Genomic DNA, 57,671 nt, shown 5'->3' with positions numbered 1-57,671 from the left:
GCGAGCCTCCCGTCACCTTGACGGGGCCCGTCAGTGAAACATCGGCCACCTGCAAATCAACGTTGTTGGATCGGAACCCGATCCCGCCAGTTGGGAACCGATTGGCCGTATCCGTTGCGGAAATCAGTTCGTCGCCATTGGCGAATAATGTCAGCTTATTGTCCCGTACTTGGATGCGGTAGTGATTCCACTGCAGCATATTCAATTGGGTCGTCACATTGGGAGCCAAGTTTTGCTTATAAACACCGTTCTCCCAATAATGCACCTTTAAGATAACGGTATCCGAGCCGGACGCCACTTGCGTCTCAATAGCATAATAATTGCCCGTTTCCGACGCACGAATGAAAAATTCAGCACGGGTGTTATCCGCTTTCTTATTCAGCTTCGCTTGGAATTCTACGTCATAATCGCTCCAGTTAGAGGTGTCCAGTCCCGTCAAATAATTTCGGGTATTGCTGTTTTTGGCCTTCATCGTCTGCCGTCCTCCGTCCTGAACGATATCCCATTGTTCCGGAAGCTGAGACCAACGATCCGCGGATCGCTGCACATTCGAAAAATCATCGCGGAAGCCGGTGGATTTGTAATGGCCGCTCTGGTCCGAAGCCTCAATGTAATAATTCAGTGTGGTGATCTCAGAAGACGACGGCGGGGGAATTTGAGCCTGATACCGGTCATCCGCCCCCTTAATCATAGGGGTGTTATTCCATGGTCCCCCGTTCTCCGCGTATCCATAGCGATAATAGACCGCTGCCGTTACCGGCGTCGGGGCCGTGATGGTCGCCGTAATTTCGGCTCCCGTCGCAACGTTTACCTGCGCCAACGGGGTATGCGTCAATGTCAGCTCCTTTACCGGCTCCTGCTGGGTGCCTGCGCCTAGTACCTTGACGCGGTCCACCTGCAGACCGATATTGTTGGAGCGGAACCCGATATGACCTGCCGCATAATGACCGTTCGGATCCGTCGCTGCAATGATTTCCTGGCCGTCAAGGTGCAGCTTGAAGGTATTGCCTGTGACAATCACCGTATAGTCGTGCCATTCGCTCGGATCATAGGCATGCTTGACGTTTGCCGTCAGATTGCCTTGGTACACCGTGTTCGCCCAGCGATGTGCCTTGAAAGTGACCGTCCCGGCGTTCGCCTGCTCCAGTTGGGCCTCCAGTGAGTAGTAGTTGCCGCTTTGATCCGCTCTTACGAAAAACTCCGCACGACCCGCTGCCTTGGAGGAAAATTTCGCACGGAACTCCACCCTGTAATCGTTCCACCCGCTGGAATCGACGTTCTGCAGGAAGGTTCTCGTATTGGTGTGAAAGCCGTGTAAATAGCTGATGTTCTCCTGATTTTTCACCTCCCATTGGTCTGGAACCGCCTTCCAGTGCTTCAAGGTTTCCACGGGCTCATCAAACGTATCCTCGAATAAAACAACTTCGCCTCCTGCTGTAGGAACCGCCGCCGTTGCAACGTTCGTAAGAACGGTTCCCGCCAGCATAACCCACACCGTCAGAAACGCTATACAGCGTCTCCATTTCTGTCGTAGCATGCAAGATCCTCCTTCGTCTTAACCTCATGCATCCGTCTCATGATCAGCCTATTCTAAGAAAGTGGATTCTGCCGTAAATCCCTCCCGAACGTACGCCTGCCAACCAACCTCCCCTCCATCGATTGAAAGTGCTTACAATGTTAAGCATACAAGAACCGCCTTCGCAAAATAAACACGGGTATATACCGATAATGCATGGGAAAACTCACTTTTTTCCCCTCCCATGTTTAAGAAAATCCTCAATCTAGGCGCCTTCGCTAAAAAACGGATTTTCCTCCTTATTGGTGCTTCCGCTCGGCTGGCTCGCGCTCATTTGGCCCCATACAAAACGAGGCCACCGCATTTGTTGTGTAGAGAGACAATAATGTTTTGAAGTTAAAAGTATCGATATCACCTAAATAGAACCAAACATCTCGTTTCCCTAAGCATGTACATAACATAACCTTACTACAAAATTAGGCGTTCTCTTGAGCCCTTTCTTTGTGTAAGCTTGAAACTTCACATTGTTGCGGATATGGGGAGGTAGATAGATCCCGTTTTCATCCTCGCGGCGGATGAGCTGCTGTGCGATTTTATAGAAGGCTTTCCTTTCAATCGGCCGGACGAATTCGTTGATTCTCATATAACGGCCGTTCAGGCAGTAACCGGGCTATCTCGTCAACGACTTGGCCGACATGCAATTGCGCCCGATAGTTAAAGGTTACCGGCTCGAAGTCGTTGTCGAAAGCAATTGGCGCTTTGTTTTTATCAAAATGAAAAGCTGCCGGATGCTCTGGCAGCTTTTAGAGTAAATTGCCCGTTCGGCCATAAGACTGGCGCTCAGGGCATAATCAAGATGAAGCAGCTTGGCGGGGAGGATGGATAGGTACACGGCGATGCCTGTCCGGTTTGGGCACGGTGTCACTGGCCCATCTGCTTGCGGTATTCTTTGGGGGAGACTCCCGCTATTTTGTTGAACATATGCGTGAAATAATTGGAGTCGTTGAAGCCGGTGGCCTCGGAAATTTCGAATATTTTCATATCTGTGCTTTTCAGCAGAAGCTTCGCTTTCTGTACGCGCAGGTTCTGAATATAGCCGGTTACACTTTCCCCGGTTTCCTTTTTAAACAAATTGCTGAAGTAGCTGGGGTTAAGATGGACATGAGCCGCCACCTCGGCCAAGCCGCATACCCCCATGTAGGATTCTTCAATAAACCGGATGGCCTGCTTGACCGGATTATCATTCTTACTCGCAAGCCAGTTATTGTGGGATTGCAGGAATTCATGGATGTATCCCTGCAGCCATGCCACAATATCCTCCGGTGTCGCGCATTTGTAGACAGAATCCCACTCTATGGGGCGCACAGCCATTTGCCATTCGGGAAACTGGACCTGCACCAGCCGGAGAATGGCGGCAGCCAGCAGCAGCGCTTCAATCTTGGCGGTTTGCGGGGGCAAACGGCTGATCCGGACGGTTTGCTCCTGCAGCTCCCGGCTCAGCCGGCTGTTATCCTCCGACATCAGCCAGGTTACAATCTCCTTCTCCTTCTCGTAAAGCGCCGTCTGGTTGAGCAGCGATTCATTGGCAATTCCGTGGTCCCTATCCCCTTCCCGGCGATACCGTCTGTAGCTCTCGCGCAATTCCTCCGTGCTGGCGCATAGCCCTTGTCCGCTGCATTCAAGAGCCAGCCTCAGATAATGGTGGACCGAATCGGTGAGGATCTGCGGCCATGAGGGGGATGTATCCGGCCGGGAAGCACTTCGGTCCACCAATAAAGCCCACTCCGATGCGTTCAGGGGAAACAGGCGAAAGCCGCCGGGAAACCATTTGTTCAAGTGCTCTCCTGCAATATTGGCGAAAGCAAACTGCAAAAGCGGCACATCCTGGGCGGAATAATGCTTCTCCGGGGGGAAATAGGTAGGAATTCGCAGAAAATGCAGCTCGCATTGCTTCATCCGCTTCAGGAGAGCCTCCACCTCTTCACCGCTGCAGGGCATGCCCATAATAGCCGAGCGCAGCTCGCTGTCTTCATGCTGGCGCTTCCAGCCCTCCACCAAGTGCTGGGACTGGCTTTCTTCAATCAGCTGCACATAAATCCGGTCGAGTACGCTTAATATATCCGTTTCCACACAAGGCTTCGTGATAAAGTCCAGCACCCCGAACTTGACGGCGGACTGGGCATACGAAAAATCCTTGAATCCGGTTATAATCACAATCTTCGTCAACCAGCCGCGGCTTCTGATTTCCTCTGCCAGCTGCAGCCCATCTATATGGGGCATTCGGATATCGGTCAGCAAGAGATCCGGAACACATTTCTCCATCATGAGCAAGGCATCCCGGCCATTGGCCGCTTCCCCCGTCACCACCCACTCGGCGGACCTCTTCCCCGCCAGCTTCAGCAGCCCCTTGCGGAAATTGGGCTGATCCTCTGCAATAAACAGCTTGCCCTTCACTCGTTCCCCTCCTCATGACTTCCCAGTGTCCCGGATTGAATAGGAAGCGTCATGTGAACAACCGTTCCTTTCCCTTTACTGCTTGTCGTTTCCACTCCATATGCGGGTCCGTATACCAGTTGAATGCGCCGCAGCACACTTTTATAGCCGATTGCCGTCTTATTGCCGTCCGACAGATCAGCCTCTGCCTCGGTCAAGGCTCTCAGGGTTTCTTTATCCATGCCGCATCCGTTGTCTGCCACCTCGATATGCAGCGCTTCATTGAACAAGAACGCTTTAATCCGTAGCACCCGGTCTTTCTCCATATCACGGAAAGCGTGTACAAAAACATTTTCCACCACCGGCAGCAAGAGGGAACGCATCATCCGCAGATTGAGCAGGGACTCCTCCGCTTGAATAATCGTTTCTATCTCGCCGGTGAACAGCTCGGTCTGGATCTTGATGTAATTACGGATCTGATGCAGCTCTTCGCCAAGAGTCGTGTCCGTCTGGACAGATTTAAGGGAATACTTCAACATCTCCGAGATGGCGTTGATCAGAAGCGCCGTCTCCTCCTGGTCGTTGCTGTACAGCTTCCAATACAGCTCATTGAACAGGTTGTGCAGATAATGGGGGTTCAGCTGGGCCTGGATGGCCTTCAACTCCGATTCCCTCTGGCTGATCTGGGCCAAATAAACCTTATTGATCAGCTCGCTCACTTGCTCCGCCATGCTGTTGAAGCTGTCTCCGATGTAGCCCAGCTCATCGCCGGAATCCACTTTGACACGGACCGTGAAATCGCCGGAACGCAGCATACGCAGTCCCTGCATCAGATGGGACAGAGGTGTCAGGAGCGTCCGGGTGGAAATCGTAATCAACAATGCACTGAGCAGGATGACGCCGATTCCGGCAATTGCCAATACCTGGATGATGTCTTTATTTTTCCTCTGTATCTCCTGCAGGGATGCCCCTCCATATAGGGTAAAGCCGGCCGGAATGAGCTCGTGGCGGACAAACAGATAGGTGATGCCATTCATTTTGACATACCGGGGATAATTGGCCCCTGTCAGCTGCAAGAGCTGCTCCATCTCACTCTGGTCAGTATTGGAGTAGAGCATACCGCCCATAGGCTCCAGCAGCAGCACCTTGCCGCTCCCGTTCTCCGTAAGATCCCGCAGCACCTTGGATACCAGGCTTTCCTCCATCACCAGCACCATGGTGCCGTACGGGATCAGCTTCTCATTGAGCATCCGTCTGGCGGCGACCAGAACCGTTCTGCGGCCTTCCGGATCAATGCTGCTGGCCGCCTCGGCCCGGCCCCAAACCATATTCCCCCGATGGGGCTTAAGCTTTTCCATCATCCTGTTCAAGTCTTCCGTTCCCGGCTCTCCCGACGCGCCTACTTTAGAGAGAACCGTCATTTCCCCGTTCTCATTATACAGGAAAACGGAACGGATGGACGGCGCATCCACAAGCAGCATATTCAATTGCTCTTCCACATACTTGCGGTTCTTGAATTCGGTGTAGGAATCGCTTACGGGAACGATGTTCTCCCTGAGGAACTGTTCGATGGACGGATTCAAGATAATGGATTGGGATACCCGGTTGACTTCCTGAAAGGACATCTCCAGTCTGGCCAAAGCCTGTTCGTTGGCAATGGAGAACTGCTTGCTGATTTCATCCTCCATTAACTGGATATTAGATTGGTAAACCATCCAGCCTGCCAAGGCAAAGGCGAGCGTTACCATACACGAGAGCAGCACGATCAGCTTGATCTTGAAGCTGCCTTTTATTTTTCCGGCTATAATCCCCGGCCAGCTTGTCGGATGCAATCGGCTCGCCCCCTTGAATATCATATTGTATTATAAAACGCTTCCTTCCAAGCAAACAAGGTTTTCATTTTACCTGTCTACATAGGAAGGAAGCGCGTCATGTTCCGGTCCGGTTTACCCGTATTATTTTAAAGCTTCATACAAGGCAATAAGAGCAAGGGACTGTCCGTAAGCCATCGGCATGATGGTAATGTTTTTATAATGGTCTTTATCCATACCCATACCGGTTCCGGCCGACACATTCAGCACGGTTCCATCCCCGCTAATATTTTGACAAACCGCCTGAATAGCCTTGTCCGCAACAGCCTGATAGGAGGAATCCAGAATACCGGCTTTTATGCCTTTTAGGATACCTGCGGCAATTGCGGCCGATCCGGATACTTCTTCATAGCTAGTTGGGTCTTGCAGGACTGTGTGCCATAGACCGGAAGCGGCCTGAAGCGAAACCAAAGCATTGACCTGAGCCTTATACGTATCAACCAGAAATTGACGGACGCCCGGGTTTATCGTATCCCGGCAAGTTTCCAGGTAATCGACGAGGCCGTAGGTGAACCAGGAATTGCCGCGGCACCAGAAGATGCTGCCGAAATTATCATTACGCTCGAAACTCCAGCCGTGGAAGAACAGTCCGGTATGTTTGTCGAACAAGTACTTGATATGGAGCAGAATCTGGTGTACCGCTTCTTGCTCCCACTCCGGCCGGTTGAACTTGCGCCCGGCTTGGTTCAGAAACAGAACCGCCATAAAGAGCGTATCAATCCATAACTGCCCATTGTGCAGGTGGATTCCATCCCGGTTGCCAATAGCAGTGACGGTATGCTGGAAGCCGCCTTCTTTGGTTTTGGGCAGCTCATGAACGAGCCAGTCCGCGTGATCCCGGCATAGCTGTTCCAGCTGGCTGGAAGGCTCAAGCTGATCCAGGAGCAGAACCAGAGCCAGATAAGGGGCGGTAGTATTGATGTTTTTGGACGGCAGACCCACCTCCAAATTGCGGGAATACCAGTTCTGAAAAAACTCCTTAAAGCGGCGATCTCCGTAATACTTCTGCAGCTTGTACAGACCATAAAGACCGACGCCCTGGGGCCAGTCCCATTCTTCGATACCGAAATCGCGTTGGACAATCCCTTTTCTTGTATCGGCCTGGACCACGGTTTTATCCTTCTCGTAGTCGCTGCCGCCCAAATTCATAAGCTTGTCCACTACCAGTCCGATGTTTTGAAGCAGCATTTCATTAGTCATGATTCTACCTACTCCTACTCATATAAAATGTTCCGAAAGCAAACTTGGCCCGGCCATTGCCGAACCAAGTCCGCATTCATCCTATTGCAGGCCCTTCAGCCCTTACTTGTGCTGGGAACGGACCAGATCCAAAATATCCTTACCCAGGAAGGCGTTTCTCTTGTTTTCTTTGTACCAAGTATTCATGAATTCCTCAATCTGCTTGCCGCCGCCTTTTTCCCAGGCAGCTTTGGCATCGGCAACAGCCTGCTCAGGGGTATATTGGGCTCCGCCGATAATGCCTTTGGTATAAATGTCCTTTATTTCCTTATCGATATTGGTATTGATCACTACCAGGTCGCTCGGCAGGGTAGGCATATGCTCATAGTGACTCAGAGCGGGATACTGCGCCTCGGGATTCAGCAGGAACTCGTCGGCTTTCTTCAGCATGTCCAGACCGGCCTTCTGGTCGGGATTGTTCACGTCGAACGCAGTGGTGGAAATCAGAAGCGGATTCTCAGGGATGGAGTAGAACATAGAGTAGTCCATGGCCCAATCCAGCTCCTTGGCATTCTTCGCAGGATCAATGACTTTCGGGAAACCGTCCGCACCTTTTTTCCAATGCTCTCCCTCAATTCCTTTTTTCAGAATCAAACCGTTCTCCGGCTTGATCATGAAGTTAATATATTCCATAGCAGCCTTCGGATTTTTGGCCGCGGCATTGATCACCGTTGTCATTTGAACCGGATTGACCACATGATGAACGAATTGACCCATGGGCGACTTCGGCTGCGCCATCGGCGCAATTTCCGCCCCCGGAACCACCTTGCGAAGCGTTTGGATGTCCGTTACCGTACTCTCAAACCAGTTGGTGATAGCAGGAGGAAGATAAACGCCTACTTTTCCGTTCAGATAATCCTGCTTGGCTTTGGCTCCATTCTTGTCGGCCAGGTAATCCTTATCGATAAGCCCTTCCTCAAATAACCTTTTCTTGAATTTCAGAGACTCCAGCGTATTATCCCAAGTTCTGATAATCTTGTCATCACTGGAGATTTTCCAGCCGTACGAGCCGAACATGGAATCCACCATGCCGTCCGAGGTGTAGCTCATATTGGTTCCATACGTATCCTTCTTCCCGTTGCCGTCAGGGTCCTGTTCAACGAATGCTTTCAGAACGACAAGCAATTCGTCGGTGGTCTTCGGAACCTCCAGCTTCAGCTTTTTCAGCCAATCCATCCGGATAAAGGCTACACTCTGCAGATGGGGCTCATTAATTTTGCCGATTTCGTACAGCTTGCCGTCCGGCTTGGTGCCTATCTTGCGAAGCTGTGGGTACTTTTGCAGCAGCTTCTCATATTCAGGCGCATATTTCAAGTAATCGTCCAAAGGCATCAATTGCTTCTGCTGGTACAGAGAATTCCGGAACCCCGTATCATAATCATTGACAATATCCGGCGCACTGCCAGATGCGAACAACACATTCAGCTTCTTGACTGCCTCTGCCCGGGCTATCGGCACATACTTGGCCGTAACGGGAGAATGCTCGTTGATCCACTTGGTCCAACGGTTCTCCTCAACCGTCCCCTCCGCTGCGGGAATATTGCCCCTGTCATAGTTGGAAACGGTAATTGTGGCTTTTCCTTCGGCTTGCCCCGTTGTCCCCTCTTCCTTCTGACTGCAACCGGCTGCCCCTGCTGCCATAACCGTCGACAATCCCAGTGCCAGCACCATCTTCATTCTGTTTGCGGATGTTTGTCCAAACATGTGGAATCCCCCTCAATCTATGATTCATTTCATTATTGCCGCTAACCTTTGATAGAGCCAAGCATAATGCCTTTGACAAAATACTTCTGCAGGAACGGGTATACCGCCAGCATGGGCGCAACCATAACCATAACCCCAACCGCTTTCAGCTTTTCGGATACCATTTCCTGCTGCTGCACCATATCCATGGCCGACATATTGAAGTTCCCCTGAATTTGCAGCATCCCCTGAACGATGACCGTAAGATTCTGCAAATTCGTCTTATTGATGTAAAGAATAACACTCATGAACATGTTCCAGTAGCCCACTCCGTAGAATAACGTCAGCGTAGCCAGCATGGGAAGAGACAAGGGCAGGATGATGCGCATGAGCAGCTGGACCTCTCCGCAGCCGTCAATCTGGGCCGAATCCACCACTTCCCCCGGGATGCTCTCAAAATAGCTTTTCATAATCAGCATATTATAGGTGCTGATCAGCCCGCCAAACCAGAGGGACCAGTAAGTATTGGTCAAATGCAGGCTATTCATGACCAGATAAGTAGGGATCATGCCACCGCTGAAGAGCATGGTGAACAATGCGGCCGTTGTGATCGGCTTGCGGGCGTAAAGGTAACGGCGGGATAAAGGATAGGCCGTCAGCACCGTGGCCAGCATGCTTAAGGAAGTTCCGCCTAAGGTAATGATCACACTGTTGTTAAAAGCGCGCAAGGCCGGCGTATTCTCAAAAAAGTATTTATACACGGTGAAATCAAGCCCTACCGGCCAGAACCAGACCTGACCCAGGTCAACCGCATGCCCCGAGCTTACGGACAGCGCCATCAGATGCAGGAAAGGCAGGATGCAGGTGAGCGCTATGATGATCAACACCACATGAATAAAAATGACAAATATTTTTCCGCCTGTGGATTCCTTCAAGAGGATTTCCCTCCTTTCTTCAGAATAATCCCTGATCGAATTTACGGGCCAGCGCATTGGCCGACAGCACAAGCACCAGGCCGACAAAGGATTCAAACAAGCCCATAGCTGTAGTCAGACCAAACTGGGCCTGCTGCAGCCCCACTTTGTACACGTAGGTGCTGATGACCTCCGCTTTCTGCAGGACCGTGGGATTCTGCAAATTGTAAACCTGATCAAACCCTACTTCCATCAGACGGCCCATACCAAGAATCAGCAGCAGGATAATCGTAGGACGGATGCCCGGCAGGGTGATATGCCAAATCTGCCTAAGCTTGCCTGCGCCGTCCATCCCCGCGGATTCGTACAGGCTGGGGTCAATGCCGGAGAGAGCGGCGAGATAAATAATAGCGCTGAAGCCCATCTCCTTCCACATGCCGGAGCCGATAAAGATAGCGGTCCATGAGTCTGTGCGGTATAGAAACGGCACCGGCTCCATCCCCCATTGCCCCAGCAGCTTGTTGATGGTGCCGCCGTCGATGGAGAACACGGTCAGGATAATGCCTGAAACGATAACCCAGGACAAAAAATGAGGCAGATAAATAATGGTTTGAATCCAGCGCTTCACCCAGCTCTTCCGGACCTCATTCAAGGCAATGGCGATAATAATCGGCGCAGGGAACCCGAAGATCAGGTTCAGAACGCTCAGGGTAAGGGTATTCCAGATAATTTGCAGCGAGACGTTAGACTGGAATAAAACCTCGAAATATTTCAACCCCACCCAAGGACTTGACCATATGCCATCGTGAAAATTGTAGTTCTTGAAAGCAATCACAAGACCGCCCATAGGCAAGTAGCGGAATATCAGATAATAAAGCACGCCCGGTATAAGCATGACAAATAACGGAATATTTTGCCGAAACCGCTTTGTCTGGTAAAAAGCCTCTTTGGCCGCCGGTGCTCTATCCGTTCCTACGGCGGCAGGCGTTGTTTTCATGGCTCCCCCTTCTTTCCTGCTGAAAGTTTTATTGTTTGTGATGCTTATAATGTACCGCGGTTCGTACATTCCGAGCCTTAAGAATCTTTAGGTCTTTCTGTGCGATTTTTGTTTCTCACGCGGGACGCAAAAAAAACAAGGAGCCGGGCGGATTCCCGCTTGGCTCCTTGTTTTGTTTACCTGTGATCCACTTGGGCCGCTTTAGTTGCTGCGCCACGCTATAAAGCGCGCGAGCATGGCCGATACCTCCGCCCGGGAGACAACACTGGCGGGCTCTAGAAGGTTCCCCGGTTTGCCGTTAAGAATACCTGCCGATACAGCCCAATCGATGGCATCATTCGCCCAGACGGATACCTCGCCGCTGTCCGCGAAGCTCTTGCCATTGCTGCCTGCAGCAGGCTGTCCGGCGTAACGGTGCAGGACAGTAATCAGTTGTTCCCGGGTAATGGAAGCTTCAGGGGTACTGCCATCGCTGATCCCGGAAGCGGTAGCCCAGTCTTTCGCCTTGCTGTACCAATATTCCCCGCCTTCCGTCTCAACGCCATGCAAACGGGCCAGCACGGTAAATAGCATGGCGCGGCTCAAGGATACCTCGGGAGCGAAGACTCCCTGCTCCGTTCCGAGCAGCCATTCGCGGCTTGCCGTGAAGGCAATCGCCTCCGCAGCCCAATGGCTGCCAGGCACATCCCGGAAAACAACCTTATTGTCGATCAGCTTCACCGTCATATCGCCCTTGGCTGTAAAGCTCAGTCCCGCTTCGGTGATAACCGTTCCGATCACTTCCTTGGTTCCGTTTTCCCGAACCGCATAGGCCACCGTGGAAGCAGAAGCATTCTTGAACGGAATGGTGACCCTCGCTTGTGCTACGCCTCCGGGCAAATGGACAGTGGCAGTTACTTCCCCCAGAGAAGTTGTGTCGGTCTCAACCTTGACTCCTTGCGTGTCCGTGGTGACAGATCGGCTGCTTCCATCGGGCTTGCTCACGGTCTCACGCTTGCTTCCATTCTGCTTGGTGACAACCTCCGTAATGGTACCATTGCGTTCTTTCGTTATCACTTCACGGTCTCCATTCGGCCAGACAGTAGTCTCCGTCACCGTACCGGTTGTCTGATCGGTGACACTGGTGGTCGTGCTGCCATCCCCGTTCTTGACCCCGGTAGACGGTGTAGCTGGGACGACGGGATTGCTGCCGCCACCTTGGGGACTGCTGCCGCCACTTTGAGAATCTCCGCCGCTTTCACCGCTATCGTTATCATATACACCCACAGTTACAATACAAGAAGCTGTGAAGCCGCCGTCTTCCGTGGTTACCGTAATAACGGCTGTTCCGGAGGCATGTACCGTCACAAGCCCATGTCCATCCACAGTAGCTACAGCCGGCTTGGAGCTGCTCCAGGCGACCGTCTTGTTAGCTGCGCCAGCGGGTTCCACATTGGCGGTAAGCCGGACAGTCGAAGCCCCATGGTTGGTATACAGCCCAGCTGTGGTCTGATTCAAGCTCACACCCGTCACATGGACAGAGTCAGAGTACAGGCTTACGGTCACTGTACATGTATCGGTGTAGCCTCCGTCTACAGTGGCTACCGTAATTACGGCTGTACCTGCGGCATGAACCTTCACGAGACCGTGTTCATCCACAGTAGCTACAACCGGATTGGAAGTGGTCCAGGTCAAGGTTTTGTCAGCTGCGTCAGCCGGCTCCACATTGGCGGTTAGCTGGACAGCCGAGTCCCCATGGTTAGTATACAGTTGGGCGGTGGTTTGGTTCAGGCTCACACCCGTCACATGGATCGGTGGAGTCGCCGGTTTTATGGTCAACTCCACATGGGGACTGGCTTTATGGGTATCCGTCTCAGGGTAACGAACCCAATAAGTCCCGGGAGAAAGATTTGCAATGGTATCTCCTTCAACCCTCAACCAGGTGCTCCCCATGTTAGAGGACCATTCCATGGAAGGGCTAACCCCGGTGATGCGTCCATCATTGGCCCCAACCGCTGTTTCATTGGTGATCTCGAGTCCCTCAGGCGAAGCCTTCGGTCCTCCGGTAACCATCGCTTTGAAATCGTCAAAATCGATGGAGGCGTTGGCGTAGCCATCGATGCCGAACAGCTGGCCGGTCAGCTTGTCGCCGCCTGTGTGGCGGAAGTTGTAGTCAGTGGCCACCACAACATCGTCTATATAGACGGTATAAGTCTTGGCGACCCAGTTTGCCACCATCTTGATGTTGTACCATGTATTGTACTGAAAGTCTTTGACTTTGATCTTAGTTGACGCATTCTGGACTACAATTTTACCCATATCAAAAGCCGTGACCATGGAATAATTGCCTGTGCCGCTGTCATTTCGCATCATTGCGCCATTGGCGTACTGGAAGCTGGTGTTTAATCTGGCGCGGTATTCGATGACAATCTTCTGATCCGCCTCAGCCTTTACTTCGCCTGCATACGGCAGGAACAGGTTGGCCTTGCCCGAAGTAGCGGTTGTGGTCAGCCGTAGGAATTGATTCCCGGCCTCTTCCTGCACAGTGGCGGTAGCGCCATTGGTCAGAGCTTCGGTGGTGATGCCGTAAGGGTACTTGCCGACCGTATCGCCGGAGAAATCACGGTAAGCGTTATAGATTACGCCGTCCTGAATGCTGTTCAGCGAACCTAACAATGCTGCTTCCGCTTGAGCAAGCTTATCCAGTTCCTCATCAAACTGTTCTTTGCTCAGATCGGCGTTTGCGGCCATCTCTTCCGCCTTGTTCACTTCGGCCACGAAGGCATCATACTTGGATTGGCTATAGTTGCCCAGCCCATCGCCCAAAGGATAAGAGAAGCTCACCAGCTTGCTGCGGAGTTGATTCACAATTTCATCAAGGCCCCATCCCGGAATCACGTTTACGGCAATAGTAGAAGGAAAGTTACGGCCATCCAGCTTCAGGGTGACAGGCACCTGAACCGTACCAAGGGAGTTGAAGTCAATTCCCTCCGGCTCCCAGCTGACAACCTCTGCCTTCTTTGACTGGCTGTTGTAGACAACGTCAACAACGCTGGGCTGCCCAGGGGCTACTCCGGAAGGAATCCTTACTTCGGAAGCAACCTGAACCGCATCGGAAGCTGCAATAACGGTCACGTTGAGTGCTGACTTCTTGCCGTTATATTCGGCTGTGATAAGAGCTGTGCCCGGTTTAACGGCATATACCGATTGGGTCACAGAATCCGAATTAATTCCGACCACCCCTGGGTCGCTGCTTGTATACTGGGCAGCCGCTGTCACATTCTGAACCTCATAGTTGTTATAGCGTGCCGTTACCTGCAAGGGCCCGCTCGTCTGCCCGCTGAATAGGATGCGGTTTAATCCTTCCATGGCAACGGACTGCACCACTTTAGGCTCCGCAACAACGGTCACTGCAGCTGTGGCCGTTCTCCCGTTATATGTGGCGGTGATTGTGGCACTACCCGCACTTACAGCCTTAACCCTAACCCCTCCGTCAATAACGGCGACCTTGGCATCGGAAGAACTAAAGCTTACTCCTGTGTCTACAGCGTTATAGGTATTGCCTGTTACGGTATACAGGGGCAAGCTGCGGATTTCACCCATTCCCAACGTGTACCCCGGGGCATCGAATAACAATTCCGACGCATCCAGCTTAAATATATCTAAGCTGTCGATTTCAGCAAGGTTGTTCCCCTTCGAGAAGCGGAGGATATTGCTGCCTTCCTTAAGATGGACCTTCGCCGTGGAGTGTCCCCAACGATTCTGGCCGGAATAAACGATGTTCAAATTTGCCCCGGAGCCCCCGTTGACCGACAAGATATGGGAGGCATCGGCCGCATTGGGTGAGCCGTTAGCATTGCGCACGGACAGCATATAAAATCCCGCTTCCGGTACGTCTACGGTAAACTGGACAAAATCTTTGGCGTTCTTGATGTTGGCGATCTTCATCCCGCCGGATGCGGTGCTTTCCAGCCGGACAGCGGGACCGGCTGCGCCGCTGGGGTCTTTCACCAACAGGGCGTGCTCCGCTTCATAACGCTTGCGTACCGGCTCGCCCGAAGGCTTGGCAATCGGAATGTTCGGATCGGCGGGCGCTCCCAGGTTCGGCGTATTATCTGCGTTCCAAGTGAATTTCTGCGTGTGGACTTTACGGGTCCATCCCGATCCCGGCCATCGGGCGGCATGGTAGATGATCCAGTCCTCCGTACCGTCAGGAGACGTGACGATGCTGTGGTGGCCTGGGCCATTAACGCCATTGGCGCTGGAGAAGATCGGCGTGTCTCTTTTCACCCAAGATCCGGGATTCATCAAGTCGTCGCCGATCTTGGCTGTGATCAGCCCGAGGCAATAACTGTCTGTCCAGCTTCCGTTGGCGGAATAGACCAGATTGATCGTGTCGCCCTTTATCGTGACTTGGGGACCTTCATTGATTCTGGCCGGAGACGATTCCCAATCATGTTCAGACGTAGAGAGCAGTACCCGTTCCGAGCTGATGGTCCGTGGATCACTCATTTGCGCAATATATAAGTTCTGGAAGCTTCCGTCCGTTTCTTCCCAACCGGACCAGATGAAATAGTGTTTCTCATTTACAGTCAGCACAGTACCGTCGATCGCCCAACGGTCCGTAGAATCGGTTATTTTCCCTTTGAACTCCCATGTGCCGGTCAACGGATTGTCACTGGCGTTCTCCAGCACGTACATGCGGTGGTTTGCGTTGGTTCCGTTATCAGCCGCAAAGTAAATATACCACTTGAATTTGCCGTCGGTATCCTTGAGATAGTGCATTTCCGGCGCCCAAACGTTGGAGCTGTACATGGTGCCTTTCACCGGCGTCCAAGCCAGACTCCTCTCGCCCGCCTCAATGCCGGTGATGGTCTTCGCTCTGCGGATCATGATGCCGCTGGAGTTGACAAATACATTGTAATAGAAGCCGTCCGTGTGCTTGTAGACCCAAGGATCGGCTCCTGTCTGCATGATGACATTGTAAAAATCCGACACATTCTTCCCCTCCTGCGCGGACGCGGAATGCGGCTGAGCCGGCGCCGGCTCAGCGGCCATAGCCACTCCGCTCCATTGTGGCAGCATCAGCAGCAGTGCGAGACAAAGCAGCAGATGTCTGAATTTTTTTTTGACCATGTGCCATCCTCCTTGTTTTTTTCGCCCGTTTCCTCATTCTACCTTTCGTTTTTTAATCCCGCCGCACGCCTGTGGGCCTGCAGCGCTTTCTCATAGTTACAACAATTTCCTCCTTAGCGTTTTTATGCGAAGCATTTTTGGCAGACAGGAAATGATCGCTCACAATAAACCGCTTTCATTCCCGCTAAAAGCCTCGCTCCACTGATGCTTACACTGTACTGTGATCCCTCCATTCCAGACCTTGAGAATTTTTAGGTCTTTCTGTACGATTTTTGTTATTTAGGAATTTTTTTCATATTCCTTTTCTGGTCTAGGGTTCCTGCGTACGGATGGATGTGGACAAGTTGTTTGAAGCTTTCGACATTGTATGGGCATACATATATTTGCATCTATAGTCATAAACGTACTTTCTGACATGAGTTATTCGTCGTCCGTTATCTGACTAAAAAAAACCCGCCCACATCTGAAGTGCACCCCAACAAAAAAACATGCCGCAACCCGACGTATCACCATCGAATGGCAGCATGCATGCGCCTTTTACTTCACTTCCAGCTTATTGGATAACGAAACCGGCAGGCTGTTGTCCTGCAGCTCCAGCTTATCCATTTCAAACACATGGGTTTGGTAGCTTGTATTCTCCGGATCCGACAAATCGAAGTGCCCTGTAAAGCTGCCTGCAGCAGCAATATCACTTTCCAAAGCTACGTAAGAAACCGGCATCGTGCCCTTCAGCAGTTGGAAGAATACGACTTCCGTCCCCTCGTGATCCGACGTACCCGCCGTACGCGTCAAATCAGCCTTCGCGCTGAGTCCGTTCGTTAGGCTGAGCTGGCCGTTCAGGTAGGTAAAAGTGTAGGGAGACAATAATGTTTTGAAGTGACAAATCTATATCAAGGTTTTTTGGTTTTTTGGTTTTTTGCATGGATTTTCGATTACAAATAATGTTTTGAAATGGTTTTTCGAACCCTTTACTTTTTTTTTCAAACATAGTTTTGAAGTCGATTCAGCTCTTTTCGTGACATGATGATCTTACGCCTCGTTTTCTGTAAACTGTACACTAAAAACTATCAGTTTGATTGTCGCTGCGGGGGAATGGAGATAAATCCAGTTTTATCTTCACCCGGACAAGCTGCTGTGCGATTTTGAAAAAGGCTTTCCGTTGAGTGGTGGGACGAACTCTGTGACCCCAACGTACTTGTCATCTTTTGGAGGGATCAGCCAAATTCATTACTTGTCTCTTAACCCTTAAGTTTACCGCGGCAAACTTATGCATCCAAAATGAACAAGTCCTTGATTTTCAAGGACTTGTTCAGAAATACCCAATTTTGATTTTTACTTGCCATTTCACTAACGTTCTTCGATAGTTTAATAAACATCGCAATTAGGTTTTTATCACTTCTAAGGCGTCGCGTTCTGCAGCATGTGGTGGCTCTTCCATCCATCCGTTGTCTATCATAATGTTCGCCCCGTCTTCGGCATAATTTCCGACTTCGACAAGGAGACGAGCATAAGCGGCAGCTATGTCGTGTCTTCCGTTTACCGCCATCGCATTGGCGTAGGATCTTATCCGCATCGAGAACATATCGAGCTTATGAAACACCATTAATTTTTCTGAAAAAGGGGTCGTGGTCGAATCAGTCACTAAATGAGTAAGCTGCGGCAGTGCCGCAAGATTATCCTTTTCAAGATAATGGGAGAAAATCTCATAATGTTTCGTTACGATTTGTTCTCCCCTTCTCATATATTCTTGGATGCGCGGTGTCCTGGCCGCCTGTTTGAAAGCCATTAATACCGCTTTGCTGGTCACGATATTTTGCACGTTATCGTACAAATGTGTAATTTCCAGCGCGTGAAGGGTTCGGATATTTCCAAAAAAACCATTTAGATAGCTGTTCTTTTTTACAAATTCCACTTGCTTTGGCGTAGGGATGTATGGCGGCCTTATCAATACGTCCCTTGCCATCATTATCTCGTTGACTTGATTTAACAAACGAACGGTTGATTCAATAACGTATGTAAAAAACTCTCGGACGTCCTGGCGAGTTACGAGAGGAATGGCTATGCTATAAATACTTAGTCCAGCCTTCGCCGTATATTTCAGGTAGTGCAGGTAGAACTCATCTTCAAACAACCTGGGTGATTCTAGGTTTACATCTTCATCAAGCGAAAATGCAATTGGGACGGGATGGTTATCCTCAACAAACTTGTCTTTACAGATTAGAACGAATTCCTCGCTTAAACTTAAAGCATGTTCTAAAACTTGTTTGATCTCCTGATCATCCACATGCCTTAATAAATAACTTAATACACACCCAAACATGCTATTCCCCATGTAAGTAGCCCAAAGCTTGCCTACTTCAGCAGATGTTAATTTTTCATGAGACTTCGTCCTATTTATCCTATCTATGTTTTCCAATGTCATCACCGTTACCTTTTTTTGGTCTTAATATTTGACCTTATATGAAAAAATATACCCCTAAGGTTTGGTGCCAACCTTACATTATCCTCCAACATTTGTTCCAATCGATCAGAGTCCCACGGCATGGGGTTGAATGAATTTTTGCTAAGACTATCCAAAATTAAATATCAATTCATGCAATTCCCTCGCGCGTTTTATGATATCTAAGAGCTTCTGCTGGTCGCTAGGGTCTGGAATCTCTCTTTCTTTCCCGCTCCGTATATGCCAACTTATCCTGAACAGAACCTTCCGGAATGGCTTCACCGATTAAACAATATATCCTTCACAATAAGCGTGTACGCCAATGTATAAAACTACTAATGAATTACTAATAATGAAATCACTGTTCGATTCCTGCAAGAGGGGCCATTATGCTATGGAACGATTTATTTTTATCGCAATAACACTAGTCTCCCTTTCGACGTTAATGTATATCCGTGAAAAGGAGATTCGCAAGGCTTTACTTTCTTTCGTTACCTTTCAAGCGACAACCTGGTTAACTTCCATTTTAATGGTGCAATATGGAAAAATAGAATACCCCGTTAGAGAATTTCAGACAGCTACTGCTGTGAATTTCGTGCCTCAGTTTATTTTTTATCCGACGCTTTTTACTTGGTTCATCCTTCTTTTCCCTACTAACAGAAGTTTGGTCATAAAAATTATGCATTACATTCTGTTTGTTTGTATCCATCATGGTATGGTTCATATATTTTGCCGCAAAATACACAGACATCAACAAGTTCATGGGTGTGATGGGCCTCCCAACGATTACAAAAGGGTATCTGAGGAACTTTATGCAGTTTGCCTTATGTCATTTATATATCGCTTGGTTCTTTAGAAAGGAATTTATTGCGGGGAGGTAGACCGATGTATTTACCAGAAAGGATTATTCTCGGGAGTGTATGGAGCGTGGTCTTGATTTCAGTATGGTTTGTGCCGAGACGGTTGATCCGCCAAGCATCGTTCATATTCTTCTTTGCACAACTGCCTGCGTGGATCTTAGGTCTACTCGTTGTAGAGTTCGGTTGGATTGAATATCCCGTTAGGGAATTGCACAAGGTTAATGCGACGAGCTTTACCTTCGAGTACCTGATCCTTCCGATAATTAGTATTTTTTTTAATCTATATTTCCCAAGCGAGAGCAGCCTAAGTAAAAAATTATTGTACTATACCTCGATCTTGGCTGTATTCACCTTGGTAGAGTTTTTCATTGAAAAGTACACGCTGCTTATCAATTATTTGCATTGGGAATGGTATTACACATTCATATCTATGGGGATAATATTTTATCTGGTACGGTCCATTTATAAATGGTTCTTCCGATTAGGTAAACCGCTTTCCTTATAAACTCTGATTTCTAATAGAAAGCGAAAACCAACTCTTCTCTTTTCTCTTAGCTACGTTTCGACGCTTATCCCTTAGCAGCACAAGCGAACAGACATAGCGCCCATTTACTTTGGTTAGACTTCCATTAGAAAGCTGTTGTGATGGTGTAACTATGCGGGGGTTATCTATATTCGTTCTATATGGTCGCGTATGTAACTCATCGGCAATAAAGCTCATACCTACCAATGCAAATAACAACCAGCTGAGTATCGTTTTAAAGAAGGACATGATAGATTGCAAGAGATCAATTGTCCGGAACAGGGCGTATACTCCAAAATCGAGATCATTAAGAATAATATTTTCAACAACGCCGGCTTGAAGCATTGCCAATTCCACCCCAACATCCATCTCCAACTACAATTAATGTGCAGAGAATACTCAGCAACCTCCCGCTGTTCCCCCCTATTATTCATGACAATTCCGGATTTTCCATAGGTAAACCAAGTCATATCGGCTGCTCTGCCTAGACCCTGTATGACGAAAGGAGAACGCCTTTGATGGACGTTCTCCTTTGTGATGGCTTGATAGAGCGTGTCTGGGGCCAAAATGCAAATGCACCCGCTTCCCATCCCACTCTGGAGGCACCTCGAACATTCTCCGGTACCATACGTTGTCGTGGAAGCCTTGCTCACCGATTCCGCTCAGCTTGCTCTCGAACGAGAACGGTACGGTAATGCGCTGCTCAAGAGCCGTCTCGCCCCGCTGCCATTTCTCCTTGCGGCCGACATTGCCGTCATCGAACGCAAACTCCCATTCCCCATTCAAGCAAACCCACGCATTCCGCACAAACTGCGGTCTCGGGTATTCGCTGCGCGGCAGCACCGACATTGATAATCCCTCCGTCTACTACTGTCTTCTCACTCCGTTAAAGATGGACGATCACTTGACCATCCTCCACGGAAACCCCAAACCTTTCCACGGTCACTTCATACGATTTGGTGCGCAAGGCCGGATCGACGATCATGTGGCCTGTCTTGATGTCGAATTCCCATTGATGCCATGGGCAGCGCACCACCTCCCCTTCCCGCTCATATTCAAAGCAGCCGGGGGCGGAGGAGGTGACGAACGGCATGACCAGCCCTTTGCACAGCTCTGCCCCTTGATGAGGACAGATGTTGCGCAGGGCATAAAATTGTCCCTTCAGATTGTATACGCCTATGCTCCGCCCCTGTACCTCGACAATCTTCTTGTCACCGGGCGGAATTTCCGACACCTTGGCAACGACATGCCGATTCGCCGGCGATATCGAAGCCGCAGCTGCGTCCTGGGATGATTGTTGTGATGGTGCTTTTTCCATGCTTCTTCCACCTTCTCTTTTTCCATATGGTTGCCAGCGTAAAAACGAAACATCGGGCACGAAGTTAATTATAGCTTGGAGCACAGGCAAAAGATTGCCCATGTTTGATAAATTTCTGTTCGATAGTTGACCAGTTTTCAGCCTCACGTCCTACCCTGCACGGGGAACTAGCTGCGGCGCATCCATCAAAGCTTTCATGCATCAAATTGTTCAAACTCTTCCTAGTTAATGGTCAACAATCGGATATCGTATCATCGACAACCCCCGTATAATTTGAGTGAGAACGCAGCTGCTTTGTCATTATTATTCATATGGAGGGAATCACCAATGAAAACGGCGGATGCTGTACAACAGGGCAAGGCGATACGCCCAAAAGTAAAGAAGTCGATCATCGACTGCGATGTTCATCATTATACGGGATTGGATGTGACGAAAGAATATTTGCCGAAACGATGGCTCGAATCGCCGCCTTCCACCGTACCGCAAGGCGGAGGACATCATTTTAACGGCGGCGTGGGCGGCAGAATGGCCGACTCGTTTCCACCTGAGGGAGGTCCGGCAGGCAGCTCGCTTGAATATATGCAGGAGCATCACCTCGATCCGCACCATGTAGAGTATGCGATTTTGACCGGCGAAGGCGGGGGGGCCAACCGGCTGCAATATGATTATGAAGCGGCGATCTGCAGCGCAACCAACGATTATACGCTGGAGCATTGGCTCTCGCGGGATAAGCGCTTGAAGGGGTCGGTCTATATTACGAAGCATGAACCGAATGTGGCGGCGCAAGAAATCGACCGGATCGGCTCACACCCCGATATGGTGCAGGTGCTTGTGCATAACGGCGCAAGACTTCCCTATGGGAACCGGTTTTACGATCCGATCTACCAGGCCTGCGAACGCCATAATCTGCCGTTCACGATACATGTCGGAGCGGAGGGGGGGGGCGTCAACAGCACGACGACAGGCGCCGGTGATGTATCCTATTATGTTGAATCTCGCTCCGCCCGGCCGCAGGTGATGATGGCACATTTGGCCAGCTTCCTGTTCGAGGGCACCTTCGAACGCTTCCCAACATTGAAGGTACTCCTGCAGGAGGCTGGCGTACTGTGGGTCGTGCCTTACTTGTGGAAGCTGGATCAGATCTGGATGGAAGAGCGAATTCAGCTGCCATGGATGAAGAAATCGCCAAGCGAATATTTTCATGAGCACGTTCGAATGTCGACCCAGCCCTTCGAAGCGACGCCAAACCGCCAAATATTCGATCTATCGATGAAAAGCATGTTTGCCGAGAAAACCTTGATGTACTGCAGCGACTATCCGCACTGGGATTTCGATTCGCCGATGCAGGCGCTTCCCAAGCTGGACGACGCGCTATGGGATCGGGTGTTGTATTACAATGCGGCGGAATTTTACGGCCTGCCTGTTCGTCGCGCCGATCAGGGGAAAGAGCTTCACCACTAATTAAGTTTGCCTATAGTCAGGGAGGTTACATGTATGCATGCTACAGAAAATTCAACCCATCCGTCCGGAGCTGCGAATTCCCCGGACCTGCACCGAGCCATCATCGATTGCGATATCCACCACTTCACCGGAACGAAAGCGATCAAATCCTACCTTCCGCGGGCGCTCGCCGATCTTATGTCTACCTACGGCGCCGCCTTGCCCAGCGGCACCCCTTCCGGCGGCCCTGCGCAGAGTGTAAAGGATGTGGCCGCTTTGCAGGAAGAGCATCTGAACCCGAATCATGTCGCGTACGGTATTCTAACCGGCGAAAGCTATGGGGCGCAAGGAGTTGGCAATCCACACTACTCGGCTGCGATTTGTTCGGCTATCAATGACTATACGAAGGAGCAGTGGCTCAGTGTGGACAACCGGCTCCGAGGCTCGATCTTTGTCACGAAGCAGGACCCGCTGCTGGCGGCGAAGGAAATCGACCGGTTGGCCGGAAGCGGCCAGTGGGCCCAGGTCATCTTCAGCAACGGCGCGCAGCTCCCGTTCGGCAACCGCTTCTACTCCCCGATCTATGAAGCGTGCGTCCGCCATAACCTGCCGGTGATGATTCATGCGGGGATGGAAGGTGGCGGCACGAACAGTCCAACGACAGGCGCAGGCTACGTCACCCATCTGGCGGAATGGAAGGCGGCGCGTATTCAGACGATGATGGCGCACATGGCCAGCTTCATCTTTGAGGGCACGTTCGAGACATTCCCGGAGCTGCGGATTGTCCTGAATGAAGGCGGCGCATTCTGGATTGCCCCCTACTTGTGGAGATTGGATTTGGATTGGAAGAGCTTGCGGGTGCAAACGCCATGGGTCAAGCGGCTGCCGAGCGAATATTTCCGCGAGCATTTCCGGGTAACCTCGCAATCGCTGGAAACCGCACCGGATGAAGCGACCTTCCACCAATATATGACTAGCATTCACGCTCAAGATACGCTGATGTTTTGCAGCAATTTGCCTTACCATGAAGCCGATACCCGGCTAACCTCACTGCCGGGTCTGGATGAAGCGCTGCAGGAACGCATTTTGTACAGTAATGCGGCGGAGCTTTATAATCTGTAAGGTGTAACGCCAACAAGCGGCCTTTGCTCATGAAGGCCGCTTTGTTCAATGGGCTATCCGAATATGACGTTTCCGAAGGAGCTGCGAGCCATGAATTATTTTACAGAGTCGACCTCAATCCCTATCAAGGACGAGTACGACGTGATCATTATCGGCGGCGGCATCGCCGGTGTCAGTGCTGCCCTGGCGGCGCGTCGCAGCGGAATGCGAGTGTTGATCGTCGAGAAAGGAATTGCGCTTGGCGGACTGGTTACCAGCGGACTGATCGTGTTTTACTTATGCGCGCTATGCGACGGCTACGGACGCAAAATAATGAGCGGAATTGCCGAGGAGCTGCTGCATTTGTCAATTAAGTACGGCTACGACAATCTGCCGGAGGCTTGGCGCAATAGGCCAGAACATGCAGCTTCGAAGCGCCGTTACGCCACCGTTTTCAACGCCTATGCGTTTATCCTTGCTTTGGACGAACTGATGGAGCAGGAAGGAATTGATGTCCTGTACGATACCGTATTCAGCTCTGCTGTCGTGGAGAACGGCTGGTGCAAGGGAGTGATTGTCGAGAATAAAGAAGGGCGCCTCGGATACCGGGCCGCCATGTTCGTAGATGCATCAGGCGACGCCGATCTGATGAAGCGGGCGGGAGCCGCATGTGTGGAGGACGGCAACTGGCTTACGTACTGGGCGTATTCAACGAATTTGGCGAAGCAGGAGGCAGCCGCGGAAAACAATGAAGTATATCGCGGACTGAAGCTGGAGGCCCATGGTTCGACCCGAACCGGACACAAGCACCCCGAAGGAATGAAACGGTTCACGATACATGACGGCATGGAGATTTCCGAATTTGTCAAAGCAGGAAGGAGGCTGTTGTTAAGCCGGGTCAAGCAGTTCGACAGGAACTCGGAGACGTTGACCACCCTGCCTTCCCTGCCGCAATTGCGGACAACACGGCGTATAACCGGGTACTATGTCTTATCCAATGCAGACAAAAATAAGGTGTTCGAGGATGCCGTCGGATGCTCCACGGAAGAGGATAAGCCCTATCATGTATTTGAAATCCCCTATCGCACGCTAATCGCACCCGGAGTGCATAATATTGTAGCGTCAGGCAGAATTATTTCTTCGGTTGATCACGCAAGAGAGTCGACTCGTCTCATCTCGACCTGCGCCGTGACCGGGCAGGCCGCCGGCACCGCAGTAAAGCTCGCCCTGGAGCTTGGCTGTGCGGTACAGGATATCCCTGTGGCAGAGCTGCAGCGCAGGTTGATGGCAGCCGGAGCGATTGTCCATTATCAGCCGGTTCTTGATAAGTATCCGGGGGCGACCTCCCTGAACCCGGATGACGCCCAGCGCTCCCCTGAAGCCGGCGATTCGCTCGGATCCCCGGGGCACTGAGGAAAAAAGGTACGCATGAAAAACGGAGCCCTGTCCGGGCTCCGTTTCTTACTGCTCCTGGCTCTGCTCGCTGGAACAGCCTCATCTCCGAGTGTTCTTACTCTTCCGGCCCGCCGGCGTATCGTCCGTCACAGTAAATCCTGACGTTTTCTCGTAAAGTGTCGTCCGGTTCACAGGAACCGTGTATTCGGTCTCCAAGGACGCCGGATGTCCTGAGCCGTTGCCGATGACGACCCCATTTTCATCAGCATAATAAGGCTCCACAAAGGCAAATCGCCCGCTCGATGTATCTGTGCCCACATAAGCGTGATAAGCAATCCACCTCGTTCCGTCCCCATCGGTAAAGACGGAGCCGTGGCCGCTGCCATTGATCGTGTTGGACTTTGAAAGAATCGGGGTCGGGTGTTTGACCCAGTTCGACGAATCCAGCGGATCTCCGCCCAGAAACTTCATATAACCGAGCGCATAATGGATGGTCCAGTATCCACTCCCGGTGTATACAAGATATACCTCGCCATTGTCTCCGTATACCGCTGCAGCGCCTTCAACGACCTTCGGGTACCAATGGTTCGGATCGGTCGTGCTTTGCCCGTAACCGCCCATCTCCCATGCGTATTCAGGGACAACAAGTATGGCTGGGTCCCCTGTAAGGGTCCACGGATTGTCAAACTCGCTGAGATTGATGGTCTGGTGGAAATTTGACGTGCCGCGTCCTGTCTCAGACACATAGATCAGATAGGCTTTGCCGCCGATCCGAATGACCGTTGTCCCCGCGACGAACTCATCGTTGTTAAATGCCGGGTCATCCTCATGGACTAACTTGAGCGGAACATTCACCTCTCCCGTAATGGGGTGGCCCCAAGGCCCGATCAGATTATCCCCATCCAGCGCTTTGACTACATGCTGCCGCTGATTGGCCGTTGTCCCATCGTCGAAGGAGAGAAACATGTACCAGCCGGCATGCTGCTCTCCGACCTCTGCGGCTGAGAAATAATGAATTTCAGGAGACCACAGATTTTGCCCATACGTCGGTCTGAGAATGGTATATCCTGTTGATGTCTGCAAATCCGCAATATTCGCTGCTTTATGCAAAACGATGGAGCTCGCGCCTGTTGAGGTATAATAATAAAATCCGTTGTAGTAGAACATAAACGGGTCCGCACCGCTGCGAATATAGTTGGTAAACGTGGTCGTGCCTTGCGGCTCCGCATGGATATCGAAGTTAGGCCCGATGTCCAGGAAGCTGGTCATATCGCCTTCGTACCCCTCCGTACCGCGGAAGTCCGTAAGATGGCTGAAATCGCCGCCTTTCAGTTCGACATGGTAGGTGCCGTCCAACGTCGTTGTTTTGTTGCGGGCGGGAGCGATCATCTTCCAGAACTCGCCGCCGTTGATAGTGAACTCGGCATCATACGAGCCGTTGTCCATGACGCCATCCTCCACATATTCATGCACGACAAACAATCCTTGCTTGAATACACCGCCATTCACCGTAAACTCGATCTTGCCTGAGCTCCGGTCTCTCGGTGCGCCGGCGACATAGTTATGGAACGTTCCGCCGTTCACCGTAATCTCGATGTCCAGGTTATCGGCTTGCGCCCCTTTGTAATTGGATCCCCCGCGCAGCACCGACCAGTTCCCGCTATTCACCTCCAGACGTATTTCCGGCGTCACCGTATCGCGATAGTGTCCGCCAATGAGGTTGATATACGTCCGGTTCCCCAGCGTGAGCGTAGTGTCCACCTCTTCGCCGATGGTCAGCGGATGCCCCATTCCGAATATAACGGCGAATGCAGGAGCATGGAACTGAAGCGTCTCAAAGGACATCTCTCCCCCAAGCAGTAAATCGCTCCCAAGGTCAAGGGCTGCGCCGCCGGATCTGTAATCTTGATCCTCATCGTAAGACGTCACGGTCACATGGTTGCTGTGCGGCGCTACCGTATACCTTGTGCGGATGGTGTACTTGCCGCTAACGACGACATAGCCGTCCTCTCCCAGAAGACCGATGGCCTCGTTCAGATCGCCGACCGGATTGGCGGGGTGGCTGCCGTCGCCTGTTCCGCCATCCTCCAGGTAGACGTACCGGTTCGTGATGATGTTGTTAAACCATGCTTCAATCCCCGCTATGACTGCCGTGTGGGCGGGTGTATACATCAGTGTTCGGTTCGCCTCTTCCACGCCCAATTGCGAAACGGAAATATGGTTTACCTCGGCACCGGCAAGCCGCAGCATGACGTCCCGATCCAGTCTGTCCAGCACCACCGAATCAACACTGCCGCCGTACAGGCGCAGGACGAAAGCCTCCGTAACATGGCCTGCAGAGGAGTAGACGGAACCGATGACTCCGCCATACACCGAGGTTTCAGTACGCGCAACAGAGTACAACTCGGTTGTTCCAGACCAGAGCTGGCCGATCGTTCCCCCGTAGACCGAAACCGCAACCGTGCCCGCCAAATCGTTGTTCAGATAGACCGCGCCGACAACCCGCTCGAACGATCCGCTATAAATCGCAAGTGAAGATCCGCCCGCGCCGCCGGATACGGTTATGCCGTCCGGATCGTCCGTGACGACACCGTGCCCGATGACGAGTCGGCTTCCATCGGCATGCAGCGTCATGCTGTCTTGCTGCCGCAGCTCGACGTTCTCGAAGGTGACATCGCCTTCAAGCCGCACATAGGCATCGCGCGGAAAAACAATCTCTCCCGCTGCCTCGCCTTCCTCACTCGTAAACGTCACTCTCCCATTCGCCTGCGGCGCAGTAGCAGCAAAGTCCCACAGCACGGAACCGCGGATACGGATCATTCCGCCTGCGGACCGGATCAGCTCATAGGCTTCCTGCAAGCTGCCGCACGGGTCTTGTACGGTACAGCCGTTCCCGGAGGCGCCCTCGCTGACATACGTCTGCGTAAAATTTTCCACTCTGTCGAACACTTGCTCCAGCTGAGCGATTTGGGCCCCGCTGTAATGCAGCGCGTTATATTTCGCGGTCTTCTCCGAGCCCGCTTGTATAGCAAGATTTTGAATCGCTTGCGAAGCATAAGTCACCGCAACGTCGCTGTATGTCACGCCGTCAAGCGTAAGCGTCGCATCGCCTACCACATTGTTCACATCAATCGTATTTACCGTGCCGCCGAGCAGCGTAATGTCCGCCGTGCCGTTCAGCCGCCTCGTGACGTCTCCGCCGGCATTGATTTTGCCGATGGTGCCGCCAGTGACGCGAATGACCGTACTGCCGGAAAAATGATTGTACAGAGAAGCCCCGAACAGCTCTGTAATTTCGCCCCCGTTCACCGTAATATGTGAGGTGCCGGTATAGGTTTGTGTCGCTATCCCTCTCGTTCTTGTAAATCCGCTGACCATGTGAAAGGCTCCGCTATTGATCGTAATATGCGAGTCCAGATTCAGCGCCACACTGTTGCTCTGCGGGGCCTCGTATCCGCCAACGACGAAGATTTGTCTTGTTGTGCTCGAAACCGTGCTTAAGGCCGTAATTCCTTCCCCGAACACAATCGGATGAAACTGTGCGGCGAACACCGTCCACCCGCTGGTCACGATCGTTACATTGCGGAACTCGGCAGGTCCCGACAACCGGTACACCTTCTGGCTGGAGCCCGGAAAAGCAAGCTTCGCGCCATAGTCCTGCATGCCGTCATCCGATGTCAAGGTGATGACTCCGCTATGCGGCGGCTCGGTATAATCCGAGCTCAGAACATAATCGGAGACCAGCACCACCGTTCCGCCGTCTTCGCCCACCTCCTGAATGGCGCGTTCCAGCGTCTGGAACGCCGTGGAGGCAGACTCGCCGCTATTCGTGTCCAGTCCCTGCAGTGCATCCACATACACCGTCTGCGTGCTTTCTGCATAAGCATGCGGCACCAGTACGGCCATACATACAGTCAATGTGAAAAACAAAGCCAGTCCCAAAATACGTGTTCGTTCTCTCATGAACTCACCTCAACTCATGTTTTGTCCCTTGCGGCAGCTCTTTACGCAACCACTTTCATTTTCAGTTATTGCTTTTGCCAGCGCTCTTTCCTTCGCCACCTCCGCCTGTCAGCCCTTCCGAATTTCGGATATGCCTTGTCGTCTCCCCCCATCAATTCGCTTCAGCAGGTGTGCCGTATTTCGCGCTTGCCGAAGCGCTTACACCGGACGCCGATTGGCCGGTATGCGGTTCAGCGAACCTCATACCGGAAACCATCGACCCTCTAACCGAACGGATACGGAGCCGTCTCACTCTCTCGCCTTTGCATCCTCGATCAGCTTGCTTAACTCTTCATCGATCTGTCTGAAGGCGGTGTTTAAGTCGATCGTGCCCTTCACCAAATCAGACAACGGTTTGTCGTGCGGCGCTCTGGCAATCGTCTCGAATCTGGTCTTCGGGGGAATCGGGGCAAACTTCTTCTTAATAATCGCCTGGAAATTCTTGTCCTTATACACCGTATCTTTGTATGTGACTTGTGTTCCAAACTGCTTGAGAACCCCTTCATCCTGCAGGGCCGGAATAATCGCCCGCTTCGAGTAGCCCAGCTGCACCTCCTCCGACAATAAATGCTTCAGGACCAGCATCGCCTCATCTTTGAATTTACTTGTGGAAGTAATTCCGAATAAGGTTGGCAGCGGCTGCGCTCCCCGATCAGGGAACTCTGGATATTGCGGATACGTGACCATGTCCCAATTCATCATGGTCATGTCATTGTTCAAGAAAATATTGGCCAGATCGGCCGACATCGCCACTTTCGGGTCGCGCACGAAGCTGGCATTCGTGTTGTTCATCGTTTTTCTCATATCAATCATTTGAGTAAAGATCGTTCTCCACCGTTCATCCCGCGTAATGGTCGGTTTTAAAGTGACGGGATCAATAAACGGAACGGAAAGCGGATTCAAGTTCGCATGGGGCTGCGTCCCGTTGCGAATCCCCAGATACTCCACTCCTCCCTCTTGACGATTCGCTCGTCTCCCCAGCTCAAGCACTTCATCCCATCCCATATCATCCCTGGGATACGGAAGCGCGAGTCTGTCAAAAATATCCTTGTTATAGTATAAGACGGCCGTATTGAGAACCACCGGAAGTGCATACATTTTCCCCTCCGACATGGAGCGAATCCCGGCGATTGAAGACGGTTCCAATTTTTCTACGGGAACCTGGTATTTTTTGATCAAATCACTCATATCGTACGCCAGTCCGTATTCCATCAAGTTGGGAATCGTACTGTTAATATCTTGCCAATATATATCCACCTGCTGATTGCTGACAATCATTTCGTTAAAGGTCGTCCCGGGTCCTGAAAATATCGCCTTAATCGTATATTCCGGGAACTTCTTGCGTATCGTATCTCCAAAGCGTTCATTAAATGCTTCCTCCGTCCAGCCGGCGGTGGTATAGAAGACCAGATTCACCGGTTCTTTTCTTTCCGGAGGAGCCGCCACTTCACTCACCGCCTGATTGCCTTCTTCCGGCGGCGACTGTTGCCCCGAGCAGGCGGCAACAACAATGAGGCTGCATAACATCATCATTTGCGCAAATCTTCGCTTCATTAAAACTTCCCCTCGCTCTCGATTCCACCATTTTAACCGTACACCCGTACAGTTCCTTCTTCTGCGGTAACTTCTTCTAAGCGTAACGCCGAAGGCTTCTGCACCTATTCCACAGAACGCTGTTCATTCTCTCTTTCGTCCCGAACGCTCCCCGGCTCTGCCAAAATCGTTGGACACCGCTTCTTCATGCCGCTTCCATCTGTTCCCTCCTCAACGTAGTTTTCTTGCGCCCTTTCATTATACGTTGACTATGAACATGGTATATTGCCGATAGTTGACGGGAAATTTGATGATACTTGACTACTTTTCAGCTACGGTTCTCCGTGAATTGTTTTCGGTATTTCGTCGGCGTTGTGCCCGTCATAGCTTTGAAATGACGGTTGAAATGAGACGCCGAAAGGAGGCCGATCAGATAAGCGATATCCGAATTATTCAGATTTGGCTTTTCTCTTAGCAGCCGCTTCCCCTCCGTGATCTTGCCGTTCGCCCGTTCCACCCAGTTTCAATTACTTCAAGCCGGTCATCGTGATGCCTTCAATAAATTTCTTCTGCGCTGAGAAAAATACGGCCAATAGCGGAATTGTCGCTACCATCGAAGCAGCCATGATCAGATGTCCCTTGGTTCCGCCCTCGTCCGTGAACATCGACAGTGCCAAAGGTATCGTATATAAATCGCTGCTATTGAGATAAACTAACGGCTCGAAAAATTCATTCCAGCTATGCAAAAACGTTAATATCGATAGCGTAGCTAAAGCAGGAGTGGCGAGCGGCAGCATGATATTCCAATATATTCGGAGTGGCGTACACCCGTCCATTTTGGCTGACTCGCTTAGTTCATCCGGAATTGTGACAAAAAACTGCCGCATCAAAAATACGCCGAACGTGCCGCCTGCTCCGAGAATGGCCGGAACAATCAAAGGAAAATGAGTGTCGATAACCCCTAGTTTTCCGAACCAAACGAATAGCGGAATGGCCGTCGATTCGGTCGGAATCATCATACTGCTGAGCAAAAAAAGAAAAATGGCATTTTTAAAAGGAAACGATACTTTGGCAATTGCATATCCGGCCAACGATGCAACCAGACAGGTGCCTGCCGTCACCAGAACGGCAATATACAAGCTGTTAAAAAAATAAAGGTGATACGGATAACGCTGAAACAACTCCACGTAATTGCTCCACATCACCGGACTGGGAATCCATTTCGGAGGTGTCACAAAAACTTGCGAATAATCCTTTAACGAGGTGACAGCCATCCAATAGAACGGTATAAGGCTGACTACAGCAATGACGATCAACACGATATATTGCGGCAAATAGCTGAGCAGCTTGCTGCGGGAGTTACTCTTCATAATGAACCCACCTCTTTCTCCCGTACCATTGGAACAAGGTTAACATCAAGATGATAAAAAACAGCACAAACGATATAGCGGAACCATACCCGAACTCGTTGTATTTGAAAGCTTGCTCGTAGATATAATAAACCATCACATGTGTGCTTGTCCCCGGGCCGCCTTTGGTCAAAATATAAATTTGCCCGAATACTTTCATCGAACCGATCAATGTAATCATAACGACAAGAAACATGGATGGGGAGATCAAGGGAAGCGTCACATGCAGGAAGGACCGCCAGCGGGAAGCGCCGTCGATGCGTGCGGCTTCGTAATACATCGCAGGAACGCCGTTTAAGGCAGACAAAAAGATCGCCATATTCATTCCCAGGCTTTTGAGCAAGGAGACAACAACAACTACCGGTATCGCCAATTCCAGATTGTACAGCCAGGCCGGACCGGTAATACCAAACCATTTCAATATTGCGTTGACCAGGCCGTTATCGGTTTGAAATATATATTTCCAGATGATCGCCCAGACTACAATGGAGGTGACAACCGGAGAGAAGATGGCTGTCCGAAAGAAGCCGATGCCAGGAATGGATCTTTGAGTTAACAAAGCCAATGACAAAGTGATCACAATATTTAACGGGACAAAAAGCAATGTGAAATATAACGTGTTCCATATCGTTTCCACAAATACCGGGTCTTCGAAAAAGGCCATTCTGTAGTTGGCCAAACCTACAAACTTCAAAGGGCTTGTTAAGTCCCAATTGGTGAAACTCATGACGAATGAAGCAACAACAGGTCCGAATAGAAACAGAATATAACCAATCAGCATCGGCATGACAAACGCGTAGCCATACCACTTCTCTCTCCGATTTAATTGTCCGCCGCTCTTTAAGATTCCCCGTCCGTTAACGCCGGATTGCTGAAATGCACCGAATTTGCTCATCTTCATTACCGCCTTTCGTTCTTACCGCCAATACATGATCCGCACCCGTTATGTTTAACGGTAAGAACGTATTTCAAACACTGCGATGTTCCATCGCTTACTTCAAGAGAGGGGTTACCTCTTTTTCCATCCGCTCCAACATTTGTTTAACCGAAGCGTTCCGGGTGTACAGCATATCCAGCATGCTTTGCATTTTCGAATCAATCTGCTGCCAATTGGTCGGAGTAGGGATTACGCGCCCTCCCGCCATCATGGGTTGGGACATGGCCAGCTTAATGCCCTCTGCCGAAGGCTGCGCATTCAAATTGGCAAATTCAGCGGATTCGAGCACCGATTTACGTGTTGGCGGGAAGGTCGACTGAAGCGCTTTAATTCCTTCTTTGTCCGTGAAAAACTTGAGCAATTCAATCGCTTCCGCATGATGTTCCGAATCCTTCATCACAGAATAGCCGGAGACGCCGTTATAGAACGGGGCGTCTGCCTTAGGCCCTTTCGGCATCGGAGCGATATCGAATTCGAGTCCCTCCGCTTTACGCGCGCTTGCTGAATAACTGAAGGTACCGCGATACATGCCAATTTTACCGGATTCGAACGGGAGCTGGTCGCCCGGTTTCGGATGGATGAGATCTTTAAACATCATGTCATCGTACATTTGGAATACTTTCTCGCCTTCCGGCGAGTTTAATAAAAATTTCGACCCGTCTTCGTTAAAAATATCTGCGCCAAATGACCAGATCGTATCGGTCAGCGCATCCTTCCAGTTGCTTCCGTCACCGAATTTCACGCCGTAAATGCCTTTTGCCGGATCGGTTAAAGCTTTGGCCGTTTTGATGAGCTCATCGTACGTCCATTTTCCTTCTTTGGCCAGCTCGTTTGGAGTTTTTAAGCCTTTTTCCTTGAACAGTTTTTTATTGTAGAACAATACTTTAGGACCCGCTGAGAACGGGATGCCATACAATTTCCCATTTTTACGGTAAATATCCATATTCGACGCATAAATATCGTTCAGATCATATGCTGCATCTTTGGACAAAACCGATAAATCCAACAACTGATCCGAATCGCGCATTTGAGGAATAATCGCGTCATACAACCAGGCTACATCAGGTACGGTCCTGCTTGCTACCATGATAGACATTTTCTTCGGATATTCCGCGTAAGGGATCAACATCACTTCTACTTTGATGTTGGGATGCTTCTCGGTAAACTTTTTCCCTAAATCCTCAAACACTCGCTTCCGGTTGTCATCCCCCCAAATACTCAACTTGAGAGTGATGTCTTTCTTCGCTTTATCTACTGTGCCGCTGGTTTCATTGACGCTTGATTTGACATTAGCGCCGGACGAACAACCTGCCGTAACCGACAGGAGCACCACACTCGCTGCAATCGATGTCCACACTTTTTTCATTTGTTCTTAACCCCTTCTCCTTTTAGTATGATGAAGATAACCCATTAACCGGTTACATTTCGATATAAACCTTGCCTTGCTCTACCGATACGTCAAATTTCTCAACGGTTACGTCGTACGTCAATGTCCGTATTTTGCGGTCAACCACCATACATCCGCTCGGAATGTCGAACTCCCAACCATGCCAAGGACAACGAACGATTTCTCCTTCTTTTTCATACTGAAAATCGCCCGGTTTCGAGGATTTGATCCATGAGGTGACCGGTCCTTTGCACAGCTCCGCCCCCTGATGCGGACAATAATTTAAGATCGCGTGAAACCGGTCATCGCTTAGCCGATAAACTCCGATTTTGCTGCCGTTGATTTGAACCAGCTTCGGTTCTCCGACAGTAAATTGATCGTTCGTCCCGATATAATGACGCGTCATGCCTTATCCCTCCGTGGATTTATGCAGCGGCAGTCCATATAACTTGGCTGCATTGTTGTAGAAAATGTTGTCCACTATCCTTTTCTCCATCTTCGGAAACGTCAATTTCGGGGAATCGAAGTCCCAATGCGGGTAGTCGCTGCAGAACAGCATCCGTTCTGAAGCGTAAGTAGCCTCCATCATCAAATCAAAGAGCGCTTTATTAGGCACTTCCTCAAGCGGCTGCGATCCGAAGTACATATTAGTTTGCAAATATTCGCTTGGCTTCTTCTCCACCCAAGGCGTTTGCGGGCGAAGCGCACGCCAATCTTGATCCAAACGCCACATGTAAGGGGCGATCCAGAAAACGCCCGCCTCAATGAACAGTACCTGCAACTGCGGGAACAGCTCGAAAACGCCTTCAAATATAAAGCTGGCCATATGCGCCATGAACACTTGCGGCCGTGCCGCACGTCTTTCGATATAATACGAGGGGTTGCCTGCTCCTGTTGCCGCTGCATTGCCGCTTGCGCCTTCTCCGCCGACATGAATAGCGAAATGCAAATTATGCTTCACACAAGCTTCATAGATCGGATGATAATTTCTCTGGCCGTACGGATGCATCGCTCCACCTTGAACATACGCTTGAACCATCTGCGGGTGAGAGCCGACCCGCTCGATTTCCTTCACCGATGCGGCGATATCATGGTAAGGAATGTTAATAGAACCGCGGAATCTCGGATCTTTATCCAGCCAGTGCTCAATGGTGTAATCATTGTATGCGGAACATAAAGCAGCCGCATAATAAGGATCGGGAACCATCGTACATCCCACGAATTCGCCGGTCAAAATACCGTACTTGACGTTGTACACTTCAAAATGCTGCTTCATCATAAAATCAATATCCGAACCCGCTTGCTTCCCTCTCCCGGGAAACGCATCGAATCGTCGGCCGTGAAGTCCGCCGTTTAATCCAAACCCACCGTGAAGCGGACCCCAAATTTCAATTTGTTCTTTGTACTTTCTTGGCAAGTAAGGGAAAATCGCTTCGATATTCGGAATGTTGTGATGAATGTCGCAATCGATCACACCGATGTTTTTGCGGTCGGCAGCCGTTCCGTTTTTATCCGCACTTTTTTCCGTTTCTGGCATAACTCAAAGACCCCTTTCCATGTTTTCTTGGTTAAGCGTCGTTAATTTAAAACGCTTTCAATAATTAAGTATAAGGGCTCCGTTCAGAAACAGAAATCACCGAAAATGGTGAAAAGGTGCGAAATTTTAAGATCCATGATTGCGATAATCGGAAGGAGTCTTACCGACTCTTTGCTTAAACACGTTCATAAAATGCTTGGCGCTGACATATCCGGTCATGTTGGCGATTTCATGAATTTTCAAGTTGGTTTCTTTCAGCAGCTGCTTCGCTTTGATCATTCGGCTATCCGTAACAAAATCGGAATAATTTTGTCCCGAAACGGTTTTGAACAACACAGACAAATAATGGGGAGTTAGATTCACCTGGCCGGCCACTCTTTGCAAGGAAATATCTTCCGCCATATTTTGCGCAACAATGTCCTTCACTTTGCGGATCACGTGCCGGCCTTCATTCATTTCATCTGTAAGCTCGTGATCGTTCGAAGACATATTTCCGGCATCCAAATTTCTTTTTATACTTTGCAAAACTTCAGCCAATTCGACCCGATTCACAGGTTTTAATAAATATTCCGCAACTTGATATTTGATCGCCTGCTTGGCATATTCGAAATCCCCGTAACCGCTCACAATGATGATATATAAATTCGGAAAATTGTTTCTGACCCTGCGTATCGTTTCGATCCCGTTCATTTCCGGCATTCGAATATCCGTAATGAGAATGTCGGGCGATGTTTTATGCAATTGGTCCAACGCGTCTTTTCCGTTTGCCGCCTCCGCCACAACCTTAAAGCCGCCGATGACCTCTTCGATTGTTTTCTTTAAGCCTATCCGAATCTGGTCTTCATCCTCAGCTATCATGACTTTATACATGCCAATCCCCTCCCATTTAAACAGGCAGCTTTAACATAAAGGATGATCCTTCGCTTGTCTCTTTGTCTATAAATAACCCATAATTGTCGCCGTATAAAATTTTCAGACGCTGGTGTACGTTTTTGAGTCCGTACCCTTTATTCTGTTCGCCAAAACGATGCTGTCCATACTGCGCCGCGGTTCTGCTGTTGATTCGCATTTCAATGTCTTGGATTTGCTGCCTTGACAGTCCGATGCCGTTATCATCAACCCTTATGACCAGGTCATCATTCTGAAAATTGGCTGTTATTTTAACCGTTACTGTTTCTTTTTTCAGCGCATGTTCGATTACATTTTCAATCAAAGGCTGTAAAATGAGTTTAGGCACCAAACAATCTTCAAATGACGGCTCAATGTCGATGACGGCACGCAGACGGTTTTTTAAACGGAATGCTTGGATTTGCAAATAGTTATCGACAAATAACAGCTCATCCCTCAAAGTTACCGGCCTGTCCTGTTTCTCCACTGTATAACGAAGCAGCTTGCCTAAACTTGAAATGGTATCGGAAATTTGCAGTTGTTCGTTATGAAGCGCCAGCATATTAACCGATTCCAATGTATTGTATAAAAAATGCGGATTGATCTGACTCTGCAGAGCGGAAAGTTCAGCTTCGCGTTCCCTGATTCGCGTCTCATACACCTCCCTCACCAAGCGGTTCAGTTCATCGACCATCGTATTAAAAGAAACGGTTAATTGACCGATTTCATCATGCGTGACAACAACCGCTTTCGTTTGAAATGAACCCCTCTGCACTTGCTTCATGTGGCTTTGCAGTCGACGGATCGGTTTGACCAGACGGTTGGAGATGAGAACAGCGAGGCCGAAAGCGGCGATCAATGAAATGACGGAAACAATTACCGTAAAGTTCGTTAGTTCCTGCGCATCCCCTCGTAAATCACCCAGAGGTATGTGCCCAACCAACGTGAGCTTGCTGTAATTTGAATACACAGTGGACATGATCGTATCCGGCGTGTTGCGAGTCACACGTTCATAAGCCCAATCCGGATGTTGACTATACTCAAATGGGTAGAGCAGAACCTTGTCGCGATTGTATATAAAGAAACGGCTGTTTGGCGTAAAATCGACTAAAGACAATACACGTTGAAATCCTTCCATAGTCAGATCGACTTTCATAATGCCCAAGGGTACCCGGCTCTCCGGATGGACAATTACCCTTGCGATCGAAATGACTTCAAGGGGCTGCACATAATAATTAGCCGAATGCGGCGGCAAAATCACAAGCCCGCCACCTAACCGCTTCACATCAGTTATCCATTCGTTATGTTCCGAATGCCAATAGGATTTGATACTATTCAATGAGCTGCTGAAGAGTCCGCCGTCATTCGTGAAAATCATAATTCCTTTAATTTCCACTCGATCACTCGTAAAAGAAGATAAGAACAAGTTTATTTTGCCATATTCTTCGATGGGCAAATACAGATTCGGATCGTAACTACCGCTGTGATGGAGTAAAATTCTCAACACATCCTGATCATAGAGGGGGGCCTGCGTCAACCGGTCGATTTCCTTGACATAGCGGTCCAAATTCAAATTCATCTGCTCCATAATTTTCAAGGTTGAATCGCGGGTATTGCGGTCGACATCCGCAGAATATTTACGGTAAGTAAATACTCCGCTAATGCAATACGGAACGGTAATTAATAAAACAAACAAGATGAGAAATTTCAAACGTAAAGGTAAAAAATATCGTTGTTCATCCATAGGCAGTCTTCCTTTTCCAGATGGAATAATAAACTTTAATTGTGTTATATTCGACAAGCTCCGTGACAATATCCCGTAACCATGAACTGTAACCCTGTTTGTGGACATTGAAATAAACACCTAGCACAACTATGCTGCTACTGGATGGTTCCTGTACTCGTCAGGGTCATCTTTTTTAATTATGCCTTTTCGGAATCGTAACAATGTGCACAGGATAGAATGGTCGGGTATGATGATAAGCGAGTACATTATCGGTTTCTAATACCTTTTGTACAGGTGTTCGACCGCTCAATACATCTTCGCAATAGAAGTCTTCCGACATATGTGATTTGCCCCCCGTCAGGTCCTTATTTTAGGCGTGCTCCCTTTTTTAGCGCAAGTGTCTTCCGTCAGCTTAGGGTTATATAATTCGATTTAGTTTTACTTCAAAGTTAGGTCTAGCAACATATACCATATAATGAGTTTTTCCATCGAAATCTAAATAGACTTGATAACGGGTGCGAATTGCTGGGGCAGTAACCATTTCAAGCACTTTATCTTTTTCAACCCAGCAACTTTCTGAAGTCTCCTCAGAAATGCATTATTCTGCCGATAGTTGACGGAAAAATTGATGATACTTGACTTCTTTTCAGATACGGTTCTCCGTGAATTGTTTTCGGTACTTCGTCGGCGTCGTGCCCGTCAATGCTTTGAAATGACGATTGAAATGAGACGCCGAAAGGAAGCCAATCAGATAAGCGATATCCGAAATATTCAGATTTGGCTTTTCTCTTAGCAGCCGCTTCCCCTCCGTGATCCGCTGCAGCAAAACATATTGATAAAAACTGACCCCGAGTTCTCGGGTGAAGATCCGTGTCAAATATTCTTGACTGATGGAGAACCGTTTGGAGATTTCTTTCAAGGTCAGCTTCTCGTCCAAATGCTCGCACACATAATCGATGCACTGTTGGACAATTTCCTGTGAATTGGTAATCATCGTTTGCTTATGCGCTGATGATTTCCCTTCGTTATCCGCACTGCGCTGCAAAAACACCGTAATGAGCAGCACATGCGCCAGCACCTTTCTCTCCCACCCTGCGCTTTGATTGCGCAGCTCCTCCTTCATGTCCGCACACATCTTCTCCAGCTCCATACACTGCTTCGGCCCCAGATGAAAACTTAAGCAGGAATCCTCCGGAATCCAGGAGAAATCGATTAACCGCATCAAATTTCCTCCCATCCAGTCGCTCGGGGCTTCCGCTTCCGCGATGCAAATCACGGTGCGCTTGTAGGGCGTCTTGGAGGACAACCGATGAGGAACCTTACCGCGAAACACGAGCACGCTGCCAGGGAATTGCACCATATTTTGCCGGCCGACGACCATCGTACCGTGCCCCTCGTTCGTGATATGAATTTCCAGGCCCACCTGCGTGTGCATGTTCGTTCCCTGAATTCGCTGGGTGGTCACATATACGGGAAATTTTTTCAGCCATCGTTCAATGTCATCTTTCCACTCCAAATGATCTGCATTCATTAAGTTTTTTTTATTCATCTTGCCGCTCGCCCCCTTATCGTTATGCCTACACTCAGGCTTACTCCTCGTCTGCCGATGCCGTCACAGGAACATACATTCCCTATTTGTGCTCCTTGGGACTCCGTCCTTTTACTGCTTTAAACACCTTGCTGAAATACAGCGATCGGCAAAGCCGACCTGTCCGGCCTGCAAGTAAATCGGCCCCTCGAATACAGCGAGTAGCTCAAAGAACGGATTGTAGTGCTCAATTTCGTTGAAAGCAACCATCGAGCCTCTAAACGGTTTAGCCCATTTGACATCCAAACGCGACAGACGCGACAAGGCGAAGATTTGCTCCGTCATCCTGCATTTCTCACTTGTTTTTCCCCATTATACTGTAAAACCGCTTTCACTTGTAGCAAAAGGCGGGAAACCGGGTGGCGTCATATCGCTGAGGAGTGTAAAAACGTGCTGATTTCTCTGAAAAAGAAACTAAAGAACGTCCATTTTTCCGGCACCGGAGCGCTGCTATAGTAGGGATTTCGCTTGCCGGCACACAACCGCTTAAAAGCGGAAACAAGCTCAAGATACGATTTGGAGGAATGAATATGCGCAAAGGAACCGTCTGGGCTCCGGAATGGACTACTGATGACGATATGGAAAGCGGGCCCGTATCACGCAATTAACGAATTACAAAGCGCACAGCCATCATCTGTATTTCACGAATAACGGCTGGTACGACGGAGTGAAGAAGCTGATCTTCGGCTCGGATGTGCACCAGCATTCATGAACATTTGCCCGCACACCTGAAGCTGGATCAAACGAAATCCACGGTTTATAATCGCTCCCATAACCTTGCGCCCTGCCATCTTTCAACTTGTTTTCTTGACTTTTACGAATCTTGTTTCCTCTTCCCACAAAAATCCCCAGTAAAAGAATAAGACCCTCACCATGTGGTGGGGGCCTTGTTGTAGTTCTATTGGTTATTAGTATCTCTAACAATAACTTTATTGGAAAATACGTCTACTTAAAAACATTTTTTGAATTTTCAATACTATGTTTGGCACTTCATAACTATATTGTCCACTTCAAAACATAATTATCTCCCTACATTACACACGGCAGCCTCCAAAACTAAACCTTTTACATCTCGCCGATGTAATAAGCAAACACTTGATCAACCGGCTTGAAATACAGGTATCCGTCATCGTCCCACGGCTGAAAATGGAGATCCATCCGCGAATCGGCCCAGTTCTCCGGGGTTCCCTTCGTGGAGAGACGCCCTGGAACTACAGGATCTTCGACGACCTTCGGAAATTCCTGATAGCCGAACAGAAGATTCTCGTGCATGGCGATGATCTCGTACTTGTCTCCCCCGAAGGCCCGCTCCTCCTGCAGCTGATAATGATAGTAAATGTAGCTGCTCATCATCTCCGGCTTCAGATGGGCGACTCGTCCCCCGCGCCTCTCCACCGGCTGCTTTCGAAGCCAATGCTCATATCCGGCAGGCTCATTGAAGTGAAATACATCTACCATCAGAATCCATTTGCGAGGCTCCGCCTGTCCCGGCCAATCCGCCAGATACGGCAGCGCGTCACCGGCCACCTCGTCAGGTTCAACCGGCTGCCCGATACATTCGTAGTAAAGAAACAAATTGTTCCTCCAAGTAAAGGCCGCCGCTGTCATCAAGCGCCCTTGCTTGACGAGTTGCTTCGCCTGCTCGCTCTCATTCAAGGCGAGTATGCCTGCTTCCTCTTGCCCTTTTTGCCAAGCTGCTCTATAGATCATTCGTAGGATCATGTCCGTTCAACCTCATTTCTTCAGATCATTCCGGCTTCAGCTGTAATACGAAGTCCTCATCGCGGTTGCATACCAGCCTCCCGTCCTCCACATCCAGCCTGGCCACCTGAATGGAGGATCTTCGCGCAGCATAAGTCTGCTCTTGACCGGTTTGGTTCAATGCGCCATCCCGATCCGGATGAGTAAAATAAAAAATGAATGCCTCATCCCCCTGCACAACCACATCCGCATGCAAGCCGATCGTTCCGTCATCCTCGCGTTGCCCCGGGGTATCGAGAATGAGACCGTTTCGCTCCCAATCCGTTAGATTATCCGACCGGTATACCCCTTGACCATGCCATTCGTCCACGATCATCCAGTAGCTGCCCTTCAAGTAGAACACGTTAGGGCCCTCATGCGGACGACCTGTGATCACTGGTCCCACCACCTGCCAATCATACAGGTTCATGCTATCCGCTGCGTAAGTATGCGAGCCATGGGCCTCATCCTTGTACCACATCCGGAAGCCTCCGTCAGGCATAGGATAAATGCACGCATCAATCACACGATCGGAGCTTAGCTGGAGCTTCTTATCAAACGTCCATTTGAGCAGATCCGGACTGGTATAATGCAGCACCTCTCGCTTATGACCTGCCCATTGAACAGGTACCCCTTGAATATAGCTGACGTACATATGGTACAAGCCCTCATGCCAAATGATCTCGGGTGCCCAGAACGTATTGCGGCCCCATTCGATTTCGAGTCCCGTCAGCGTCCCCCGGTACACCCAGGTAGCTCCTCCATCGCGGGAAGATGCTACGCCCAGATCCGTACCGTGCACCCAGGCAAAGCCGGGACCTTCCGCTGTAGCTCTCCGGTTCGTGTAAATGATCCACCATTCCTGGCATTTCCTGTTCCAAATAACGACTGGATCCGCAGCCCCATCAAATATAGGATCACGAAATAAAGGTGCTTTCATGCTCACGTTCTCCTCATCTGTAATCAATTCCTTATTACCCGTACACCTTCAGGTGCTTCTATCTCGGAATGCACGGATGCGTCCGCCTCTCTTGTAATACAGATCTGTACGTCTCCATGCAGCTCCGAACCGAAGTCAAGCAAGAAGCCCGGCGCACTCCCTTCATGACGAAGGATACATGCCATCTCCATCGGTGAGCTTAACACGGATTGTCCGTCGCGACCTGCGAGAAGCAGCTCTGTTCTTCCCAGCCGGGAACTATCATCCTTCGATTGCCAAATGATCCTGACCGGATCGATATAATACCGGGTTATTGGATCCTGCTGAACCCGCGCGTTACGCCAGGCTTGCCACATGCTGCAAGCTCCTTTCGCTTTTTTACTACAAGAGTAACGAATACGCGGTTTTCCGGCAATCAGACTTTTTTATGGATTTTGCACTATTTTGGCCTGAAGAAACAAAGAAAGGCCCTCCGTCCCCCGAATGGCCTTCTGTTTAGTATTCATTTGTTGCTGTTTCTAAAGCTATCGTACTGTTCTTCACTGCCGATGAAAAATTCCGAGACGGTTATGTTGTCCGGACCGCCGCTTCGGGTAGATACCCCGTGAAACCTTTCGTGCTCCACTTTCCTCCGGTTGCCTTGACTGTCGATATAATAGACTTCAACCGGTCCGCTCTCCATACGGGAGGATGTCTTCAATGTACCCGACGCAGGAACATGATAAATATAGGTGTTGTTATTTTCCTTGGCCAGCGGCGGGGCATCCGGCTGTTCAAATATCGTTTGCACCTGTCCGACGAAGTTTTCGGGGAGTAAGTATATATGCAACGGGTTTCTGTTGACGGTTAGGATGAGAAAAAGAATGGCAAGCAGTAGAATCGCTAAGGCTACGATAACGGATCTCGGCAAGCCCGTTTTACTTCTCAATGGAATCTACCCCCAATAGATGCAGTCTATCGCTAAGCTAGTGTCCATATCCATGAGATGCTTCAGCAAAATACATGATGATGACAAATACACCTAGAATAGCACTCATAAACATCAAAGCAAGGCCGGTCCACCCGACGGACGGTTTTCTTGAAGCTCGCCTTGATTTCTTGAACAACAGACTACCTACAACAAGCAGTAAAACGATCATTATCAGGACATGATCCCGCAAGCCATTCACCCTTTCAGCTAGATCGCTGCCAACCAGGTTAGATAATCATGTATACTGACAAAAAGCGCCTTACCACCGCAATAAGCGGAATAAGACGCTCTTTCCTTTTAATATACGTCGCGTTGGTAACGCCCTTGCTCCTGCATGTTGTTCAAGTAGGCTTCCGCTGCTTCCTGCGTCATGCCGCCCTCTGTTGCAATAATGCTGATCAAGGTGTTGTGAACATCCTTCGCCATGTACTGCTTATCTCCGCAAACATAGAAGTATGCCCCTTTTTCCAGCCATGCAAACAATTCTTTGCTGCTTTCCAGCATTTTATGCTGTACGTATACCTTTTGCTCCGAATCACGGGAGAACGCCGTATCTACTTTGGTAAGAACGCCGTCCTTTTGATATTGTTCAAACTCATCCTGATATAGGAAATCCGTGGCGGATCGCTGGTCACCAAAGAACAGCCATGCTCTGCCTGGGGCTTTGGTCACGGCACGCTCTTGAATAAAGGAACGGAACGGAGCAATACCGGTACCCGGACCTACCATGATAATGTCCTTTTCAGGGGATTCCGGCAGGTTAAAGTGTTTATTTTGCTGAATGAAAACCGGTAGTGTATCTCCCTCGGGAAGACGTTCCGCACATTGCACGGAGCAAACCCCTTTGCGTACCCGTCCATGAGCTGTGTAACGAACCGCACCGATCGTCAGATGCACCTCGCCGGGATTCGCCGCGAAGCTGCTTGCAATGGAATACAGCCGCGGAGTCATTTTTCTCAGCAATGACACAATCTCCTGGGCAGACGCTTTCCACGGGCCAAAATCACGCAGCATATCAAGCAAATCGCGCCCGTCGATATATTCCTTCAGCTGATTCGCGTTTTCATTTAATACCAGCTTTTGCAGCTCCTCGTTATCCGATAATTGCGCCGCCTGCTGCATAATTTTTTTGGTCAATAAGGTAATCTCAAAGTAAGATGACAGAGCATCCTTTAACGGGAGTGTATCGCCCTGCTTACTAACCGTAACCTGTAGTTCCGGGTCCCACTTCATCTCTTCAAGAAGGGCAGCCACCAGCTCCGGATCATTCTCTGGATAAATACCAAGGCAATCGCCCGGCACATAGGAGAGCTCCGAGCCCTGTAACGAAAGCTCAAGATGTCTCGTTTCTTTACTCGACCCGGCACCATTAAGATTGACATTCTTGAGTACCTTCGCTTGAAACGGATTGTTTCTAGAGAATAATGGCGTCCCCTTTGAGTTATCGACTGTATTCTCGGTAAGCATAATCTTCACCTCAACAAGTTGTATACATCTAGCATATCACATGATGAAACAATCAAATGTGTCTTTTCACGCACATATACCACATAATATCGTATTTGTTGCAAAAATGAAACTTTCCTGCCGCTTTATTTCGTCATGATACATCAATTTTCTTTGAATATTGTATGTGCTCAGTTGCTTGTATTACCACATAAAAGATGAAACATTTCACCGGAAAACGTTCACGAGCCGAGTATTCTAACCTTGTCCTCCAACGGGCTTTGACTATCCTCATCCCACACAACGGATATTTCGAAGGTCCCCTTCTCAAAAAAGAGGGGAAGCCTGCGTCGAAACCATGGCTGCATAGGTAACCGGAAAGCTTCGTCAATCGTTACCCATCGCAACTCTCCTTCCGGCGGGTTGGCCAGTAGTTCTCCCTCAAACTCTCGGACAAGATAATTAAACACGATGTACCGATACTTGGTTTTTGGAACGAGATACTCATCAATCCCTTTAAAAATAAGATTCTCCGGCTTCACGATTAAGCCGGTTTCCTCCCTAAGCTCCCGGGCAGCCCCCTCGGTCATACTCTCAGGAAAGTCTATCTTGCCCCCTGGACCCAAGTACCCTGGGAATCCTAGCTCATTCGGACGATTTAGTAATAAAATCTTGTCTTGATCCTGCACAATGCACATCGTATATAAACCGCAGTCGTTTTTAACCGGCATGGCCATCCCCCTCTACCCGAACCTAATTACCAATGTTTTTCCAGCACGTCTTGACTTGGAGAAAAGCCGTTTCTCATGTAAAACGGCACACTATCAGCGCTTGGCCATAGAACCAGAAACTCTACATGATTCTCTTTAGACCACTGCTCCATGGCCGTATGGATTTGTGCTCCGATCCCCCGCCCCCTATAAGCAGGGCGAGTATAGACGTTGGTCACATAGCCGAAATAAGGGTCCGCCGACTTGCCGGGTCTCGGAACCTTGTGGATAAGCTGAAGGTACATGTGGGATACAATCTTAGCTTCCGTTTCGGCAATCCAGATATGCCAGTCTCCCCCGGACAGGGCTCTGACCAAAAAATCACGGCATATTTGGTGGAACTCCACCTCATCAAAAGCGGCATTCGGCTGCTCCTCTAACGTATAGTCCCAGCGCATTCGAATCAGTTCGTCCACATCGTTTAATGTAGCAACACGAATCTTGGCCATTCCATCACCCCTTCATGCCGAAATGTCCTATTTGCCATGGGAAAGCTTATTTAAAGACAAGCCAACCGGTCAGGTAAAGACGTCCAATGATCCTCAATCCAATGCATTTCCTCCACAAACCTGCCGAGCAATGCGCGCAGCTCGCTTTCTGCGCGCACCTCCGTCCGCAGCCACCAGAGCGATTCAATAAGATACAGCATACTCATAGCCCGGTAGAGCAAACCGTCAGGCGTTGCCGAATACACCCGGTAGCCTTCCATAAATGCGCTTGCAGTCTCCTGTACGAGCTGGCCGTCCTTGAGTGAACCGGATAAGATAGCCCTGGCCACGTCAATCTCGGGATATGCCACCGCCATCCGGTCGAAATCTACGATACCGGCCACTCCCCCATCATGCAGCACGATATTATCCACCCATAAATCCCAATGCAGCCAACCTATCGGGGCGGCATCCAACATCTGGATATCCATTGACCTGACAATCTCCTGCGACCGTCTAAGCCACTCCAGCACAATTTCATCTCCTGCCTCTTGAGCTTTGGCCTGATTGATCTTCCATTCCTTCCAATAAGCATTCAGATCCGGCTTCCAGGCAGGCTGGTCCGGCACCGGCACCGAGCGCAGCCACTGATGCATTCGGCCGGTCGCCATACCTAGCTCATACATTTGAGAACGAGTAAGGCACCCCGCCTGAGCGGTATGTCCATCCACCCAATCCAATACGGTATAATAAAAACCCGAAGGTGTCTCAAGAATATGCTGACCCTTGTAGCTATGAACCTTAGGACAGGGGATCCCCGCCGTATTCAGACCATTCTGGATTCGGAGTGTTTGTTCGATGCTGTTTTTTCTTTCCGGACGCGAATGCAGCTTGTATCGATCCGGATGATAGTACTTTACAAAGAGCGGCCCCCGGTCCGTATCCGTTCTCCATTTCACATTCAGCCAGCCTTTATCGATCGCCACCATATCGATTACGGTCAAGCCGAACAATTGGTTCAGGTGCTTTCGAATTTCTGCAGCCGAATCCTCTGTTCTTTCCTTACTCATTCAGGCTGGCCTCCTTCACCCGGGCTGCATACAAACAGGTTGGGATATCCCGATTCCGCTTATTCAAAAACTGCTTCTCCAGCTTCATGCCCAGCCTCTCCGCAACTTTCCGCGAACCGACATGGTCAACGGGCATGTTGGCACAAATCCGTTTCAAGCCCAAACGATCCAATCCATACTGCATGACGGCCCCGGCCGCTTCCGTCCCGTACCCGCCTTCCCAGTATTCGCAATCGATAATGTATCCCAGGTCGTTCTCCTTCCGACCATCGACCTCCAGCAGCAGCAGACCCGCGTCCCCGATCAAAGCATTCGTATGCTTATGAATGAGAGCGAAACGTCCGAAGCCTGTCGGGTACTGCTCCAAGCTTCGCTGTATCCACTGGCGGCTCTGCTCAAGAGTGAAAGGTGCAGGCCAAAATTGCATGGTGACAGGGTTCGATAATAAAGCGTGCAGCACCGGGAGGTCCTCCCAAGTGTATTGCCGAAGCAGTAGTCTTTCCGATTCCAGCATATTGCTTCCTCTCTTTCCTTTATGACTAGCTGCCCATCCGGGAGCTGTATTAATCTTGAAACAGTTCTTTGAGGATACGCTTCCTGTTTTCCAGAAAGGTTCTGGTGATCTGATAATGATCCGTATCCTCGTAGGCAATCTCCGATATGGTTTGGTTATCGAAGCTCAATATGTATGCGTCAGGATAGCCCAATAATATTGGAGAATGGGTCGCGATAATAAATTGCGAGGTATCCGATAAGTCGTGAAGAATTCTGAGCAAAGACAGCTGCCTGGCGGGAGACAGGGCCGCTTCGGGTTCATCGAGCAAATAGAGCCCTTTGCGATAGAATCGGTTCGTAAACAAATTTAGGAAAGATTCCCCATGGGATTGCTCATGTAAGGAACGACCGCCATAATGCTCTTGGGCTCCGATATTGTCAATGTGGGATGCGAATTGGTAGAACGATTCGGAGCGCATAAAAAAACCGTTCGAAATTTTGGGCAGCCAGGATAACCGCAAATACTTACCAAGGGCGGAGCCCGAAGCATCCACCTCGTAGTAATTGTTCCTCCCGCCACCGGCGGTATTGAACCCGCATTGATGAGCGATTCCTTCAAGCAGTGTCGATTTACCCGAACCGTTCTCGCCTACAAAAAAAGTAATGTTATTTTTGAATTCCAGCTTTCCAAGCGATCTTACTGAGGGAATATCGAATGGATATCGATTCTGGTGTTCCACAGTATCATACAATAATTCAATGCTTCTAAGGTACATACGACAAACCCCTGTTCCCGTATCCGGACAAGCGAGCCGCATCCCCGGTTTAGAGTGTTTTTCTAAATATACCCATTCCATCGCAAGAGTTCAACATGATTAAGCCGCTTGCTATGCAGGGGCCTCGGCTATCTGAATATGAGATTGTGATAAGTCACATTTGTGGGAATAATAGACGCAGTGAGGTGAACCGAATGAATTCGAAAAAAGAAGATAACGAGAAGGAGCTGGCCTTTCTAAAGGAACAGCTCGGGATTAATAATCCTTCCCCTGACCAGCTCAAAAAGGCCTTGAAAGAGCTTGCCTCTCGTAAGGTTATCTCAAAGTTTACAATAAAAAGCGACAAGGAGTGAATCCTCGTCGCTTTTTTATACGCCGGTCATCTTAGATCCAGCAGAGAAAAGATTTATTCTCCATTGGGATACACATCATATCTTCCTCATTCTTTCAGTGCCTGCATCGCTCATAGTGGAAACGAGCCTCCGGTATACTTCTCCTTCCGCCATCAGCTCCTCATGCGTACCTTGCTCCGCCAAGCGTCCTGCCTGAATGACGAGAATCAGATCGGCATTGCGGATGGTGGACAGCCGATGCGCGATAATCAAGGTCGTCTTCCCTTCTCTCAATCGGTCCAGATTTTCCTGCAGACGCTGCTCGGTTTCCATATCCAGGGCCGACGTAGCTTCGTCCAGAATCATCATTTCCGGGTCGCCCATGATCGCTCTGGCTATGGCTAGACGCTGCCGCTGGCCTCCGGATAGCGTGTAGCCCCGCTCACCGATAACCGTATCGTAGCCTTGCTCCAGCGACATGATCACCTCATGGATTTGTGCGGCACGGCAAGCGGCGATCATTTGACCTTCCGTCACCTCGCTTCGGCCCAGCGCCAAATTGTTGCGGATGGTATCCGGCAGCAGGAACGGCTCTTGGAAAACAACAGCCACTTTCCCCATCCAATCGTCCATACGGATATCGGACAAAGGAATCCCGTTAATACGAATCATTCCGGACGATGGCTCGAAGAAACGGAGCATCAGCTGAGCGATCGTAGATTTGCCGCTGCCGCTCGAACCGACGATCGCGATTTTTCTCCCGGGAGGCACGGAAAGATTCAGTCCGTTCAAGATGACCCGATCGCTTCCCGGGTAGCGGAAGGTGATTTCGTCGAATTCTACGCGTTCGATTCTTGATGACAAGAGCTTTGTTCCGTCGCTCACTCTTTCCTGATCAAAAAGCTCCTTGACCCGATCCACGTATGCAAGCTGCCCGGACATCGTCATCGAAAAATCAAACACCGTCTGAAAGTTGGTGAACAGCTGGTTAGAATATTGATACACAATTACGAACATGCCGATCGAGACATCGCCTTGTATAACCGAGTACCCGCCAAAAATAAGTACGGCCATTCTCCCGACCCATTGTACGGTATTGCTCAGGAGCAGCTGCGTATTGGCCAGCTTTCCGTTTTGCATCACCTTGTCGAAAAAGACGGCGAAGGCTTTGCGGAACGTCTTCTCCTCCCAATCCATCCGGTTATAGGCGATGACCTCACGCGTCGAAGAGATGCCCTCCTCTATTTTCGTAAGCAGATCTCCGCGTTTTTCCTGCATCTCCTTCACTTGTCTGCGCATGATAGGAGCATAAAAGCGGCCGATCCCGATATACAATGCGCTAAAGACGGACACAATGGCCAGCACGACGGGACTGTTCCAAAGAATGATTGCGATGAGAAGCAGTGTGCCTCCGACTTGTTGAATGCCTCTGACGAATTCTCCGGAAATAAAGGATGTTGCATTTTGAATGTCGCTTGTGAAGTATTGCACCCATTTTGCCGTTTTGCCGCTCTGGATGGAGGAGACCGGTGTTCGTTGGATGATGGACATCAAGCTGCTGCCGAGCTGCCTGTGCAGGACAAGCCCGTTCATCCTGGTCAAGTATCGGCCCCACCAATTGAGAGCGTAAGAGGTTAGATAAGTTAAAGTGAGATACAGCAGCACCCATTTGAGCTGGTCATACTGTTTGCCGACGAGAACGTCGTCGATCAAAAATTTTTGCGAGCCCTGGGCCATGATTTGCGCCGACTGTGCAAGAATCAGCACAAGCATGCTGAGCAGAATGCTCCAGCGTGATTTGCTCACGTAGCCCCATAGCCATCGAATCGTCTCCATCCGCCCGTTCCTTTCCTTTACCCGCTCGCAAGCCGGCTCTCCTCCAGTTCATAGAGCCACCCTCGTCCCTCAATAAGCTCCCGGTAGCTGCCGGCCTCCGCAACCATTCCATCCTTAACGACAACGATCCTGTCATAATCACGAACCGTTGACAACCGGTGGGCGACCGCAATCGTCGTTCGACCCTTCATCAAGAGCTCCAGCGCATTCAGCACCTCGCGTTCACTGACGTTGTCCAGAGCGGAAGTGGCCTCGTCCAGCAGTACAATCCGCGGATTTTTGATGAACAAACGCGCGATCGCGATACGCTGCCGCTGCCCGCCGGACAGCTTGATGCCCCGCTCCCCCACATCCGTATCATATCCGTTCGGAAGCTCCATAATGAAGTCATGGGCGTTCGCCGCCCTGGCCGCATCGACGATCTGATCGTCCGCAGCATCCGGTAGTCCGAAGCGAATATTTTCCCGTATGGTCGTGCCGAATAAATACGTCTCCTGGAACACGATGCCGATCGCGTCACGCAGCTGGTTTAGTGACAATTGCTTTAAAGGAACGCCGTCCAGCCGAATTTCTCCTTCGTGGGGATCGTAAAACCGATCAATCAGCTTTAGGATGGTTGACTTTCCGTTGCCGCTTGTGCCGACCAGCGCCACCCTTTCTCCCGCCTTAACATCCAATGTAAAGCTTGTCAAAATAGGCTGCCCGCCATACCCGAACCGTACGCCGCGAAAGCTTATGCCGCCTCTAATGCTCGGCAGTACCTTGGGATGATCCGCCTCCGTCACTTCCGGCTTCAATCCCATAAAATCCTTAAGCTTCTCCCCCTGGTGCAGCAGCAGGCTTTGATCCATAAATATGGAAACCAGCTGTGTGGATTGCCGGTTCAGCATTTGATAGTACATCGTGAAGGCCACGAATTCACCGACAGACAGAGCGCCGATTCGGTTCAAATACGCGCCGTAAATAAACATGACCATCATGCCCGCAAACGACGACAGCTGACGGGCCAACGCTCGAAGTCCGCGGAAAATAAATTGCTTCCTTTGGCTTTCGTTGTAGCTCTCGTGTTTCAGCTCGAACCGCTCAAGATCCCAGGCCTCGCTTCGGTAAGCCCGCAATTCCGTAAGTCCGGTAATGCTTTCGTAAATTTTGCGGTTCCACTCCGTTCTGCGGTCTCTGGCGATTTTTCCCCAGAACGAGGTTTTCTTGGTCAAGTAAGGTCCCGCCAAGTAGTAAAGCAGAAAACAAGGCAAGGTTACGAACGTAAGCGCAGCGTTCAAATGCAGAACGAAGCCGAAGGCTACGAACAGCAGGAGCGCATTGTTAATCAGATTCGGGAAGTGCCTTTGATAAATCATCTGAATCGCTTGGACATCACTGTTGAGCAGGGAGAGCGTTTCCCCCACGGCGTGTTTTTCGTAATAAGAGAAGCTAAGACGACGTAGTTGCTTGATGCAATCGAACTGCAGATCGCGTGACGCCTTCTCCCGGATGAGCCGCGAGAGGAGGTTGTTAGCGGCCATGGCTGCAAACATGCACAGTAGGATCAGCAGGAGAACGCCGACGATCATTTGAAATTTCGCGGTATTGCCGGCCATGACAATATCGTCAATAATATGCTGCAGGACGCGAAAAATGCTCATCTGTGAAAGCGATATCAATAGTCCGCATAGAATAAACAGAAGCATTTGCCATTTGTAAGGCTTGAGATAGCTCAGCAGCCACATGTAAATTTTGAAATAATACATTCCGTTCTTCGAAGGGTCCCGTTCATCCCGGGTTTTCCGCATTCGTGCCCTTGGCGCTTGTTCCAAGCAGCTCATCCCTTTCGACTTCCTATTGTTCAAGCAAGATTCTCCATCAATCACCAGAATAGCATACGGAAGTTAATGGTTGAAATGGATGATTTTATTTCAATACATGGATTAAATCGCCACATGTACATCTGTCATAGTCCAGAATTTGAGAAAGCTGCCGCTTGTCATTGCGGCAGCCCCATTCATTTTCTTGCTATGATCGCGAAACGTTTGGAATTCGTCTTTATTCCCTTACTTGTCGTGTTCTTAGCAATAAAATGGTCCAATAGCAAATAGTCCTGTTCCTCTTCCCCAAAGCCCGGGATGATCGGAGTATGCTTCAACACGAAAAGGAGATCTTCGAAGGTTTCGTAATACTCTTGCGAATCATATTCAAAGGATTGAATATCCGTGAATCCCGCTTCCCTTAATTCTGTTATATATTGATGCTTGAGTGTCCCGTCCGGAGTACCGAAGGACTGTCCCCTTCGGAAGGCCTGTTTGAGGTTAAGCTTATCTCCCTCGCTTACCTGCTGTGTAAGGAATAGGCCGTCCTTGGCGAGAACCCTTGCTACCTCTTGAGCGTGAAACGGGGCGTGGCGGCAAGACACCACATTAAAAAAGCTATCGGGAAACCGGATGTCGGCAGTATCCATTAGCATCATTCGAACATTGGTTTTCCCGGAGGCCTCCGCATTAGCGTGTGCGGCTTTCATCATACCCTCGGAATTATCGATTCCAACGGTTAACAGAACCGCATCGGCAATGGATAACAATGCTTCACCGCCACCGGTACCTATGTCCAGAAGCAGGTCGGAATTCGTGCACCGCTTAGCGACCTCATGAAAAAGGTCTGCTCCCTCCCCTTCGGACTTACATTTCACTTTGCTGAAATCCCAACCGCCCAATGCACCCATCCGGTCGTAAAAATGTTGATATTCCCGTTCGTTCATTTCTATTTACTCCTACTCATTAATGTCCGATAGCTGCTTAGGCTACTATACCAAATCCTGTCATCTTCTGAAAATATTTTTTCGAGGACAAGCCGCAAAAGGAGTGGAGCAGGGTAAATAGTAACACAACAACAGGGAGGGATTGCGATGAGTAAATTTGTAGAATCCAATGTCTGGAGCGGCGGAGCCGGGACGGGGGACGAAATCACTTGGCTCGGTCCGTCGATCGCCAGAAGTCCAAGATTTCATATAATGCGCAAGCCGGAATCGAAGTCAGCGGCCAAAGTAACGGGGACCGTCATCCGCTGGAACCAGGACCGGGGCTTTGGATTTCTCAAGCCGGACGGATTACAGGAAGGTTCGGACGTGTTCGTTCATATTATAGAATTACAGCGTTCGGGAATTGAACGGCTGCGGCGCGGAGACCGTGTGGCCTTCGTGCCGGTAACTAGAAAAAGCGGTAAGCTCTCCGCTGTGGAGGTCGAGCTTATTAACGCTTAAACAGGAGGATGAAGCATGTTTACACCAAACATCGATCAACGCTCGGAGGAAAGCGCTAAGGCCTCGATCGCGGCAGCCGTTACGGAGTACCATGCGTATCTTGCGGAGGCGAACTCGTCGGAGCTGCAGAAGCTGCTGAAGGAAATGGAGGCGGCGAAGACAGCCTATTTCAATGCACTTGCGGATTTCAAGAAGAGGCTGCAGGAGCTCTCCCTTGAAGAGCAGAGGCTGTCCGATCTGATGCGGGAGTATGGCGTGGAGGGCTCATTGCCTTCTCTTGCCATCAACAAGCTGACGCATCCTCATCATTTTATCTCGACCTATGAGATTATTGCGGACAGAGCGTTGGATTAAGGAGAAATATACGATCGGGCCGCAACTATTCCAAGTTCTTCCACGTATAGAAAGGAGCGATACCTAAGAAGGAGGAGCTTCTATGTTACTCGATGCTTACCGCAGGCTGCCGATGTTTCCGCTGCTTGCGCTGATTCCCTTGACAGTGGACGGCATATCCGTCTTGCTGGGTATGCTGCTGCGGGGCTTTCACGGAAATCCACATGTTACGTTCAAGCTCACTCTGCAGATGGGCTTACCCTCGATCGCCGCCGTGACGGAGCAGACGTTCATGCTCGGATCGGTTCAGGTAGGCAGCGGTATTCATGCGGGCAGTATGCTCGGTGTACTGCTGCTGCTCGCGGCATTTCTCACGGTACAGGCCTTCCTGCAGGGCGGTTATATCGGGCTGCTCCATGATGCGGCCGGTGGGAGCGGGCTATCTTTGGAACGGTTTGCCGCCTATGGGAGGCACTTTTTCGGACGCTTCTTCCTATTAAACCTTCTCGTAATGGCCTTGTTGTTTCTGGTCGGGGGCATTTTCACCGGTGTTATGGGAATGCCCGGCGTCATCCTGTTCATGCTCATTTTTATCAGCGTAAGGATTGTTTTTCTTTATCTCGAATTCACTCTGGTGGTTGAGGATTGCTCTATAGGGGAAGCCTTCCCCCGTTCGCTTGAAGCGTTTCGCCGCCGTACCTCCTACACCCTGCCGCTGGTCGCGGTAGCACTTGTGATCAATGTCGTGGCCGGGCTGCTGATTAATGCGATGTGGATGCCGTTCCTCTTCTTTGTGTTACTGGTTGCGTATGACCTTACGATGGCCGGACTGCAGCTCGCCTTTATGGAGGATTATCATAGTACCCGAAGACAGTATTGAGGCAAAAGAGAAAGCTCCAAGTGAGAAGGTTGGCCTTGAGCCCGTCCGTTCACTCGGAGCTTTTCGATATGTTACCATTGATCCTTGAGAATTTCCGACCTTTTCTTAAGATACTCCTCCTCGGTAATCAGCCGGTCCTGCCGCAATCTCTCCAGCTTCCGCAGCCTCGCTTCAAAATCCGGCCCCTGTGTTGAGTCCACGCGCGGCATGGGCTCCACATCTACCTCCCACTGTGATACCCCGCGGCCTGTGAAGAAATTAACCCCGTTCGTAATGGTAATCCCGAGTGCCACCAAAACCCACAGAATACCGAAGAATCCGGGTGCACTTGGAATCACGCTCGTCACTCCAAAGATAACAAAACCGGCGCCTACGATCATCCCCAATAATGAGGCTCCCTTGCTCGGCTTGACACGTCCTCTCATGAACATGCGGATCCGCCTCCCTGCCTATGTTACTACTATATACGTAATGCGAAAAGAATTGTTGCACTAGGTCTGACCTTGCACCAGGGTACGGAATAATTAGGTCGAAGCTATCAGGCGATTTGGGTATTTCGGACAATACTCAAACGAGGGTTCGATATGTTTTGATAAATAATGGTCATAACGGACAAATATCGACGTCATCGACAGGCGTATGGGAGGTCACCTATGAAAAGAACGATAATTACCGGGATCATTACTGCGCTGCTCGCTGGTTCGATCGCCGGGCCGGGTACAGGACAGGCTGCCGCGGCGGTTTCCTTCACCGATGTGCAAGGGCATTGGGCGGAGGCAAGCATTAAACATTTAGCGGAGCAAGGAATTCTCGACGGCTATCCCGACGGAACCTTCCGACCGGATGAGCCGATTCAGATCGATCAGTATATTAAAATGCTGCTGCTCTCCTATTCCAATCAGCACCAGAATGGAGAGCGGAGCTGGAAGAAGGACTTCCTCCAGGCATTAAGTCCCGAGAACCGGGATATTCTTGCCCAGGATTACCGCAATTTCACCTTTAAAGCAAGTCCGGTAGGCTATTGGGCCAAGCCTTATATCGACCTTGCCAGCGACCTTAGCTTCCTCAGTAAGGCTCGATTTCCCGATGTGAAGGCTCCGCTGAAGCGGGAGAATGCGGCAGAAATCATCTATTATACTTTGCGGCAGCTGGAGTACGTTGAAGATGAAGGCTTTAGCATGGCTTATGCTTCAGGCTTCGGGGATTTGCTCAGCGCTTCCTCCCGGGAGCAGCGTTTTATTGCGGAAGCCTATGTCAAAGGGATTATGGATGGCTACCCGAACGGCTTTTTTGGCGTAGGACGAACGGTTACCCGCGCGGAGGCGCTTACCATGCTGGATCGTATTACAGCCAAAGAGAAACGGGTTCCGCTTCAGAGGAACAGCCCTTCCATGCCTGAGCTGTCCAGGGTTGTTCCGGCGAAGGACGGCAGCTACAAGCCGGTGCTTTTTCCGTCCCGCCATATGCTCGATGCCTATGATGTGATGCAGGAAGCCGCCAAGCTGCGCGGAACGAATTACGATTTGGTGGAAACCTTTGCCCGCCTTTATAAAGATAAAGAGGACAAGGGCAAGGCGATCGCCCTAGGCGGTACAGCCGGAGTGCTCAGCGGTTATGAGGAGGCCGCCCTATGGCTTGAGCCGGCCTATAAAACCTACGGCGTGACGCTGAAGGTGGGTAACGACACTTGGGCACGCAATGAAGAGCCGATCCGTATGTTCACGAATCACATCTTCGGCTATAACGCGGAGCTGTTCCGTCAAGCTCTCCTGGAAGCCTATCGTACAGTGGAGCAGAACGGAACGCTGGATACCACAACTGTCGAAATTGGCGGATATTCCGTGGAAACGCGGTTGGATGGGGCCGGCAAGGCACTCACGTTCTCCATTGTGGAGAAATCCCATTAATGGGGTGCGAACACAGAAGAACCGTTCGGTGATCCGAACGGTTCTTCTCCTATCTCCAGCCGTTCACGGGACCGCTGCCGATAGGCTTATCCGTCTTCCCCTGCAGGTAAACGAGCCGCATCATGACCTCCGCCACCTCCGCCCGTGTAATCGTATCCTTCGGTCGGAATGTTTCCTCAGCCGCATTCATCAAACCGAGCTTAAAAGCGACGGCAACGGAGCCCGGATCAGCGATGTTCTCATAGTCCTTAAGGCTCATTACCGATGAATCGGACGTCAAGTGTGCGGAAAGCTTCTCATAGCCGGTAAGGCGTGTCAACCATCCCGCTAAGGCTTCCCGCGTAAGCAGACCGTCGGGATCGAATCCCGCGGTAAGCTCCTCCCGCTTCAACAGTCTTTGTTCGAGGAAATAGCTGATCGCCCCCGCATAAGGGCTCTTTTGCAGCTTTTCGTCCAGCTTGGCGTCTCTGGGGTTGCCAACAGCATACATCGACTCAAAGTAGGGGGAGAGCGCCTGCGCCATCATGGTCATAAATTCCCCTGTGCGAACAGTACCGCTCGGATCGACATTGCCTTCCGCATCCAGCTTCAGAAGTTGATACTCCACCAGCGTTTGGAGTGATTTCTCAGCCCAGTGACCTTCCAC

General features: G+C 50.1%; 51 protein-coding genes and 1 pseudogene (1 of these 52 running past the window's edge). 10 read left to right on the top strand and 42 right to left on the bottom strand.

What is annotated here, in order from left to right; all coding sequences use genetic code 11:
- From QMO62_RS24240 to QMO62_RS24195, 10 genes are all read right to left on the bottom strand, one after another.
- Positions 1-1,537, bottom strand: the beginning of a protein-coding gene (locus QMO62_RS24240) for a 3-keto-alpha-glucoside-1,2-lyase-like domain-containing protein (protein WP_284645079.1). The gene continues 4,886 nt to the left of window position 1, outside the view; only the first 1,537 of its 6,423 coding nucleotides appear in the window; the start codon lies at positions 1,535-1,537; its stop codon lies beyond the left edge, outside the window.
- A gap of 900 nt (positions 1,538-2,437) precedes the next feature.
- Positions 2,438-3,970, bottom strand: a complete 1,533-nt coding sequence (locus QMO62_RS24235) for a response regulator transcription factor (protein ID WP_284645078.1) — start codon at positions 3,968-3,970, stop codon at positions 2,438-2,440.
- Positions 3,967-5,781: a cache domain-containing sensor histidine kinase gene (locus QMO62_RS24230; protein ID WP_284645077.1), complete on the bottom strand. Its 1,815-nt coding sequence runs from the start codon at positions 5,779-5,781 to the stop codon at positions 3,967-3,969. Before QMO62_RS24230 ends, QMO62_RS24235 begins: the two co-directional genes overlap by 4 nt.
- Positions 5,782-5,904: 123 nt before the next feature.
- Positions 5,905-7,020 carry a glycoside hydrolase family 88/105 protein gene (locus QMO62_RS24225; RefSeq protein ID WP_284645076.1) on the bottom strand — a complete coding sequence of 372 codons (1,116 nt, stop codon included), beginning with the start codon at positions 7,018-7,020 and terminating at the stop codon, positions 5,905-5,907.
- Positions 7,021-7,122: 102 nt separating this feature from the next.
- Positions 7,123-8,763 (bottom strand): extracellular solute-binding protein, encoded by a 1,641-nt coding sequence (locus tag QMO62_RS24220; protein ID WP_284645075.1) that lies wholly within the window; start codon positions 8,761-8,763, stop codon positions 7,123-7,125.
- 41 nt (positions 8,764-8,804) lie between these two features.
- Positions 8,805-9,677 carry a carbohydrate ABC transporter permease gene (locus QMO62_RS24215; protein WP_284645074.1) on the bottom strand — a complete coding sequence of 291 codons (873 nt, stop codon included), beginning with the start codon at positions 9,675-9,677 and terminating at the stop codon, positions 8,805-8,807.
- A 19-nt stretch (positions 9,678-9,696) separates the two neighbouring features.
- A complete protein-coding gene (locus tag QMO62_RS24210) occupies positions 9,697-10,653 on the bottom strand; it encodes an ABC transporter permease (protein ID WP_284645073.1) in 957 nt (318 codons plus the stop codon).
- Positions 10,654-10,854: 201 nt separating this feature from the next.
- Positions 10,855-15,768 (bottom strand): family 43 glycosylhydrolase, encoded by a 4,914-nt coding sequence (locus QMO62_RS24205; RefSeq protein WP_284645072.1) that lies wholly within the window; start codon positions 15,766-15,768, stop codon positions 10,855-10,857.
- A gap of 537 nt (positions 15,769-16,305) precedes the next feature.
- A complete protein-coding gene (locus tag QMO62_RS24200) occupies positions 16,306-16,632 on the bottom strand; it encodes a hypothetical protein (RefSeq protein ID WP_284645071.1) in 327 nt (108 codons plus the stop codon).
- 517 nt (positions 16,633-17,149) lie between these two features.
- A complete protein-coding gene (locus QMO62_RS24195) occupies positions 17,150-18,190 on the bottom strand; it encodes a DUF3231 family protein (RefSeq protein ID WP_284645070.1) in 1,041 nt (346 codons plus the stop codon).
- A 340-nt stretch (positions 18,191-18,530) separates the two neighbouring features.
- Here QMO62_RS24195 and QMO62_RS33445 point away from each other — a divergent pair, with 340 nt between their 5' ends.
- Positions 18,531-19,064, top strand: coding sequence for a CBO0543 family protein (locus QMO62_RS33445; protein ID WP_369699115.1), 534 nt, complete (start codon positions 18,531-18,533; stop codon positions 19,062-19,064).
- A gap of 29 nt (positions 19,065-19,093) precedes the next feature.
- Positions 19,094-19,573, top strand: coding sequence for a CBO0543 family protein (locus QMO62_RS33440; RefSeq protein WP_369699114.1), 480 nt, complete (start codon positions 19,094-19,096; stop codon positions 19,571-19,573).
- On the opposite strand, the gene QMO62_RS24190 is transcribed toward QMO62_RS33440, so the two are convergent.
- Genes QMO62_RS24190 through QMO62_RS24180 form a run of 3 tightly spaced genes read right to left on the bottom strand, consistent with a single transcriptional unit; the run spans position 19,568 to position 20,909 of the window.
- Positions 19,568-19,966: a hypothetical protein gene (locus QMO62_RS24190; protein WP_284645069.1), complete on the bottom strand. Its 399-nt coding sequence runs from the start codon at positions 19,964-19,966 to the stop codon at positions 19,568-19,570. The two genes, QMO62_RS33440 and QMO62_RS24190, sit on opposite strands and share 6 nt — an antisense overlap.
- A 51-nt stretch (positions 19,967-20,017) precedes the next feature.
- Positions 20,018-20,440, bottom strand: coding sequence for a sugar-binding domain-containing protein (locus QMO62_RS24185; protein ID WP_284645068.1), 423 nt, complete (start codon positions 20,438-20,440; stop codon positions 20,018-20,020).
- 37 nt (positions 20,441-20,477) lie between these two features.
- Positions 20,478-20,909 (bottom strand): Rieske (2Fe-2S) protein, encoded by a 432-nt coding sequence (locus tag QMO62_RS24180; RefSeq protein ID WP_284645066.1) that lies wholly within the window; start codon positions 20,907-20,909, stop codon positions 20,478-20,480.
- 327 nt (positions 20,910-21,236) lie between these two features.
- On the opposite strand from QMO62_RS24180, the gene QMO62_RS24175 reads away from it, so the two are divergent.
- The 3 genes from QMO62_RS24175 (at position 21,237) to QMO62_RS24165 (ending at position 24,863) form a co-directional block, all read left to right on the top strand.
- Complete coding sequence (locus QMO62_RS24175; protein ID WP_284645065.1) at positions 21,237-22,370, top strand: amidohydrolase family protein; 1,134 nt, start codon at positions 21,237-21,239, stop codon at positions 22,368-22,370.
- A gap of 33 nt (positions 22,371-22,403) precedes the next feature.
- Positions 22,404-23,471 (top strand): amidohydrolase family protein, encoded by a 1,068-nt coding sequence (locus QMO62_RS24170; RefSeq protein ID WP_284645064.1) that lies wholly within the window; start codon positions 22,404-22,406, stop codon positions 23,469-23,471.
- A gap of 90 nt (positions 23,472-23,561) precedes the next feature.
- Positions 23,562-24,863, top strand: a complete 1,302-nt coding sequence (locus QMO62_RS24165; protein WP_284645063.1) for an FAD-dependent oxidoreductase — start codon at positions 23,562-23,564, stop codon at positions 24,861-24,863.
- Between the two features lie 81 nt (positions 24,864-24,944).
- Here the strand turns inward: QMO62_RS24165 and QMO62_RS24160 are convergent, their stop codons facing one another.
- The 24 genes and pseudogenes from QMO62_RS24160 to QMO62_RS24050 form a co-directional block, all read right to left on the bottom strand.
- Entirely contained in the window at positions 24,945-28,808 is a 3,864-nt protein-coding gene (locus tag QMO62_RS24160) for a family 43 glycosylhydrolase (protein WP_284645062.1), read from the bottom strand.
- A gap of 151 nt (positions 28,809-28,959) precedes the next feature.
- Complete coding sequence (locus tag QMO62_RS24155) at positions 28,960-29,100, bottom strand: hypothetical protein (RefSeq protein ID WP_284645061.1); 141 nt, start codon at positions 29,098-29,100, stop codon at positions 28,960-28,962.
- Positions 29,097-30,401: an ABC transporter substrate-binding protein gene (locus QMO62_RS24150; protein WP_284645059.1), complete on the bottom strand. Its 1,305-nt coding sequence runs from the start codon at positions 30,399-30,401 to the stop codon at positions 29,097-29,099. The genes QMO62_RS24155 and QMO62_RS24150 overlap by 4 nt, the downstream gene beginning before the upstream one ends.
- Before the next feature lie 307 nt (positions 30,402-30,708).
- On the bottom strand, positions 30,709-30,897 hold the full coding sequence (locus tag QMO62_RS33435) for a helix-turn-helix domain-containing protein (protein WP_369699113.1): 189 nt from the start codon (positions 30,895-30,897) through the stop codon (positions 30,709-30,711).
- A gap of 10 nt (positions 30,898-30,907) precedes the next feature.
- On the bottom strand, positions 30,908-31,750 hold the full coding sequence (locus tag QMO62_RS24145; protein ID WP_284645058.1) for a carbohydrate ABC transporter permease: 843 nt from the start codon (positions 31,748-31,750) through the stop codon (positions 30,908-30,910).
- The gene (locus QMO62_RS24140; RefSeq protein ID WP_284645057.1) at positions 31,740-32,684 is read right to left on the bottom strand and encodes a carbohydrate ABC transporter permease; all 945 of its coding nucleotides are present in this window, start codon (positions 32,682-32,684) and stop codon (positions 31,740-31,742) included. Before QMO62_RS24140 ends, QMO62_RS24145 begins: the two co-directional genes overlap by 11 nt.
- A gap of 97 nt (positions 32,685-32,781) precedes the next feature.
- Positions 32,782-34,092, bottom strand: a complete 1,311-nt coding sequence (locus tag QMO62_RS24135; protein WP_284645056.1) for an ABC transporter substrate-binding protein — start codon at positions 34,090-34,092, stop codon at positions 32,782-32,784.
- 52 nt (positions 34,093-34,144) lie between these two features.
- A complete protein-coding gene (locus QMO62_RS24130; RefSeq protein WP_284645055.1) occupies positions 34,145-34,519 on the bottom strand; it encodes a Rieske (2Fe-2S) protein in 375 nt (124 codons plus the stop codon).
- A 3-nt stretch (positions 34,520-34,522) separates the two neighbouring features.
- Positions 34,523-35,650 (bottom strand): amidohydrolase family protein, encoded by a 1,128-nt coding sequence (locus tag QMO62_RS24125; protein WP_284645054.1) that lies wholly within the window; start codon positions 35,648-35,650, stop codon positions 34,523-34,525.
- Positions 35,651-35,776: 126 nt separating this feature from the next.
- Positions 35,777-36,520 carry a response regulator transcription factor gene (locus QMO62_RS24120; protein ID WP_284645053.1) on the bottom strand — a complete coding sequence of 248 codons (744 nt, stop codon included), beginning with the start codon at positions 36,518-36,520 and terminating at the stop codon, positions 35,777-35,779.
- 16 nt (positions 36,521-36,536) lie between these two features.
- Positions 36,537-38,282: a cache domain-containing sensor histidine kinase gene (locus QMO62_RS24115; RefSeq protein ID WP_284645051.1), complete on the bottom strand. Its 1,746-nt coding sequence runs from the start codon at positions 38,280-38,282 to the stop codon at positions 36,537-36,539.
- 181 nt (positions 38,283-38,463) lie between these two features.
- Positions 38,464-38,604: pseudogene (locus QMO62_RS24110) on the bottom strand (HIT family hydrolase); the annotation flags it as partial.
- A 306-nt stretch (positions 38,605-38,910) separates the two neighbouring features.
- Positions 38,911-39,813 (bottom strand): AraC family transcriptional regulator, encoded by a 903-nt coding sequence (locus QMO62_RS24105; protein ID WP_284645050.1) that lies wholly within the window; start codon positions 39,811-39,813, stop codon positions 38,911-38,913.
- 111 nt (positions 39,814-39,924) lie between these two features.
- Positions 39,925-40,137 (bottom strand): hypothetical protein, encoded by a 213-nt coding sequence (locus QMO62_RS24100; protein WP_284645049.1) that lies wholly within the window; start codon positions 40,135-40,137, stop codon positions 39,925-39,927.
- A 780-nt stretch (positions 40,138-40,917) separates the two neighbouring features.
- Positions 40,918-41,574, bottom strand: a complete 657-nt coding sequence (locus QMO62_RS24095; protein ID WP_284645048.1) for a hypothetical protein — start codon at positions 41,572-41,574, stop codon at positions 40,918-40,920.
- Positions 41,575-41,599: 25 nt separating this feature from the next.
- A complete protein-coding gene (locus QMO62_RS24090; protein ID WP_284645047.1) occupies positions 41,600-42,532 on the bottom strand; it encodes a glycoside hydrolase family protein in 933 nt (310 codons plus the stop codon).
- A gap of 23 nt (positions 42,533-42,555) precedes the next feature.
- Positions 42,556-42,888 carry a hypothetical protein gene (locus QMO62_RS24085; protein ID WP_284645046.1) on the bottom strand — a complete coding sequence of 111 codons (333 nt, stop codon included), beginning with the start codon at positions 42,886-42,888 and terminating at the stop codon, positions 42,556-42,558.
- Positions 42,889-43,034: 146 nt separating this feature from the next.
- Positions 43,035-43,460, bottom strand: coding sequence for a DUF6843 domain-containing protein (locus QMO62_RS24080; protein WP_284645045.1), 426 nt, complete (start codon positions 43,458-43,460; stop codon positions 43,035-43,037).
- A 339-nt stretch (positions 43,461-43,799) separates the two neighbouring features.
- A complete protein-coding gene (locus QMO62_RS24075; protein ID WP_284645044.1) occupies positions 43,800-44,969 on the bottom strand; it encodes a sulfite reductase subunit alpha in 1,170 nt (389 codons plus the stop codon).
- 221 nt (positions 44,970-45,190) lie between these two features.
- Positions 45,191-45,679 carry an NUDIX domain-containing protein gene (locus tag QMO62_RS24070; RefSeq protein WP_284645043.1) on the bottom strand — a complete coding sequence of 163 codons (489 nt, stop codon included), beginning with the start codon at positions 45,677-45,679 and terminating at the stop codon, positions 45,191-45,193.
- Between the two features lie 26 nt (positions 45,680-45,705).
- The gene (locus QMO62_RS24065; protein ID WP_284645042.1) at positions 45,706-46,167 is read right to left on the bottom strand and encodes a GNAT family N-acetyltransferase; all 462 of its coding nucleotides are present in this window, start codon (positions 46,165-46,167) and stop codon (positions 45,706-45,708) included.
- Between the two features lie 50 nt (positions 46,168-46,217).
- Positions 46,218-47,216 carry a phosphotransferase enzyme family protein gene (locus QMO62_RS24060; RefSeq protein ID WP_284645041.1) on the bottom strand — a complete coding sequence of 333 codons (999 nt, stop codon included), beginning with the start codon at positions 47,214-47,216 and terminating at the stop codon, positions 46,218-46,220.
- Positions 47,209-47,730: a GNAT family N-acetyltransferase gene (locus QMO62_RS24055; protein ID WP_284645040.1), complete on the bottom strand. Its 522-nt coding sequence runs from the start codon at positions 47,728-47,730 to the stop codon at positions 47,209-47,211. Before QMO62_RS24055 ends, QMO62_RS24060 begins: the two co-directional genes overlap by 8 nt.
- A 49-nt stretch (positions 47,731-47,779) precedes the next feature.
- A complete protein-coding gene (locus QMO62_RS24050) occupies positions 47,780-48,487 on the bottom strand; it encodes an AAA family ATPase (protein ID WP_284645039.1) in 708 nt (235 codons plus the stop codon).
- 194 nt (positions 48,488-48,681) lie between these two features.
- Between QMO62_RS24050 and QMO62_RS24045 the strand changes: the two genes are divergently transcribed.
- Positions 48,682-48,840 carry a hypothetical protein gene (locus QMO62_RS24045; protein WP_284645038.1) on the top strand — a complete coding sequence of 53 codons (159 nt, stop codon included), beginning with the start codon at positions 48,682-48,684 and terminating at the stop codon, positions 48,838-48,840.
- Between the two features lie 75 nt (positions 48,841-48,915).
- Here the strand turns inward: QMO62_RS24045 and QMO62_RS24040 are convergent, their stop codons facing one another.
- The 3 genes from QMO62_RS24040 to QMO62_RS24030 form a co-directional block, all read right to left on the bottom strand.
- Positions 48,916-50,625, bottom strand: a complete 1,710-nt coding sequence (locus QMO62_RS24040; protein WP_284645037.1) for an ABC transporter ATP-binding protein — start codon at positions 50,623-50,625, stop codon at positions 48,916-48,918.
- A gap of 47 nt (positions 50,626-50,672) precedes the next feature.
- Positions 50,673-52,445, bottom strand: a complete 1,773-nt coding sequence (locus QMO62_RS24035; protein WP_284645036.1) for an ABC transporter ATP-binding protein — start codon at positions 52,443-52,445, stop codon at positions 50,673-50,675.
- 209 nt (positions 52,446-52,654) lie between these two features.
- Positions 52,655-53,404: a class I SAM-dependent methyltransferase gene (locus tag QMO62_RS24030; RefSeq protein ID WP_284645035.1), complete on the bottom strand. Its 750-nt coding sequence runs from the start codon at positions 53,402-53,404 to the stop codon at positions 52,655-52,657.
- 147 nt (positions 53,405-53,551) lie between these two features.
- Between QMO62_RS24030 and QMO62_RS24025 the strand changes: the two genes are divergently transcribed.
- From QMO62_RS24025 to QMO62_RS24015, 3 genes are all read left to right on the top strand, one after another.
- A complete protein-coding gene (locus QMO62_RS24025; RefSeq protein WP_284645034.1) occupies positions 53,552-53,905 on the top strand; it encodes a cold-shock protein in 354 nt (117 codons plus the stop codon).
- Positions 53,906-53,920: 15 nt separating this feature from the next.
- Entirely contained in the window at positions 53,921-54,259 is a 339-nt protein-coding gene (locus tag QMO62_RS24020) for a hypothetical protein (protein ID WP_284645033.1), read from the top strand.
- Positions 54,260-54,341: 82 nt separating this feature from the next.
- Complete coding sequence (locus QMO62_RS24015) at positions 54,342-55,118, top strand: DUF7847 domain-containing protein (protein ID WP_284645032.1); 777 nt, start codon at positions 54,342-54,344, stop codon at positions 55,116-55,118.
- 71 nt (positions 55,119-55,189) lie between these two features.
- Here the strand turns inward: QMO62_RS24015 and QMO62_RS24010 are convergent, their stop codons facing one another.
- Positions 55,190-55,549 carry an SHOCT domain-containing protein gene (locus QMO62_RS24010; protein WP_284645031.1) on the bottom strand — a complete coding sequence of 120 codons (360 nt, stop codon included), beginning with the start codon at positions 55,547-55,549 and terminating at the stop codon, positions 55,190-55,192.
- 222 nt (positions 55,550-55,771) lie between these two features.
- On the opposite strand from QMO62_RS24010, the gene QMO62_RS24005 reads away from it, so the two are divergent.
- On the top strand, positions 55,772-57,025 hold the full coding sequence (locus QMO62_RS24005; protein ID WP_284645030.1) for an S-layer homology domain-containing protein: 1,254 nt from the start codon (positions 55,772-55,774) through the stop codon (positions 57,023-57,025).
- A gap of 49 nt (positions 57,026-57,074) precedes the next feature.
- Here QMO62_RS24005 and QMO62_RS24000 read toward each other — a convergent pair.
- On the bottom strand, positions 57,075-57,671 hold a 597-nt coding region (locus QMO62_RS24000; RefSeq protein WP_284645029.1), incomplete at its 5' end, for an S-layer homology domain-containing protein.

Source organism: Paenibacillus silviterrae (assembly GCF_030167925.1).
Taxonomy (GTDB): domain Bacteria; phylum Bacillota; class Bacilli; order Paenibacillales; family NBRC-103111; genus Paenibacillus_G; species Paenibacillus_G silviterrae.
The sequence above is the reverse complement of the archived record's forward strand: the minus strand, read 5'-3'. Positions and strand labels throughout refer to the sequence as shown.

Bases quoted from the DNA above. Each gene is read 5' to 3' on its own strand.
- QMO62_RS24225 (WP_284645076.1), bottom strand. From the start codon at position 7,020: ATGACTAATGAAATGCTGCTTCAAAACATCGGACTGGTAGTGGACAAG.
- QMO62_RS24220 (WP_284645075.1), bottom strand. From the start codon at position 8,763: ATGTTTGGACAAACATCCGCAAACAGAATGAAGATGGTGCTGGCACTG.
- QMO62_RS24210 (WP_284645073.1), bottom strand. From the start codon at position 10,653: ATGAAAACAACGCCTGCCGCCGTAGGAACGGATAGAGCACCGGCGGCC.
- QMO62_RS24205 (WP_284645072.1), bottom strand. From the start codon at position 15,768: ATGGTCAAAAAAAAATTCAGACATCTGCTGCTTTGTCTCGCACTGCTG.
- QMO62_RS24195 (WP_284645070.1), bottom strand. From the start codon at position 18,190: ATGACATTGGAAAACATAGATAGGATAAATAGGACGAAGTCTCATGAA.
- QMO62_RS33445 (WP_369699115.1), top strand. From the start codon at position 18,531: ATGTATAAAACTACTAATGAATTACTAATAATGAAATCACTGTTCGAT.
- QMO62_RS33440 (WP_369699114.1), top strand. From the start codon at position 19,094: ATGTATTTACCAGAAAGGATTATTCTCGGGAGTGTATGGAGCGTGGTC.
- QMO62_RS24185 (WP_284645068.1), bottom strand. From the start codon at position 20,440: ATGTCGGTGCTGCCGCGCAGCGAATACCCGAGACCGCAGTTTGTGCGG.
- QMO62_RS24180 (WP_284645066.1), bottom strand. From the start codon at position 20,909: ATGGAAAAAGCACCATCACAACAATCATCCCAGGACGCAGCTGCGGCT.
- QMO62_RS24175 (WP_284645065.1), top strand. From the start codon at position 21,237: ATGAAAACGGCGGATGCTGTACAACAGGGCAAGGCGATACGCCCAAAA.
- QMO62_RS24170 (WP_284645064.1), top strand. From the start codon at position 22,404: ATGCATGCTACAGAAAATTCAACCCATCCGTCCGGAGCTGCGAATTCC.
- QMO62_RS24165 (WP_284645063.1), top strand. From the start codon at position 23,562: ATGAATTATTTTACAGAGTCGACCTCAATCCCTATCAAGGACGAGTAC.
- QMO62_RS24160 (WP_284645062.1), bottom strand. From the start codon at position 28,808: ATGAGAGAACGAACACGTATTTTGGGACTGGCTTTGTTTTTCACATTG.
- QMO62_RS24150 (WP_284645059.1), bottom strand. From the start codon at position 30,401: ATGAAGCGAAGATTTGCGCAAATGATGATGTTATGCAGCCTCATTGTT.
- QMO62_RS24145 (WP_284645058.1), bottom strand. From the start codon at position 31,750: ATGAAGAGTAACTCCCGCAGCAAGCTGCTCAGCTATTTGCCGCAATAT.
- QMO62_RS24140 (WP_284645057.1), bottom strand. From the start codon at position 32,684: ATGAGCAAATTCGGTGCATTTCAGCAATCCGGCGTTAACGGACGGGGA.
- QMO62_RS24135 (WP_284645056.1), bottom strand. From the start codon at position 34,092: ATGAAAAAAGTGTGGACATCGATTGCAGCGAGTGTGGTGCTCCTGTCG.
- QMO62_RS24130 (WP_284645055.1), bottom strand. From the start codon at position 34,519: ATGACGCGTCATTATATCGGGACGAACGATCAATTTACTGTCGGAGAA.
- QMO62_RS24125 (WP_284645054.1), bottom strand. From the start codon at position 35,650: ATGCCAGAAACGGAAAAAAGTGCGGATAAAAACGGAACGGCTGCCGAC.
- QMO62_RS24120 (WP_284645053.1), bottom strand. From the start codon at position 36,520: ATGTATAAAGTCATGATAGCTGAGGATGAAGACCAGATTCGGATAGGC.
- QMO62_RS24115 (WP_284645051.1), bottom strand. From the start codon at position 38,282: ATGGATGAACAACGATATTTTTTACCTTTACGTTTGAAATTTCTCATC.
- QMO62_RS24105 (WP_284645050.1), bottom strand. From the start codon at position 39,813: ATGAATAAAAAAAACTTAATGAATGCAGATCATTTGGAGTGGAAAGAT.
- QMO62_RS24100 (WP_284645049.1), bottom strand. From the start codon at position 40,137: ATGACGGAGCAAATCTTCGCCTTGTCGCGTCTGTCGCGTTTGGATGTC.
- QMO62_RS24095 (WP_284645048.1), bottom strand. From the start codon at position 41,574: ATGATCCTACGAATGATCTATAGAGCAGCTTGGCAAAAAGGGCAAGAG.
- QMO62_RS24090 (WP_284645047.1), bottom strand. From the start codon at position 42,532: ATGAAAGCACCTTTATTTCGTGATCCTATATTTGATGGGGCTGCGGAT.
- QMO62_RS24085 (WP_284645046.1), bottom strand. From the start codon at position 42,888: ATGTGGCAAGCCTGGCGTAACGCGCGGGTTCAGCAGGATCCAATAACC.
- QMO62_RS24075 (WP_284645044.1), bottom strand. From the start codon at position 44,969: ATGCTTACCGAGAATACAGTCGATAACTCAAAGGGGACGCCATTATTC.
- QMO62_RS24070 (WP_284645043.1), bottom strand. From the start codon at position 45,679: ATGCCGGTTAAAAACGACTGCGGTTTATATACGATGTGCATTGTGCAG.
- QMO62_RS24065 (WP_284645042.1), bottom strand. From the start codon at position 46,167: ATGGCCAAGATTCGTGTTGCTACATTAAACGATGTGGACGAACTGATT.
- QMO62_RS24060 (WP_284645041.1), bottom strand. From the start codon at position 47,216: ATGAGTAAGGAAAGAACAGAGGATTCGGCTGCAGAAATTCGAAAGCAC.
- QMO62_RS24055 (WP_284645040.1), bottom strand. From the start codon at position 47,730: ATGCTGGAATCGGAAAGACTACTGCTTCGGCAATACACTTGGGAGGAC.
- QMO62_RS24050 (WP_284645039.1), bottom strand. From the start codon at position 48,487: ATGTACCTTAGAAGCATTGAATTATTGTATGATACTGTGGAACACCAG.
- QMO62_RS24045 (WP_284645038.1), top strand. From the start codon at position 48,682: ATGAATTCGAAAAAAGAAGATAACGAGAAGGAGCTGGCCTTTCTAAAG.
- QMO62_RS24035 (WP_284645036.1), bottom strand. From the start codon at position 52,445: ATGCGGAAAACCCGGGATGAACGGGACCCTTCGAAGAACGGAATGTAT.
- QMO62_RS24030 (WP_284645035.1), bottom strand. From the start codon at position 53,404: ATGAACGAACGGGAATATCAACATTTTTACGACCGGATGGGTGCATTG.
- QMO62_RS24025 (WP_284645034.1), top strand. From the start codon at position 53,552: ATGAGTAAATTTGTAGAATCCAATGTCTGGAGCGGCGGAGCCGGGACG.
- QMO62_RS24020 (WP_284645033.1), top strand. From the start codon at position 53,921: ATGTTTACACCAAACATCGATCAACGCTCGGAGGAAAGCGCTAAGGCC.
- QMO62_RS24015 (WP_284645032.1), top strand. From the start codon at position 54,342: ATGTTACTCGATGCTTACCGCAGGCTGCCGATGTTTCCGCTGCTTGCG.
- QMO62_RS24010 (WP_284645031.1), bottom strand. From the start codon at position 55,549: ATGTTCATGAGAGGACGTGTCAAGCCGAGCAAGGGAGCCTCATTATTG.
- QMO62_RS24005 (WP_284645030.1), top strand. From the start codon at position 55,772: ATGAAAAGAACGATAATTACCGGGATCATTACTGCGCTGCTCGCTGGT.